The organism is Pseudomonas sp. 3B-A001-10F, assembly GCF_056313565.1.
Genome location: NZ_JBQYFW010000019.1, coordinates 55781 through 113346, shown reverse-complemented (window position 1 = coordinate 113346; position 57566 = coordinate 55781). Strand labels below are relative to the sequence as shown.

51 protein-coding genes (1 of these 51 cut by a window edge) are annotated in these 57566 nt (G+C 59.1%); 31 read left to right on the top strand and 20 right to left on the bottom strand.

Features of this window, described 5'->3' with window-relative positions; genetic code table 11:
• Window positions 1-209 precede the first annotated feature (209 nt).
• Window positions 210-578, bottom strand: a complete 369-nt coding sequence (locus AC0ZWN_RS18340; RefSeq protein WP_186623974.1) for a PilZ domain-containing protein — start codon at window positions 576-578, stop codon at window positions 210-212.
• Between the two features lie 159 nt (window positions 579-737).
• Here AC0ZWN_RS18340 and AC0ZWN_RS18335 point away from each other — a divergent pair, with 159 nt between their 5' ends.
• The 3 genes from AC0ZWN_RS18335 (at window position 738) to yjiA (ending at window position 4148) form a co-directional block, all read left to right on the top strand.
• Window positions 738-2804, top strand: a complete 2067-nt coding sequence (locus AC0ZWN_RS18335) for a carbon starvation CstA family protein (RefSeq protein WP_095121699.1) — start codon at window positions 738-740, stop codon at window positions 2802-2804.
• Window positions 2805-2819: 15 nt separating this feature from the next.
• Window positions 2820-3017: a YbdD/YjiX family protein gene (locus tag AC0ZWN_RS18330; RefSeq protein WP_003228401.1), complete on the top strand. Its 198-nt coding sequence runs from the start codon at window positions 2820-2822 to the stop codon at window positions 3015-3017.
• Between the two features lie 159 nt (window positions 3018-3176).
• On the top strand, window positions 3177-4148 hold the full coding sequence (gene yjiA, locus AC0ZWN_RS18325; protein WP_476335996.1) for a GTPase: 972 nt from the start codon (window positions 3177-3179) through the stop codon (window positions 4146-4148).
• A gap of 116 nt (window positions 4149-4264) precedes the next feature.
• Here yjiA and AC0ZWN_RS18320 read toward each other — a convergent pair whose 3' ends face one another.
• From AC0ZWN_RS18320 to morA, 5 genes are all read right to left on the bottom strand, one after another.
• Window positions 4265-4975 carry a GntR family transcriptional regulator gene (locus tag AC0ZWN_RS18320; protein ID WP_476335995.1) on the bottom strand — a complete coding sequence of 237 codons (711 nt, stop codon included), beginning with the start codon at window positions 4973-4975 and terminating at the stop codon, window positions 4265-4267.
• A 19-nt stretch (window positions 4976-4994) separates the two neighbouring features.
• A complete protein-coding gene (locus tag AC0ZWN_RS18315) occupies window positions 4995-5699 on the bottom strand; it encodes a FadR/GntR family transcriptional regulator (protein ID WP_034153832.1) in 705 nt (234 codons plus the stop codon).
• Window positions 5700-5785: 86 nt separating this feature from the next.
• On the bottom strand, window positions 5786-7099 hold the full coding sequence (locus AC0ZWN_RS18310; RefSeq protein ID WP_007909782.1) for a C4-dicarboxylate transporter DctA: 1314 nt from the start codon (window positions 7097-7099) through the stop codon (window positions 5786-5788).
• Between the two features lie 334 nt (window positions 7100-7433).
• A complete protein-coding gene (gene glyA / locus AC0ZWN_RS18305; RefSeq protein ID WP_095125462.1) occupies window positions 7434-8687 on the bottom strand; it encodes a serine hydroxymethyltransferase in 1254 nt (417 codons plus the stop codon).
• A gap of 240 nt (window positions 8688-8927) precedes the next feature.
• On the bottom strand, window positions 8928-12776 hold the full coding sequence (gene morA, locus AC0ZWN_RS18300; protein ID WP_093434777.1) for a cyclic di-GMP receptor MorA: 3849 nt from the start codon (window positions 12774-12776) through the stop codon (window positions 8928-8930).
• A 425-nt stretch (window positions 12777-13201) separates the two neighbouring features.
• Here morA and ettA point away from each other — a divergent pair, with 425 nt between their 5' ends.
• Both ettA and gdhA read left to right on the top strand, forming a co-directional pair.
• Entirely contained in the window at window positions 13202-14866 is a 1665-nt protein-coding gene (gene ettA / locus AC0ZWN_RS18295) for an energy-dependent translational throttle protein EttA (protein ID WP_099757230.1), read from the top strand.
• Between the two features lie 349 nt (window positions 14867-15215).
• On the top strand, window positions 15216-16553 hold the full coding sequence (gdhA, locus tag AC0ZWN_RS18290; RefSeq protein ID WP_476335993.1) for an NADP-specific glutamate dehydrogenase: 1338 nt from the start codon (window positions 15216-15218) through the stop codon (window positions 16551-16553).
• On the opposite strand, the gene AC0ZWN_RS18285 is transcribed toward gdhA, so the two are convergent.
• The 4 genes from AC0ZWN_RS18285 to AC0ZWN_RS18270 form a co-directional block, all read right to left on the bottom strand.
• Entirely contained in the window at window positions 16550-17044 is a 495-nt protein-coding gene (locus AC0ZWN_RS18285) for a GreA/GreB family elongation factor (protein WP_476335992.1), read from the bottom strand. The genes gdhA and AC0ZWN_RS18285 overlap by 4 nt on opposite strands.
• A gap of 70 nt (window positions 17045-17114) precedes the next feature.
• Complete coding sequence (locus tag AC0ZWN_RS18280) at window positions 17115-17471, bottom strand: hypothetical protein (RefSeq protein WP_476335991.1); 357 nt, start codon at window positions 17469-17471, stop codon at window positions 17115-17117.
• A 219-nt stretch (window positions 17472-17690) separates the two neighbouring features.
• The gene (locus AC0ZWN_RS18275) at window positions 17691-19544 is read right to left on the bottom strand and encodes an Lnb N-terminal periplasmic domain-containing protein (protein WP_476335989.1); all 1854 of its coding nucleotides are present in this window, start codon (window positions 19542-19544) and stop codon (window positions 17691-17693) included.
• Window positions 19545-19638: 94 nt separating this feature from the next.
• Window positions 19639-20127, bottom strand: coding sequence for a DUF3015 domain-containing protein (locus AC0ZWN_RS18270; RefSeq protein WP_007909797.1), 489 nt, complete (start codon window positions 20125-20127; stop codon window positions 19639-19641).
• A 277-nt stretch (window positions 20128-20404) separates the two neighbouring features.
• Between AC0ZWN_RS18270 and AC0ZWN_RS18265 the strand changes: the two genes are divergently transcribed.
• Both AC0ZWN_RS18265 and AC0ZWN_RS18260 read left to right on the top strand, forming a co-directional pair.
• Complete coding sequence (locus AC0ZWN_RS18265; RefSeq protein WP_016986197.1) at window positions 20405-22843, top strand: Lon protease family protein; 2439 nt, start codon at window positions 20405-20407, stop codon at window positions 22841-22843.
• A 310-nt stretch (window positions 22844-23153) separates the two neighbouring features.
• The gene (locus AC0ZWN_RS18260) at window positions 23154-23468 is read left to right on the top strand and encodes a PA4575 family protein (RefSeq protein ID WP_007909799.1); all 315 of its coding nucleotides are present in this window, start codon (window positions 23154-23156) and stop codon (window positions 23466-23468) included.
• A 36-nt stretch (window positions 23469-23504) separates the two neighbouring features.
• Here the strand turns inward: AC0ZWN_RS18260 and AC0ZWN_RS18255 are convergent, their stop codons facing one another.
• Window positions 23505-25334, bottom strand: coding sequence for a hypothetical protein (locus AC0ZWN_RS18255; RefSeq protein ID WP_476335987.1), 1830 nt, complete (start codon window positions 25332-25334; stop codon window positions 23505-23507).
• Window positions 25335-25493: 159 nt separating this feature from the next.
• Between AC0ZWN_RS18255 and AC0ZWN_RS18250 the strand changes: the two genes are divergently transcribed.
• The 3 genes from AC0ZWN_RS18250 (at window position 25494) to AC0ZWN_RS18240 (ending at window position 27164) form a co-directional block, all read left to right on the top strand.
• A complete protein-coding gene (locus AC0ZWN_RS18250; protein WP_007909801.1) occupies window positions 25494-25982 on the top strand; it encodes a TIGR00645 family protein in 489 nt (162 codons plus the stop codon).
• Between the two features lie 137 nt (window positions 25983-26119).
• Window positions 26120-26425: a DUF6482 family protein gene (locus AC0ZWN_RS18245; protein WP_093434795.1), complete on the top strand. Its 306-nt coding sequence runs from the start codon at window positions 26120-26122 to the stop codon at window positions 26423-26425.
• 121 nt (window positions 26426-26546) lie between these two features.
• Window positions 26547-27164: an FKBP-type peptidyl-prolyl cis-trans isomerase gene (locus AC0ZWN_RS18240; protein ID WP_008078561.1), complete on the top strand. Its 618-nt coding sequence runs from the start codon at window positions 26547-26549 to the stop codon at window positions 27162-27164.
• Window positions 27165-27273: 109 nt separating this feature from the next.
• Here the strand turns inward: AC0ZWN_RS18240 and AC0ZWN_RS18235 are convergent, their stop codons facing one another.
• The 3 genes from AC0ZWN_RS18235 to AC0ZWN_RS18225 all read right to left on the bottom strand — a co-directional run bounded on the left by AC0ZWN_RS18235 (window position 27274) and on the right by AC0ZWN_RS18225 (window position 29243).
• On the bottom strand, window positions 27274-27531 hold the full coding sequence (locus tag AC0ZWN_RS18235) for a PA4570 family protein (RefSeq protein ID WP_007909813.1): 258 nt from the start codon (window positions 27529-27531) through the stop codon (window positions 27274-27276).
• Between the two features lie 205 nt (window positions 27532-27736).
• Window positions 27737-28078: a zinc ribbon domain-containing protein YjdM gene (locus AC0ZWN_RS18230; protein ID WP_016986200.1), complete on the bottom strand. Its 342-nt coding sequence runs from the start codon at window positions 28076-28078 to the stop codon at window positions 27737-27739.
• A gap of 196 nt (window positions 28079-28274) precedes the next feature.
• Window positions 28275-29243: a polyprenyl synthetase family protein gene (locus AC0ZWN_RS18225; protein WP_093434797.1), complete on the bottom strand. Its 969-nt coding sequence runs from the start codon at window positions 29241-29243 to the stop codon at window positions 28275-28277.
• Window positions 29244-29482: 239 nt separating this feature from the next.
• Between AC0ZWN_RS18225 and rplU the strand changes: the two genes are divergently transcribed.
• The 5 genes from rplU to AC0ZWN_RS18200 all read left to right on the top strand — a co-directional run bounded on the left by rplU (window position 29483) and on the right by AC0ZWN_RS18200 (window position 33226).
• Window positions 29483-29797 (top strand): 50S ribosomal protein L21, encoded by a 315-nt coding sequence (rplU, locus tag AC0ZWN_RS18220; RefSeq protein ID WP_003176051.1) that lies wholly within the window; start codon window positions 29483-29485, stop codon window positions 29795-29797.
• Between the two features lie 34 nt (window positions 29798-29831).
• On the top strand, window positions 29832-30089 hold the full coding sequence (gene rpmA, locus AC0ZWN_RS18215) for a 50S ribosomal protein L27 (protein ID WP_003176049.1): 258 nt from the start codon (window positions 29832-29834) through the stop codon (window positions 30087-30089).
• 193 nt (window positions 30090-30282) lie between these two features.
• A complete protein-coding gene (gene cgtA / locus AC0ZWN_RS18210; RefSeq protein ID WP_016986202.1) occupies window positions 30283-31506 on the top strand; it encodes an Obg family GTPase CgtA in 1224 nt (407 codons plus the stop codon).
• 123 nt (window positions 31507-31629) lie between these two features.
• Window positions 31630-32748 carry a glutamate 5-kinase gene (gene proB / locus AC0ZWN_RS18205; protein WP_042561149.1) on the top strand — a complete coding sequence of 373 codons (1119 nt, stop codon included), beginning with the start codon at window positions 31630-31632 and terminating at the stop codon, window positions 32746-32748.
• 10 nt (window positions 32749-32758) lie between these two features.
• On the top strand, window positions 32759-33226 hold the full coding sequence (locus tag AC0ZWN_RS18200; RefSeq protein WP_007909822.1) for a CreA family protein: 468 nt from the start codon (window positions 32759-32761) through the stop codon (window positions 33224-33226).
• Between the two features lie 210 nt (window positions 33227-33436).
• On the opposite strand, the gene rpsT is transcribed toward AC0ZWN_RS18200, so the two are convergent.
• The gene (gene rpsT / locus AC0ZWN_RS18195; protein ID WP_003228351.1) at window positions 33437-33709 is read right to left on the bottom strand and encodes a 30S ribosomal protein S20; all 273 of its coding nucleotides are present in this window, start codon (window positions 33707-33709) and stop codon (window positions 33437-33439) included.
• 252 nt (window positions 33710-33961) lie between these two features.
• Between rpsT and murJ the strand changes: the two genes are divergently transcribed.
• From murJ to ispH, 6 genes are all read left to right on the top strand, one after another.
• Complete coding sequence (gene murJ / locus AC0ZWN_RS18190) at window positions 33962-35500, top strand: murein biosynthesis integral membrane protein MurJ (RefSeq protein ID WP_476335982.1); 1539 nt, start codon at window positions 33962-33964, stop codon at window positions 35498-35500.
• A gap of 129 nt (window positions 35501-35629) precedes the next feature.
• Window positions 35630-36568: a bifunctional riboflavin kinase/FAD synthetase gene (gene ribF / locus AC0ZWN_RS18185; RefSeq protein ID WP_174244482.1), complete on the top strand. Its 939-nt coding sequence runs from the start codon at window positions 35630-35632 to the stop codon at window positions 36566-36568.
• A gap of 13 nt (window positions 36569-36581) precedes the next feature.
• Entirely contained in the window at window positions 36582-39413 is a 2832-nt protein-coding gene (gene ileS / locus AC0ZWN_RS18180) for an isoleucine--tRNA ligase (protein ID WP_476335981.1), read from the top strand.
• Window positions 39406-39918 carry a signal peptidase II gene (lspA, locus tag AC0ZWN_RS18175; protein ID WP_095048703.1) on the top strand — a complete coding sequence of 171 codons (513 nt, stop codon included), beginning with the start codon at window positions 39406-39408 and terminating at the stop codon, window positions 39916-39918. The genes ileS and lspA overlap by 8 nt, the downstream gene beginning before the upstream one ends.
• Window positions 39919-39925: 7 nt before the next feature.
• A complete protein-coding gene (gene fkpB, locus AC0ZWN_RS18170) occupies window positions 39926-40363 on the top strand; it encodes an FKBP-type peptidyl-prolyl cis-trans isomerase (RefSeq protein ID WP_476336000.1) in 438 nt (145 codons plus the stop codon).
• 151 nt (window positions 40364-40514) lie between these two features.
• The gene (gene ispH, locus AC0ZWN_RS18165; protein WP_476335980.1) at window positions 40515-41459 is read left to right on the top strand and encodes a 4-hydroxy-3-methylbut-2-enyl diphosphate reductase; all 945 of its coding nucleotides are present in this window, start codon (window positions 40515-40517) and stop codon (window positions 41457-41459) included.
• Here ispH and AC0ZWN_RS18160 read toward each other — a convergent pair.
• Window positions 41431-41985: a GspH/FimT family pseudopilin gene (locus tag AC0ZWN_RS18160; protein ID WP_476335979.1), complete on the bottom strand. Its 555-nt coding sequence runs from the start codon at window positions 41983-41985 to the stop codon at window positions 41431-41433. The genes ispH and AC0ZWN_RS18160 overlap by 29 nt on opposite strands.
• Before the next feature lie 130 nt (window positions 41986-42115).
• On the opposite strand from AC0ZWN_RS18160, the gene AC0ZWN_RS18155 reads away from it, so the two are divergent.
• Genes AC0ZWN_RS18155 through thiO form a run of 7 tightly spaced genes read left to right on the top strand, consistent with a single transcriptional unit; the run spans window position 42116 to window position 48886 of the window.
• Window positions 42116-42589: a GspH/FimT family pseudopilin gene (locus AC0ZWN_RS18155; protein ID WP_093434819.1), complete on the top strand. Its 474-nt coding sequence runs from the start codon at window positions 42116-42118 to the stop codon at window positions 42587-42589.
• On the top strand, window positions 42586-43035 hold the full coding sequence (gene pilV / locus AC0ZWN_RS18150; RefSeq protein WP_093434821.1) for a type IV pilus modification protein PilV: 450 nt from the start codon (window positions 42586-42588) through the stop codon (window positions 43033-43035). The genes AC0ZWN_RS18155 and pilV overlap by 4 nt, the downstream gene beginning before the upstream one ends.
• A complete protein-coding gene (locus AC0ZWN_RS18145) occupies window positions 43032-43745 on the top strand; it encodes a PilW family protein (protein ID WP_476335978.1) in 714 nt (237 codons plus the stop codon). Before pilV ends, AC0ZWN_RS18145 begins: the two co-directional genes overlap by 4 nt.
• A 10-nt stretch (window positions 43746-43755) precedes the next feature.
• Entirely contained in the window at window positions 43756-44235 is a 480-nt protein-coding gene (locus tag AC0ZWN_RS18140; protein WP_095048697.1) for a pilus assembly PilX family protein, read from the top strand.
• Window positions 44222-47311: a pilus assembly protein gene (locus AC0ZWN_RS18135; RefSeq protein WP_476335977.1), complete on the top strand. Its 3090-nt coding sequence runs from the start codon at window positions 44222-44224 to the stop codon at window positions 47309-47311. The genes AC0ZWN_RS18140 and AC0ZWN_RS18135 overlap by 14 nt, the downstream gene beginning before the upstream one ends.
• Before the next feature lie 15 nt (window positions 47312-47326).
• Complete coding sequence (locus AC0ZWN_RS18130) at window positions 47327-47728, top strand: type IV pilin protein (protein WP_449123516.1); 402 nt, start codon at window positions 47327-47329, stop codon at window positions 47726-47728.
• A 57-nt stretch (window positions 47729-47785) separates the two neighbouring features.
• Complete coding sequence (gene thiO / locus AC0ZWN_RS18125) at window positions 47786-48886, top strand: glycine oxidase ThiO (RefSeq protein WP_476335975.1); 1101 nt, start codon at window positions 47786-47788, stop codon at window positions 48884-48886.
• A gap of 115 nt (window positions 48887-49001) precedes the next feature.
• Here the strand turns inward: thiO and AC0ZWN_RS18120 are convergent, their stop codons facing one another.
• From AC0ZWN_RS18120 to AC0ZWN_RS18105, 4 genes are all read right to left on the bottom strand, one after another.
• Window positions 49002-50348, bottom strand: coding sequence for a sigma-54-dependent transcriptional regulator (locus AC0ZWN_RS18120; protein WP_220557010.1), 1347 nt, complete (start codon window positions 50346-50348; stop codon window positions 49002-49004).
• Complete coding sequence (locus AC0ZWN_RS18115; RefSeq protein WP_476335974.1) at window positions 50345-51934, bottom strand: sensor histidine kinase; 1590 nt, start codon at window positions 51932-51934, stop codon at window positions 50345-50347. The genes AC0ZWN_RS18120 and AC0ZWN_RS18115 overlap by 4 nt, the downstream gene beginning before the upstream one ends.
• Complete coding sequence (locus tag AC0ZWN_RS18110) at window positions 51924-52166, bottom strand: PP0621 family protein (RefSeq protein ID WP_093434843.1); 243 nt, start codon at window positions 52164-52166, stop codon at window positions 51924-51926. Before AC0ZWN_RS18110 ends, AC0ZWN_RS18115 begins: the two co-directional genes overlap by 11 nt.
• Window positions 52167-52292: 126 nt before the next feature.
• The gene (locus AC0ZWN_RS18105; protein WP_093434846.1) at window positions 52293-53309 is read right to left on the bottom strand and encodes an outer membrane protein assembly factor BamD; all 1017 of its coding nucleotides are present in this window, start codon (window positions 53307-53309) and stop codon (window positions 52293-52295) included.
• Between the two features lie 151 nt (window positions 53310-53460).
• On the opposite strand from AC0ZWN_RS18105, the gene rluD reads away from it, so the two are divergent.
• The 3 genes from rluD to clpB all read left to right on the top strand — a co-directional run.
• Window positions 53461-54423 (top strand): 23S rRNA pseudouridine(1911/1915/1917) synthase RluD, encoded by a 963-nt coding sequence (gene rluD, locus AC0ZWN_RS18100; RefSeq protein WP_016986220.1) that lies wholly within the window; start codon window positions 53461-53463, stop codon window positions 54421-54423.
• Window positions 54420-55142, top strand: a complete 723-nt coding sequence (gene pgeF, locus AC0ZWN_RS18095) for a peptidoglycan editing factor PgeF (RefSeq protein ID WP_476335973.1) — start codon at window positions 54420-54422, stop codon at window positions 55140-55142. Before rluD ends, pgeF begins: the two co-directional genes overlap by 4 nt.
• A gap of 130 nt (window positions 55143-55272) precedes the next feature.
• Window positions 55273-57566, top strand: partial view of an ATP-dependent chaperone ClpB gene (gene clpB / locus AC0ZWN_RS18090; protein ID WP_095048690.1) — the 5' portion only. 271 nt of this gene lie beyond the right edge of the window; 2294 of the gene's 2565 nt are visible here — the first part of the coding sequence; it begins with the start codon at window positions 55273-55275; its stop codon lies beyond the right edge, outside the window.

The following is a 57566-nucleotide window of genomic DNA, read 5'->3' as shown; positions in this document are numbered from 1 at the left end:
GGCGCTTTGGGTAGAAGGGGCGGGACGAGAAGTCTCCCACGGTCTGTACTGGTCAGAGTCAGAATCGAGTCTGTAGTCCCGCCCACCCCTTCAAGTCTAAACATACAAGCGAGCCTGCTCGCGAAGGGGCCGTGTCAGTCGGCATCATTGCTCAATGACACACCGTCTTCGCGAGCAGGCTCGCTCCCACAGGGGATTTGTAGTGATGGCTAGATTTCGATCAAGGCACCCAGTTCGCGTTCCAGCTCCTGCGGGTCACCCAGGTTGAACTCAATCAAGCGCCGCAGGCGTTCGATGGACTCCAGGCTGATGTGCTTGCAGACGAAGCCGAGCTGGCCATGGTCGTCGTGGGTCAGTTGCACCTCCATCTTGATGCCGACCTCATCGTTGAGATGAATATCGACCAGAAAATGCCGCTCCCGATCACCTAGCCACGGCTCGGGTTTATCGATCAACAGACCCTTGAGCGACAGATCAATCAATTTGACCGGCCAGATGTACTCGCCCTGACTCAATTCAGTCTTGGCATCGAACGCGATACGTTTGAAGCGGCGACGCTCAGCTGGGTGCTGGCTCATGGCGCAATCCTCACGAAGGTTTGCTGACTATAGACCCGACCAGTCGGTCGCAGCCAATCGTTAAGGCGTCTAGACCAACGTCGGGGTATGGCCTTTGGCGCCGTAAGCGCTAAACTCGGGGTGGCTGTCTTTCTTGTCCACCCTGGCTGGAATAATAAAATGAAAAATAATAATAGCCTGCTACGCCACTTACCCTGGCTAGTGCTGGCAATCGTAGGAGCGTGCGCCCTTGGCGTAGTGGCATTGCGCCGCGGCGAGGCAATCAACGCCTTGTGGATTGTGGTCGCCGCTGTGGCCATTTATCTGGTTGCGTACCGTTACTACAGTCTGTTCATCGCCAACAATGTGATGCAACTGGACCCGCGTCGGGCCACCCCCGCCGTGCTCAACAATGATGGTCTGGACTATGTGCCGACCAACAAACACATTCTTTTCGGTCACCACTTCGCCGCGATCGCGGGCGCCGGACCTTTGGTCGGCCCGGTGCTGGCCGCGCAGATGGGCTACTTGCCCGGCACGCTTTGGCTGATTGCCGGCGTGGTGCTGGCGGGCGCGGTGCAGGACTTCATGGTGTTGTTCATGTCGACCCGGCGCAACGGCCGTTCTCTGGGCGACATGGTGCGTGAAGAAATGGGCCGCGTGCCCGGCACCATCGCCCTGTTCGGCTGCTTCCTGATCATGATCATCATCCTCGCGGTGCTGGCGCTGATCGTGGTTAAAGCATTGGCCGAGAGCCCGTGGGGCATCTTCACCGTAATGGCGACCATCCCGATCGCGATGTTCATGGGCATTTACATGCGCTACATCCGCCCGGGCCGCATCGGCGAAATCTCCGTGGTCGGCGTGTTGCTGTTGCTCGGGTCGATCTGGCTCGGTGGTCAGATCGCCGCTGATCCGGTGTGGGCCAAGGCCTTCACCTTCACCGGCGTGCAGATTACCTGGATGCTGGTCGGTTACGGTTTCGTCGCTGCATCGCTGCCGGTTTGGCTGATTCTGGCACCGCGCGACTACCTGTCGACGTTCCTGAAAATCGGCACCATCGTCGCCCTGGCGATCGGTATTCTGATCACCATGCCCGAGCTGAAAATGCCGGCGCTGACCCAGTTCGTCGACGGCACTGGCCCGGTGTGGAAGGGCGGTCTGTTCCCGTTCCTGTTCATCACCATCGCCTGCGGCGCGGTATCGGGTTTCCACGCACTGATTTCTTCGGGCACCACGCCGAAGCTGCTGGATAACGAAACCAACGCTCGCTACATCGGCTACGGCGGCATGTTGATGGAATCGTTCGTGGCAATCATGGCCATGGTTGCCGCGTCGGTGATCGAGCCTGGCGTGTACTTCGCCATGAACAGCCCTGCTGCTGTAGTCGGCAGTGATGTCGCATCGGTTGCGCAAGTGGTTTCCAGCTGGGGCTTCGCGATCACGCCGGAAGCGCTGCAAGCCGTGGCGCATGACATTGGTGAAACCACCATCCTGGCCCGTGCCGGTGGTGCGCCGACCCTGGCGGTCGGTATCGCGCAGATCCTGCACAGTGTCCTGCCGGGTGAAAACACCATGGCGTTCTGGTACCACTTCGCGATCCTGTTTGAAGCGCTGTTCATCCTGACGGCTGTGGACGCCGGCACCCGTGCCGGGCGTTTCATGCTGCAGGATCTACTCGGTTCCTTCGTTCCGGCGCTGAAGCGCACCGAATCGTGGACCGCCAACCTGATCGCCACCGCCGGTTGTGTGGCGATGTGGGGCTGGTTGCTCTACCAAGGCGTGATCGATCCACTGGGCGGCATCAATACCTTGTGGCCATTGTTCGGTATCTCCAACCAGATGCTGGCCGGTATCGCGCTGATGCTCGGCACCGTGGTGCTGATCAAGATGAAGCGCCAGCGCTACATCTGGGTCACTCTGCTGCCGGCTACCTGGCTGCTGATCTGCACCACGACCGCCGGTTTCATCAAGCTGTTCGACGCCAACCCGGCGATCGGCTTCCTGTCGCTGGCCAAGAAATACAGCGATGCGCTGGCCAACGGTCAGGTGCTGGCACCGGCAAAAAGCGTCGAGCAGATGCAGCACGTGATCTTCAACGCTTACACCAACGCAACGCTCACCGCGCTGTTCCTGTTCGTGGTCTTCAGCATCCTGTTCTATGCGCTCAAGGTCGGCATCGCCGCCTGGGGCAAGAAAGAGCGTACGGATAAAGAATCGCCATTCCAGGCCCTGCCGGATGCGTAACCAGAGGATTGCACCATGTTCAATGACCTGAGTCGCCTCGGTAAATACCTCGGTCAGGCCGCGCGCCTGATGGTCGGCATGCCCGACTACGACACCTACGTCGAGCATATGCAAACCAAGCACCCGGACAAGCCGGTGATGAGCTACGAGATGTTCTTTCGCGAACGTCAGGAGGCGCGTTACGGTGGCAAGGGTGGGCCGAAGTGCTGTTGAGCTGACAGCGCAAAGTTGAGGTAATCCCTGTGGGAGCGAGCCTGCTCGCGAATACGGATTGTCAGTTGATGAATGATTTGACTGACACACCGCTTTCGCGAGCAGGCTCGCTCCCACATTTGTTTTTGTGTTGTTCATTCATTTGAAGGAGATCGAGTTTTGTCCTCTCCCATCCCGGTCACGGTACTCAGCGGTTTCCTCGGCGCTGGCAAGACCACTTTGCTGCGCCATATCCTCAAAGCCGAGCACGGCCTGAAAATCGCCGTGATCGAAAACGAATTCAGCGACGCTGGCATCGACACTCAGTTGCTCGGTGATGAGCCGGTGCAAGTCATGACCCTGGCCAACGGCTGCGTGTGCTGCACCATTCACACAGACCTGACCAAAGCGCTGTACCTGCTGCTTGAACGGCTGGACAGCGGTGAGATCGCGTTCGATCGTCTGGTCATCGAGTGCACCGGCCTGGCCGATCCGGCACCCGTGGCGCAGACCTTTTTCATCGATGAGGAATTGCGCGAGCGCTACCTGCTCGACGGCATCATCACCCTGGTCGATGCCGCCCACTCCGACGTACACCTGAGCCAGACCATCGCCCAGGCGCAGATCGGCTTTGCCGACCGCTTGCTGGTGAGCAAAACCGATCTGGTCGATGAGGCTACGTTCAACGCACTGAGCGAGCGCCTGACACGGATCAACCGCCGGGCGCCGATTCGTGTGGTCGAGCACGGCACCATTGATCTGGCAGAACTTCTTGATGTGCGCGGCTTCAACCTCAACGCCGATCTCGGCGGCGGATTGAGCCTGCGCCCGGTGAGCAAGGCGCCGTCGATTGATCGCATTTCCAGTCTGGTATTGCGCACCGATCAGCCGCTGGATATCGATCAGCTCAGCGAGTTCATGAATGAATTGCTCGAAGAACACGGCAAGCAATTGCTGCGTTACAAAGGTGTGCTGAACATCGCGGGTGAGGATCGGCGCCTGGTGTTTCAGGGGGTGTTGAAGCTTTATGGTTTTGACTGGGATACCGAATGGGCCGAGGGTGAGGCGCGGGAAAGTGTGATTGTGTTTATTGCCGATGATTTGCCGGAAGAGAAGATTCGGGCGGGGTTTGCCAGAGTGGCTTCTGCCTGATGGATCTTGGTTGTCAGTGATGGCCTCTTCGCGAGCAAGCTCGCTCCCACAGGAGACCGTATTCTGTCCAAAGAAATGCGGTCAACTGTGGGAGCGAGCCTGCTCGCGAAGGCGATCTAACCGACAGCACAATGCTCAAGGTCTGAACCGAGCAGTGCCTGTTCAAGAAGATCCAAATGCCGATTCATCAGCATCCCGGCCTTGGAAGCATCGCCTCGCTCCACTGCTTCCACCAACGCCAAATGCTCCTTCCAAGCGCAACAGCTATGCGTCTGCTCCTCACTTCGCGCAATCGCCAGTGACGTCAGCGGCACCAGACTGCCAAGAAAATGCGCCAGTGGTGCATTCCCCGCCATTTGCGCCAATTGCAGATGAAACTCCCCGGACAAGCGAATCGCCGCACCCCGCCGATCCTGCTCGACCGCTTGACGTTCGCGCTCGATCAGCGTGCGAAGGTGCTTCAAATCGTCTGCCTGCGGACGCTGACAGGCCAGACGCACCAGCGTGCTCTCGGTCAGCCGCCGCGCATGCAGGGCCTGCCGCGTTTGTTCCCGATCAGGTGCCGCCACCCGCGGCCGGTGATTGGCGCGCAAGACTATGACGTGCTCATGGGACAGTTGGGTCAGCACCCGGCGCACGTCGGCGCGACTGGCGCCGAACATCTCTTTCAAACTGTCCTCGGTAAAACGGCTGGCCGAATCGATGCGCTGTTCCAGAATCGCATCGAACAGTCGCGGATACAGATCCTCCGCCGGTGTGCGCAGGCACGAGAAGGGCAGGGGCGACGTGGTCTGGCGAGTGTGCGACGCTGCAGCGAAACTGTTCATGGCCTGTCTCCAGTTGGGGTCAGCGACTCAAGTTGTCTTCGGGAATATTCAGCTCAATCCCCATCCGCTGGCCTTCGCGCAAAATGTGCCGACGCATTTCGGCGCTGGCCTGGGCGCTATTCTTGCTGCGGATCGCGCGGACCACCGCTTCGTTTTCTTCCAGTCGCTCGGCCAGATGTTCCGGAGAATTACGCAGCACCTCGGCGCTTTGCTTGAGGGCGTTGCTGGTTTGCTGCACCACACTCTGGAAGATCGGATTCGAGGTCAGGGTGAACAGCTCTTCGTGAAAGGCGATGTAGGCGCTGACCCCGGCCTCGCTGTCGCCGGCCTCGAGGGCTTCGCGCATGTCCATCAGGGTCAGGCGCAACTGGCCGACTTCCTTGCTGCTGATCGATTGTGCGACCAGACCGACAATGAACGGCTCAAGGGTGTAGCGCAGTTGCAGCACGTCTTCGAGGCTGGCACCGGCGACTGCACTGTCATGGCTTTGGCTGTCGCTGAGTTGCGCGTCGAGTACGACTACGCCTTTGCCTGGCATCGAGCGTACGAGGCCAAGGGTTTCCAGAACGATCACCGCTTCGCGCAGGCTCGGGCGGCTGATGCCCAGTTGTTCGGCCAGTTCGCGCTGACCCGGCAGCATGTCGCCGGAGCGCCACTGGCCACGGGCCAATGCGGCGCGGAGTTTTTCTACGACTGAGTTGACGACGGTTGATGTGGTTATCAAGGGTCTTGCTCCATTTGCCTGGGGGAGATAGCCGCAAACTCAAGATCAAAAGATCGCAGCCTGCGGCAGCTCCTACAGGGGTTAAATCAGAACTCCTGCTGGTGCGCCGGAGTCGCTGTTTTACGCGGCTGAAAGGTGTAGCCCTGCTGGCCGCTCAGTACTTTGTTGGCTCGCTGTACATCAATGTCTTTTTCCCAACGGGCGATCGCCACCGTGGCGACACAATTGCCGATCAGGTTGGTCAACGCGCGGCCGATGCCCATGAACCAGTCCACCGCCAACACCAACACCAGACCGACCACCGGAATAGCCGGGATCGCGGTCAGCGTCGCTGCGAGAATCACCAGTGCCGAACCGGGAATCCCGTGGGCTCCTTTCGAGGTGATCAGCGACACCAGTAGAATCGTCAGCAAGTCAGTCATCGCCAATGGTGTGCCGGTGGCGTTGGCAATGAATACGATGGCCAAAGTCAGGTAGATCGAGAAACCATCGAGGTTGAACGAGTAGCCGGTCGGAATCACCAGACCCACGGTCGAGCTGCCAATGCCGAGGTGTTCGAGTTTGCGCATGATCTGTGGCAGCACGGCGTCGGACGATGCCGTGCCCATGACGATCAGCAGTTCTTCACGCAGATACTTCAGCAGCGGCCACATGCGCAGGCCGGAAGCACGCATCACCAGACCGAGAATCACGCTGACGAATGCGATGCAGGTCAGGTAGAACAAACCGACCAGACTGCCCAGGTGTTGCAGGGAATCAAGGCCATATTTGCTGGTAGTAAAGGCGATGGCGCCGAACACGCCGATCGGTGCCAGACGCACGATCATGCCCATGATCCGGAAGATCACATGGCTGAGTTCGTTGATCAGTCGGGAAATCCCGGAGGCCGCTTCACCGACCAGATTCAACGCGCTGCCGAACAGCACCGAAAACAGCAGAACTTGCAGGATGTTGTTGTCGGCGAAGGCGCCGATCACCGAGGTTGGGATCAGGTCCATCAGGAACTGCGTGGTGGTGTGCATGTGCTGGCTGCGTTCGGCGAGATCGCCCATGTCGGCCGCAGACAGTTGCTCAAGATGGATATTCGCGCCGCTGCCGATGCCGGTGCTGAAGGCGAAGACCAGGCCGATCACCAAAGCGATGGTGGTCAGCACTTCAAAGTAGATCACTGACTTGAGGCCGATGCGCCCGACCTTCTTCAGATCGCCGGCACCGCTGATGCCGCTGACTACCACGCAGAACACGATCAGGCCGATGAGCATCTTGATCAGTTTGATGAAGCCGTCGCCGAGCGGTTTGAGCTGGGCCGAGTATTCAGGAAGGGTCAGCCCGCAGACGATGCCGAGCATCAGTCCGAGAACCACTTGGAGGAAGATTGAGCGCGAGCACCATCTGAGCATGGGAGGAATCCTGGTCGGTGTCCTGGCTGCCGTGCGCGTGGCGCATCAGATTCAGGACTTAATTATTGTGGTCTTACCGGTATGTCCAGTGCGGGTGCAGTCTACGCTCGGTTTTTTCGCGATGACAAGTGAAAATATCAAAATTGGCATGACCGGTCTGACCAGTGGCCATAGCCGCGTAGGAGCTGCCGAAGGCTGCGATCTTTTAATCTTGTTTTTAAGATCCAGATCAAAGGATCGCAGCCTTCGGCAGCTCCTGCACGGGAAATCAGGGGCGAAAAAAAACCGGCCAATCGCTTGGCCGGTTTTTCATGTTGCGGGTTTAACGTCGCAATTAAGCGCCGTATACCGGCAGTTTCTTGCAGATGGCTTTGACTTTCTCACGAACGGCGTCGATCACCGCTTCGTTGTTCAGGTCAGCCAGGATGTCGCAGATCCAGCCGGCCAGCTCTTTGCACTCGGTTTGCTTGAAACCGCGAGTGGTCACAGCCGGAGTACCGAAGCGCAGGCCGGAAGTAACGAACGGCGATCGTGGATCGTTTGGCACGGAGTTCTTGTTCACGGTGATGAACGCTTTGCCCAGAGCGGCGTCGGCGTCTTTACCGGAGATGTCCTGCTTGATCAGCGACAGCAGGAACAGGTGGTTCTTGGTACCGCCCGAAACTACGTCGAAACCGCGCTCGATGAACACTTCGGCCATGGCCTGGGCGTTCAGCACCACTTGTTCCTGGTAGGCCTTGAACTCAGGCTGCAGCGCTTCCTTGAAGCAGATCGCTTTAGCGGCGATCACGTGCTCCAGCGGGCCACCCTGGGCGCCCGGGAATACCGCGGAGTTCAGCTTCTTCTCGATCTCGGCGTTGGCGCGAGCCAGGATCAGGCCGCCACGTGGACCGCGCAGGGTCTTGTGCGTGGTGGTGGTCACGACGTCAGCGAAAGGCACCGGGTTCGGGTAGACGCCAGCGGCAACCAGACCGGCTACGTGAGCCATGTCGACGAACAGGTAAGCACCGACTTTGTCCGCGATGGCGCGGAAGCGTGGGAAGTCGAGAATCTGCGAGTAGGCAGAGAAACCGGCCACGATCATTTTCGGCTTGTGCTCAACCGCCAGACGCTCGACTTCGTCGTAGTCGATCAGGCCGTTGGCGTCGATGCCGTACTGTACGGCGTTGTACAGCTTGCCGGAGGAGGAAACGCTGGCGCCGTGGGTCAGGTGACCACCGTGGGCCAGGCTCATGCCCAGAATGGTGTCGCCACCTTGCAGCAGGGCCAGGTAAACAGCGGCGTTGGCTTGCGAACCGGCGTGCGGCTGAACGTTGGCGTAATCGGCGCCGAACAGTTCCTTGGCGCGGTCGATGGCCAGTTGCTCAACAACGTCAACGTACTCGCAACCACCGTAGTAACGCTTGCCTGGGTAGCCTTCAGCGTACTTGTTGGTCAGGACCGAGCCTTGAGCTTCCATCACCGCTGGGCTGGTGTAGTTTTCCGAAGCGATCAGCTCAATGTGTTCTTCCTGGCGCTGAGCTTCTTGCTCCATGGCGGCAAAAAGGTCGGCGTCGTACTTGGCAATAGTCAAATCACGGCTGAACATGGCGGTCCTCAAGGATCGGGGGCAGAAAAGGGGGGCATTCTAACCCAATGGGTTTTGGATGGCATATGAAACGACATCATGTCGCAGACAAGTGGCGTTCATGACAGATGTGCGGTGCTTTTGAAGGCCTCTTCGCGAGCAGGCTCGCTCCCAAAGTAACCGGGGTGCTCTTGCGATTTCCTGACCGACATCAATCCCTTGTGGGAGCGAGCCTGCTCGCGAATGCCGCGCCGCAGGACTTCAGTCGAACATGAACAGTGCATCATTACTGAACTGCGCCTCAAACCGCCCCGCCGGCATCGGCCGCCCGAACAGATAGCCCTGAACCTCATCGCAGCCATGCTCACGCAAGAAGTCCAGCTGTTCATGGGTTTCCACGCCCTCGGCGATCACCGCCAGATTCAGGCTATGCGCCATGGCGATGATCGCCCGGGCGATCTGCGCGTCCTGCTCACCGGACGGCAAACCATCGACAAAGGTGCGGTCAATCTTCAACACGTCGATCGGGAATTGCTTGAGGTAGTTCAGCGATGAGTAACCGGTGCCGAAGTCGTCGACCGCAATGCTCAGGCCAAGGTTTTTCAGCCCGGCGAGAATCTGCATCGCTTCGCTGACTTCGCGCATCAGGATACTTTCGGTCAGCTCCAGCTCCAGACACGCCGGTGGCAGGCCGGTTTCACGCAGGATTGTGGCGATCCGCGTGCCGAGTTGGCCATCGGAAAATTGCCGCGCCGAGATGTTCACCGACACCTTCGGCACACGCACACGATTCTGGTGCCAGGTCTTCAGCTGACGGCACGCCTCGCTGATCACCCAGTCGCCGACGTCAACCACCAGACCCAGCTCTTCCAGCACCGGAATGAAATCCCCCGGCGGCACCAGGCCACGGCGCGGATGGCGCCAGCGCAACAGCGCTTCGGCGCCGGTCAGGCGTTTGCCGTCACCGCTGAATTGCGGTTGGTAATACAGGACGAATTCGTTCTGCTCCAGCGCGTGGCGCAAGTCGCTTTCCAGCTCCAGACGCTCCAGCGCACTGGCGTTCATGTCGGCCTGATAGAACTGGAAGTTGTTCTTGCCGCGCTCCTTGGCGTGGTACATCGCGGTGTCGGCGTTCTTCATCAACTGGCTGAGTTCGTTGCCGTCCTGCGGACTCAGGGCAATGCCGATACTGGCCGTGACAAAGAACTCGCGACCTTCGAGCACGAATGGCCGCACCAGGCTGCCAAGGATCTGCTCGGCCACATGAATCGCCCGGTTCAGCGCCAGTTCGCGGCTGGAGCGATGTTGCAGCAGCAAAGTAAATTCGTCGCCGCCCATGCGCGCCACGGTGTCGTCATCGTCGACGCAGGCCAGCAGGCGCGTGGCCATGTCTTTCAACATGCGGTCGCCAGCGGCGTGACCGAGGGAGTCGTTGATCGGTTTGAAACGGTCGAGGTCGAGGAACATCAGCACCACCCACGATTTCTGCCGTTCGGCCGATTGCAGCGCGGTGTGCAGACGATCCTGGAACAGCGTGCGGTTCGGCAAGTGGGTCAGGGCGTCGTAGTAGGCGAGGCGGTGAATCCGCTGCTCGCTGGCCTTGCGTTCGCTGATATCGCTGAAGAAGCACACGTAACTGGCCAGATCGCCTTCGTCGTCGAGCACCGCGGTGATGCCGACCCACGCCGGGTAATGCTCGCCATTACGGCGCTTGAGCCAGACTTCACCTTCCCATGTGCTGTGTTGATGCAATTGTTTGAGCACGTAGCGCAGGTGCGCGTCCTGTTGCTCATCAACGGTGAGCATGTTCGGCAATTGGTCGAGCACTTCGCTCACCGCGTAACCGCTGACGCGACTAAAGGCTTCGTTGGCTTGCACGATGTAACCGGCCGGGTCGGTGATCAGGATCGCCGAGGTCGAGTGTTCGAAAACCGTGGCGGCCATGCGCAGGTCTTTCTCGGCGCGGCGCTGCTGACTGATGTCGCGACCGACACCGAGCACGCCTTCAAACGCACCATGTTCATCCCACACCAGCACCAGACGCAGCTCGATCGGGATCTTGCGGCCATCGGCGCGCAGGCAGTCGAACAGGAACAATTGCGTCTGTACCTGGTTGCGCAACACCGCCAGTTGCTCGGGTTTGTCCAGCGCCTTGCTGACGCGATCCATCAGCGTGTAGATGCCGCTCAGTTGTTGCGGGTTGGCGATGGTCGATTGCCAGCCGTTCTGGAAAATCCACTCGGCGTCATAACCCAGCACCGCCTGCACCGACGGGCTGACGTAGTTCAGCGAGAGCTTGCTGTCGGTGGAGAAAATCACGTCGCTGATGCTTTCGGCAAGCATGCGGTAGCGCTGCTCGCTGTCGCGCAGGGATTCGCTGGCTTCGATCTGTTCGGTGATGTCCTTGGCCACGCCGATGATCCGCGTGACCTGATCGTGTTTGTCCCGTGCCAGTGCCTGTTCGCGAATATCGAAACGCCGCCATTTGCCGTCGCGATGGCGGAAACGCAACTGGCACTGGAGCAACTGACTGTAACCGGCGTGGCGCTGCATCTGCCGCGAGCGATGGTAGTAGTCGGCATCTTCCGGGTGCAGGAGGATCTCCCAGAAATACTCACCCATCTGGTGCAATTCAGTGCGGTTGTAGCCGAGGGTCTGACCGAGGTGGTGGTTGCTGAAAATCATCCGCTGGCTGATCACGTCCTGCACATACAGATGATCCGGCACGGTGCGCACCACGTCTGACCAGAAGCCTTCACGTTCGAGCAGCGACAGTTCGATCAGCTTGCGGCTGGTGATGTCGTTGATGCTGAGGATCACCGCTTTGTAGTCGTGCTGCTCGGTCGGCAGACGCAACACCATCCACAGGTGCTGGTCGCGGCCGTTGATGTCCGGCAGTTTGATTTCCAGTTCCAGCTGCTTTTGTTGCTGCAACACGGCGTCGAGCACTTGATTGCCGATGGCGCACTGGCGGTGCGGATGGCCGTCGATCAACAGTTGCCAGGCGTGCTCGCAGGAATTGACGTTGAGCAATTGCAGCGCAACCTGATTGACCTCGGTGACGCGCAATTCCTGCAACAGTTGCTGGCGTTGCGCCGGTTGGTCGAGCCAGGCCTTGAGCTGGTCGCTGGTCTGGATCTGCGCCTTGTCGAAGACCTGCTTCAGGCCGGACAGGTCCAGCACACAGAGGGCCACGCCAGTGCCTTCGAAGATGTCCTGATAACGCCGGCGACCCTCATGCAACTGGCGCTGGCGCCGGCGCATGTTGAGCAGGGCAATCACCGGCAACATCGAGAACGCCAGGCCCAGCAGGCATTTGCCGATGAACGCCGGCAGCAGTTCTTCGAGCACGCGCTGGCGGTCAAACAGACCACGCAACTGCCAGTCGCTGCTGCTCAGCGGCACGGTCAACACCGTGTTGGCCATGTCGTCCGGACTCAAGACGCCGGCCTTGGCCGAGGGCTGCGCTTCGTCACGGCTGATGATCTGATGATTGAGGCGGTTTTCCACCAGCCACAACGGGCGGATGCCGGTTTCGCCCTGTTTGGTCAGCGAGTCGAAGAACGTCGGCGTCAGGCGCAATGCCCAATAACCGCGCGTGCTGCCGCTGGCCTGATGCAATAACAGATGCACCACAGAACCGTCGTCGGCGTTGCTGAAGTAATGCGCCTGTGCACGGCTGCGGCGTACCAGCTCGGTGAGGTAGCTGGCGTCGTGGCTGTTGTCGTCACTGTCGCTGATGATTTTGCCGGAAGGGGTGAGCAGGGCCAGGCTGCGCAGGTCAGGCAAGGATTGCTGGAGCTTGCGCAATAGCACCTGCTGTTCGTCGGCTGATTGCGGTTGTTCGACGATCGGTAGCAGATTGAGAGCGATTTGCGCGTTCAGCGCCATGTTCAGGCTGACCTGCGCGGCGAGGTCGGCGGTGTAATCGATGGTGTACTGACGCTGGTTTTTCTGGGTTTCGCGCAGTTGATCGAGCAGTTGCCAGAACAGCAACGCCAGCAATAAAAGCACGAGCGTCGCCAGCGCACCCTTTAATGTACCGCGCAGGGACGAGCCGGGCGCCGGTGGGGTGCTGCTCACAGAAGCTGGCGGAGTGACGTTGGACAAGCTGTGATCCTGCGATTTGGCTGGACTGGCGCGACGTGCACTATAAGCCGGACGCCCAAAGGGCGGCTAGCATGCCTTGAGTCGTGGCGAAGTGCCAGCCCTGCGCGGCTGGACTGCCTTTCATCATTCAGGTAGCTTTGCCGGTTACGCGGGAGCCCAGACACTGTTAAAACTACTGCGCTCGGAAATACTGCGTTGAAAACAGGCTCGGACTGCTCATTTACAACCCGTAAACTCCGCGTCCTCGCCTGTTTTCGCCTTGTCTTTCCTTCGCTCGTTACGTTTTAACAGCGTCTGGTCCAGCTCCTAGACTCAGACTTTTTCAGCGCGCACGCATTGATAACCATCAAGTGAACGACGCGCATGGTCTGGCCGGGCTTCGCCTGCGCTGCAATCATTCATCTGTCACTGACCCAAGGTTCTCCATGGCTCAATACGTCTTCACCATGCATCGGCTGGGCAAAGTTGTTCCGCCGAAGCGGGAAATTCTCAAAAACATTTCGCTGTCGTTCTTCCCCGGCGCCAAGATCGGTGTACTCGGCCTTAACGGTTCGGGTAAGTCCACGCTGCTGAAAATCATGGCTGGCGTCGACACCGAGTTCGAGGGCGAAGCCCGTCCGATGCCGGACCTGAACATCGGTTATCTGCCGCAAGAGCCACAACTTGATCCGACCAAGACCGTGCGTGAAGTGGTCGAGGAAGCGGTCAGCGTGATCAAGGATGCGCAAGCGCGTCTGGACGAGGTCTACGCCGCTTACGCCGATCCGGATGCCGACTTCGACAAGCTGGCCGCCGAGCAAGCCAAACTCGAAGCGATCCTGCAGGCCAGCGATGGTCACAACCTTGAGCGTCAACTGGAAGTCGCCGCCGATGCGCTGCGTCTGCCGGCCTGGGACGCCAAAGTAGAACACCTGTCCGGCGGTGAAAAGCGTCGTGTGGCCCTGTGCCGTCTGCTGCTGTCCGCGCCGGACATGCTGCTGCTCGACGAACCGACCAACCACTTGGACGCCGACTCGGTGGCGTGGCTGGAGCACTTCCTCCACGACTTCCCGGGCACTGTGGTAGCGATCACGCACGACCGTTACTTCCTCGATAACGTCGCTGGCTGGATTCTCGAACTCGACCGCGGCGCGGGCATTCCATACGAAGGCAACTACTCCGGTTGGCTTGAAGCCAAGTCCGATCGTCTGGCCGCTGAATCCAAGCAGCAGTCGGCGCACGAAAAAGCCATGAAAGAAGAACTGGAGTGGGTGCGCAAAGGCGCGAAAGCCCGCCAGTCGAAATCCAAGGCGCGTCTGCAACGCTTCGAAGAAATGCAATCGCAGGAATTCCAGAAACGCAGCGAAACCAACGAGATCTACATCCCGGCCGGTCCGCGCCTGGGCGACAAGGTCATCGAATTCAAGAACGTCACCAAGGGCTACGGCGATCGCGTGCTGATCGACAACCTGTCATTCTCGATGCCGAAAGGCGCCATTGTCGGCGTAATCGGCGGTAACGGTGCCGGTAAGTCGACCCTGTTCCGCATGCTGATGGGCAAGGAACAACCGGATTCGGGCAGCATCGAAGTCGGTGAAACCGTGCAACTGGCCTGCGTTGACCAGAGCCGTGATGACCTGGATGGCAGCAAGACTGTATTCCAGCAAATCTCCGACGGTTCCGACCAGATCCGCATCGGCAACTACGAGATCCCGTCGCGTACCTACGTCGGTCGTTTCAACTTCAAGGGCGGCGATCAGCAGAAGTTCGTCAAGGACCTGTCCGGTGGTGAGCGCGGTCGTCTGCACCTGGCGCTGACTCTGAAGGAGGGCGGCAACGTCCTGCTGCTCGACGAACCGTCCAACGACCTCGACGTGGAAACCCTGCGTTCGCTGGAAGAAGCCCTGCTGGACTTCCCGGGCGCTGCCATTGTGATCTCTCACGATCGCTGGTTCCTGGACCGTGTGGCGACGCACATCCTGGCGTACGAAGATGACTCGCAAGCGGTGTTCTTCGAAGGCAACTACACCGAGTACGAAGCGGATCGTAAAAAGCGTCTCGGCGAAGCGGCTGCTCAGCCACACCGGGTACGTCACAAGAAACTGGCCTGATATCGGGTTGGTTGCATAAAAGAACGGAGCCTTCGGGCTCCGTTTTTTTTGCCTGGTTTTTTTCAGCGGGATCGAGGTGTGGCCATCGCGAGCAGGCTCACTCCTACATTTGAAATGCGTTCCCCTGTAGGAGTGAGCCTGCTCGCGATAGCTGTATAACTGGTGGTGCATTTCTTGAACCCAGACTCCCCATTCAGGTGCAAAACTGGGCAAAAAACAGCCTGATTTATATCCTGTGCACCATTTAATTTCATAACTGCGACATTTTGCTCTGTTCCTGTGCGCAATTCGTTTGTTACAGTCCGGCCCAATCTCCTCCAACGACAATAAATTTGCCGAGACTTTTCCCATGATCGAATCCGTCGAATCCTTCCTCGCTCGCCTGAAAAAACGCGACCCGGATCAACCCGAATTCCACCAGGCCGTCGAAGAAGTCCTGCGCAGTTTGTGGCCGTTTCTCGAAGCCAATCCGCATTACCTGACCTCGGGGATTCTGGAGCGCATCTGCGAGCCGGAGCGCGCGGTGATGTTTCGCGTGTCGTGGGTCGACGATCAGGGCAAAGTCCAGGTCAATCGCGGGTTCCGCATCCAGATGAACAGCGCCATCGGCCCGTACAAGGGTGGCCTGCGTTTCCATCCGTCGGTGAACATGGGCGTGCTGAAATTCCTCGCCTTCGAACAGACCTTCAAAAACTCCCTGACCTCGCTGCCAATGGGCGGCGGCAAGGGCGGCTCCGACTTCGATCCGAAGGGCAAGAGCGACGCTGAAGTCATGCGTTTCTGCCAAGCGTTCATGAGCGAGTTGTACCGCCACATCGGCGCCGACGTTGACGTGCCGGCCGGTGACATCGGTGTCGGTGCGCGCGAGATCGGTTTCCTGTTTGGCCAGTACAAGCGCCTGAGCAACCAGTTCACCAGTGTGCTGACCGGCAAAGGCATGACCTACGGCGGCAGCCTGATTCGTCCGGAAGCCACCGGTTTCGGCTGCGTATATTTCGCTGAAGAAATGCTCAAGCTTCGCGGGCAGACCGTCGAAGGCAAGCGTGTGGCGATCTCCGGTTCCGGCAACGTCGCGCAATACGCGGCGCGCAAGGTGATGGACCTGGGCGGCAAGGTGATTTCCCTGTCCGACTCCGAAGGCACGTTGTATTGCGAAGCCGGGTTGAGTGAAGAGCAGTGGCTGGCGCTGCTGGAGCTGAAAAATGTTAAGCGCGGACGCATCAGCGAGCTGGCGGCAGCGTTCGGTCTGGAATTCCGCGCGGGTCAGCTGCCGTGGTCGTTGCCGTGCGACATCGCGCTGCCGTGCGCTACGCAGAACGAACTCGACGCCGAAGCCTCGCGCACACTGCTGCGCAATGGCTGCGTCTGCGTAGCTGAGGGCGCGAACATGCCAACCACGCTCGAGGCTGTGGATATCTTCATCGAGGCCGGGATTCTGTTCGCGCCGGGCAAAGCGTCCAACGCTGGCGGCGTGGCAGTGAGCGGTCTGGAGATGTCGCAGAACGCCATGCGCTTGCTGTGGACGGCAGGTGAGGTGGACAGCAAGCTGCACGCGATCATGCAGTCGATCCACCACGCTTGTGTGCACTACGGCGAAGAGAACGGGCGGATCAACTACGTCAAAGGCGCGAACATCGCCGGCTTCGTCAAAGTCGCCGACGCAATGCTCGCGCAGGGCGTGGTTTAAGCCGGTTCGATACGGATCACTTCAATCACTTGATCGCCGGCGGGGCGCTGCCACAGCACCTCGTCATTGAGCTGCGCACCGAGCAGCGCCCGGCCCAAGGGTGAGCCCCAATTGATCAGGCCTTTGCTGGCATCGGCCTGATCTTCGCCGACCAGTTGCACCCGCCGTTCGGTGTCGTGTTCGTCGGCGTAGGTCACCCAACTGCCGATCTGCACTTTGTCGGTGGAGGTCGCGGCAACCGCGACTTGTGCGCTGCTCAGGCGTTGATTGAAATACCGCAAATCCCTTTCGAGATCCGCCAGACGCTGCGTGTCAGCCTGCTCCCCTTTGGCCGATTGTTCGGCATGCAAGGTTTGCAGTTCGGCGACCTTCTCCTGCAGCTGCGCGAGCCCTTGAGCAGTGACGTAGTTGGGCTGCGTGCTGACCTGCCGTTCTACCGGCTGATCGGCTTGCGCGGCGGCGTTGTCTTCGTTGACGAATGCGCGACTCATGGTGTCCTCCTCGTATGAGGTTTGGGCCATGTTCGCAGGCATTTGGTTTCACTGGATGTCTGGAAACGACCTATTGCGAGCGATAGGCCCGCCCGGCGTCCTGATCTTTCTGTTGCTGCCAGGCGCGCTCGCGTTCGTCCCAATGTTGATTGCGATACTGTTCGCGGTCCTTGTTTTCCAACATTGCCTGACACTGGCGGAAGCCGTCGGTCCAGCCTTCGGCGTATTGCTTGTCCTTCAGATAGCGGGGAACGTTCTTGCGAAACTCGCCGCTGATCGAACCCGCCGCCTGACGACCGCTGACACAACCGTCATCGAAGCCGTCGGCGAAGGCCGGTGGATAACCCTTGGCGATCAGATCTTCATGGGTGGTCTGGCAACCGCCCAGTAACAGCACAACACCCAGCAAACCCGCACACCGCCACATCGCACTCTCCCGCGCCGGTTCTCCGGCCTATGGGGAAAGTCTAGAAGCTGATTCATGAGGCGGCTGTCGAAGCCCCGTGAAAAATCCATTAACACCACAAATCACCTGTGGGAGCGAGCGTGCTCGCGAAGGCTTCGTGTCAGGCAACTCTGATATCGACTGACCCACCGCTTTCGCGAGCAAGCTCGCTCCCACATTGGTTTTGTGCTGTGTTCGGGATCAGTAGTGATACCACTTCACTTCAAGCATGACTTCCGTTTCCGGGGTGGCGAGATGGCTGAACTCACGCTGCGCACTCAGACGTAAACCGAGGTTGCGCGACAACTCCCACTGCTGATTCAGGCTCAGGCTACGGCGCACTTCGCCATTGAAGAAGTAATCGCCTTTAGCCTCCAGACTGAGATTGCCCAACGGGTTTTTCCACAACACGCCGGTATTGAAACCGCCGGCTGGCGAGACGAACTCGGCGAAATCATTGTTGTGTTCAACGCGCACGGTGCCGAGGGCAAAACCCAGCACATCATCCCCCAGCGCCCACGTCCCGCCGCCGCCACCATTGACGTGGCTGACCAGCGTCTCGTCATCGTGCTTGCCCGGTACGCGCTCAAGACCGCCAGTGACTTGCCACGACAGCGGCTGCAGCAGCTCATTGCGCGGTGTCAGCGAACGAATGGTCGCCAGATCCAGTTGCTGAAACTGCCAGTGATTGCCTTCGTACTGGCGCAACTTCATCTGCAGGATCTCGATCTGCGCGCCGAGCGGGAAACTCTCGGCGTTGTCGTTGAGATCGTGATAGGCCATGCGCAAGCCGTACTCACCGAACGCACGGTCGCCACGGGTGCCGAGACCGGCCTGCCAGGTGCGCGATTCGTGGCCGTCTTCGGGCAAGCCCGGTTGCGGGATGTCCAGTTCGGGGGCGGGGTTCTTGTTGATCGCCCGCAGCAATTCAAAACTGCGCTGCGCTCGTTGTGGATCGCGTTCCTGGCCGTTGGCGCGGTAGCGCTCCAGACGATATGCCGCGTCGATGATCAACGCTTGACGGTCGCGGGGCAGGGCTTTGAACGCCGGATCCTGCAACTGCTGTTGATCGGCGCTGACGTTCAGCACCCATTGCTGTTCGTCACTGTTCAAAGGCTCGGCACGGCTGAGCAATTCGCGCTCGCGGGACGGGCGGTATTCGATACTTTCCACCAGCCCGGCTTCCTTCACCGCTTTGACGGTGTCGGTGGGAATCGCGGTCAATGGGAATTGTTCGGTCAGACGCAGGCTCGGGCGTGCCACCTGCAGCAACTCAAGCAGACGATACGAGCAGTTTTCGTCGAAGAAGAAATAGTCGAACTGGATCTGCTTCAACTCCCACACATGCTCGACCATGCGCGCGGTTTCTTCCTGGGTCAGGTTCAGTCGGTATTCCCACAGATCGCGGTTTTCCAGGCTGCGGTATTCCGAGAGTTTTTCCTGATAGGGCACCAACGCGAACAACCCGGGATAGCCGCCCATCAAACCTTTCCAGGCGTACAGAATGCTGTTGTCCGAACCTTCGATGTAGGCGCCGAAGTTGATCGCGTAACTGAGCAGCGAGGTCTTGTCGGCCTGCACATCGGCTTGATCGATGCGCAGCAGGGTGTGGCCGAACATCGATGACGGACTGTTCAAATAAGCCGCCGGGAAGATCATCACCGCGCTGTGCGGCGACACGTCCTTGAACCACTTTTTGTATTCGGCGCATGCCGGCGCTGGCAGATCGCTGAGATTGAGCTGCGCTTTCAGCCAGCGGGTGCGCGCCGGATAAACACATTGCGCGTGTTGCTCGCCGAGGCTGGCCGGGGCGTACAGCGCTTGCACGGTGGCCGCCAGTTCGTGGTCGGGATGCTCATTGCCATCGGGCGCGAGAAAGAATTTCTTGTCGCTGACATAGCTGCGCCAGCCGCCAAGCTTGGCGGTTTCGTAGTGACCGAGGGAAATCCAGAAGCGGTCGTTGGCCAGTTGCTGCAAACGTTGAGGGTCGATGGTTGGCGCGGCGGACAGCGGGGCGCAGACACAGAGCGCCAGCCAGGCAAGGCGTTTGAGCATAGTCGGCAACTTGAACAGGAAAGAAATAAAGACCCAATGAGGGCGGGCCGAAAAAACAAAACCCGCTTCCCGAAGGAAGCGGGTGGGGTCGAGCTTAAGCTTGAGTCGCGTACTTGGCCAGACGAGGATCCGATTTCAGTACGGCCAGGGTGTTGGTATGCACGTCTTCAGCGGTCACGTCAGCCTTGCTGAAGATCTGCTGGAAGTGCTCGTGAGTCACAGCAGCGAAGTGCGCACGGTCTTCCGGCGCCACGCCCAGTACCACGGCATAAGTCGTCAGCGCTTCGCCGTTGCCTTTGGCCATGTCTTCGGACAGCTCGTTCATCATGCCATTCATGGCAAACCAGGATTTGCCGCCGTAGGTCAGCGATGCGTTGGTCGAGCAGCCGTTGGTGCCGGACGTCATCCCGAAGGTGGCGTTACCGGACGTGCCGTTGGTGGTGGAAGCGAGGAAGTGTGCCGGGGTGCCACGCTGACCTTCGAACAGCATGTTGCCCCAACCGCAATCCGGGCCGCCTGGAGCTTGCGCCATTGCGTTGATGGATACAGCGGTGAAGAGAGTACCGAGAAGAATCCGTTTCATAGCTTTTTTCTCTTTGTGTGCATACCAATGGACAGGGTTCTGACACCTGACGGTGCCAGTGGGCCAGTATTAGTTCCAGCCGCGCAGTTTGGAGTTTAGGCACGTTCCTGGGGTTCCGTGAGTTTTTACAAAAGATTTGGCGATAACCCCGATTTCACGGGTGCCGGGGCAGGAGCGGGCGGTTGTCTATGCTTTGTCACATGGCGCGCCTTGCCAGTGGGGCACAGGCAGCGCCAGAATGCCGCTATCTGCCCCGCCTGATTGTTAAGGAAGCCCGATGCCTGATCCTGTTGCTGCCAGCTTGCGTCTCGCGCCCGAAGCGCTGACCCGTCCGTTTTCCGCTGAACAGTTCAGCTTCACTACCACCAATGATCTGGAGCCCTTTCGCGGTGTGCTCGGCCAGGAACGCGCGGTCGAAGCCTTGCAGTTCGGTGTGGCCATGCCACGCCCCGGTTACAACGTATTCGTCATGGGCGAGCCCGGCACTGGCCGTTTCTCGTTCGTCAAACGCTACCTGAAGGCCGAAGGCAAGCGCCTGCAGACCCCGGCGGACTGGGTCTACGTCAATAACTTCGATGAGCCGCGCGAGCCGCGTGCGCTGGAACTGCCTTCGGGCACTGCCGGCGCGTTTATCGGTGACATCAACGGTTTGATCGACAACTTGCTGGCGACGTTTCCAGCGGTGTTCGAGCACCCGTCCTATCAGCAAAAGAAAAGCGCCATCGACCGCGCGTTCAACCAGCGCTACGACAAGGCCCTCGACATCATCGAGCGCCTGGCCTTGGAAAAAGACGTTGCCCTGTATCGCGACAGCAGCAACATCGCCTTCACGCCGATGCTCGACGGCAAGGCACTGGACGAAGCGGAATTTGCCCAGTTGCCGGAAGCTGATCGTGAGCGTTTTCACGATGACATTTCCGGCCTCGAAGAGCGCCTGAACGAAGAACTCGCCAGCCTGCCGCAATGGAAACGTGAGTCGAACAATCAACTGCGTTCGCTCAACGAAGAAACCATTACCTTGGCGCTGCAGCCGTTGCTGTCGCCGTTGTCGGAGAAGTACGCCGAGAACGCTGCGGTCTGCGGTTACCTGCAAGCCATGCAGGTCTATCTGCTGAAAACCGTGGTCGAGCAACTGGTCGACGACAGCAAGACCGACGCCGTCGCACGCAAACTGCTGGAAGAGCAATACGCACCGAGCCTGGTGGTCGGTCATCCGCTCAGCGGCGGTGCGCCAGTCGTTTTCGAGCCGCACCCGACGTACGAAAACCTCTTCGGTCGCATCGAATACACCACTGATCAGGGGGCGCTTTACACCACTTATCGCCAGTTGCGTCCGGGTGCCTTGCACCGCGCCAACGGCGGCTTCCTGATCCTTGAAGCGGAAAAAATGCTCAGCGAGCCGTTTGTGTGGGATGCGCTGAAACGCGCACTGCAATCGCGCAAGCTGAAAATGGAATCGCCGCTGGGCGAGATGGGCCGTTTCGCTACCGTGACGCTCAACCCGCAGCACATTCCGTTGCAGGTCAAAGTCATCATCATCGGTGCGCGGTCGCTGTACTACACGTTGCAAGACCTTGATCCGGACTTCCAGGAGATGTTCCGCGTCCTCGTGGATTTCGACGAAGACATCCCGATGGTCGACGAGAGCCTGGAGCAATTCGCCCAGTTGTTGAAAACCCGTACTTCGGAAGAAGGCATGGCGCCGCTGACCGCTGATGCGGTAGCGCGTCTGGCGACCTACAGCGCACGTTTGGCCGAGCACCAAGGGCGTTTGTCGGCGCGCATTGGTGATCTGTTCCAACTGGTCAGCGAAGCGGATTTCATCCGTCACCTGGCCGGCGATGAAATGACCGATGCCGGGCATATCGAACGTGCCTTGAAAGCCAAGGCCACGCGCACCGGTCGTGTGTCGGCGCGGATTCTCGACGACATGCTCGCCGGGATCATCCTGATCGACACCGATGGCGCGGCGGTCGGCAAGTGCAACGGTCTGACCGTGCTCGAGGTCGGCGACTCGGCGTTCGGTGTACCGGCGCGGATTTCCGCCACGGTTTACCCGGGTGGCAGCGGCATCGTCGACATCGAGCGTGAGGTCAACCTCGGCCAGCCGATTCACTCCAAAGGTGTGATGATCCTCACCGGGTATCTGGGCAGCCGTTATGCCCAGGAATTCCCGCTGGCGATTTCCGCGAGCATCGCGCTGGAGCAGTCGTACGGTTACGTCGATGGCGACAGTGCGTCGCTGGGCGAGGCGTGCACGCTGATTTCGGCGTTGTCGAAAACCCCGCTCAAGCAGTGCTTTGCGATCACTGGTTCGATCAACCAGTTCGGCGAAGTGCAGGCGGTGGGCGGGGTCAACGAGAAGATCGAAGGCTTCTTCCGACTCTGCGAAGCGCGCGGGCTGACTGGCGAGCAGGGCGCAATCATTCCACAGGCCAACGTGGCCACGCTGATGCTTGATGAGAAAGTGTTGGCGGCGGTGCGTGCCGGGCAGTTCCACGTGTACGCGGTGCGCCAGGCCGACGAGGCGTTGAGCTTGCTGGTGGGTGAACCGGCCGGTGAACCGAATGCCGACGGCGAATTCCCGGAAGGCAGCATCAACGCACGGGTGGTCGAGCGCTTGCGCGACATCGCCGAGATGATCAGCGAAGAAGACCTCAAGGAAGCCGAGAAGGAGTTGGCCCAAGAAGCGCTGGCCGAAGCCAAACCGGCTTAACAGTCTTAAAGCGAACCCTGTGGGAGCGAGCTTGCTCGCGAAAACGGCGTATCAGTCGACGAATCAGTTGCCTGACACTCCGTATTCGCGAGCAAGCTCGCTCCCACATTTGTTTGGTGTGAATCCAGCGAAAATTCGCCACAACTCTGACGCCAATATTCACACAATGACCATTCGGCGCCTTCTGGTCTCATTCGGCTTGCGCAGCGGACTTTTCTTCTATTCTCAGCTCAAGGATATCGACAGTATCACTGGATCGAGCCAGTCCTCCCGTGAGGGCTGAATACCGGCTTCACCGAGGGTCGCCGCCATGTCGCGCAACCTCTGTCTCACCCGTCAATGCCTGGGTCTGGTGACCCGTATCGAATGCGCCATCAAGCCGTTGGCCGGCGATAACGGCATGTGGACGCTGCTCTTCGCCGCCGGCATGGCCGGCGAACAACCTTCCGCCATCAAAGCTCAGGGCCCGTTTCATGGGCCGGTCGCCGCCGAATCGATACTCGACACCATCGTTGAAAGCCTGACCTTGCACGGCTATGAACTGGCCGATGATCCGCAGATATGGAGCCTGCACCTGCAAGCCCAGTTGCGGCAGATCAACGGTGGCCGTGGCCGCGCCCTGTAGGCGCTGCCGCAGGCTGCGATCTTTTGATCTGGCTCTTCAATGGGCAGCCTCAGGCACCTGCGCCCGGTCGAGTTTGACCTCAAAGCCGTATTGCACAGTGGCGAGGTCGGTGCGCTGATAGGTTTCTACGTGCGTCGGGCGGCCATAAAAATAGTGCACGCCGAACAGCGCCGGGCCTTCTGCGCTCGCATCGTGGCTGACAGAAAGAATCTGCTTGAGATAGTTGCCGCTGTCGTCTTTGACGAAGAAACGCCATTCGTTGGGCGGAAACAATTTCAGGTCCACCACCAGCAGGTTGTTCTTGATCTCCAGACCTTTGGGCAAGGACTTGGCGTCGTATGCCTGCTTGGCCACAGTCGCGAGAAACAGCGGCATTGAACCGACGGCGATCGCCGGGGTTTCCGGGAACAGGTTCAGGTCGTAAGTGATCGTTGCGCGCAGCGGATCGACCTGGTACGCCTCGGGCGGCAGTTCGATCGGTTCATCGAGTTTGCCGCTGCGTTTTTCGGTAAAGAACGTGACAGGGCTGACCCCCGGGCTGAAGTCATCGCCCAGCAGTTCATCGTTGAACGTACGGCGATGGGAAAACTCGATGCGCGCAGCGCTCGGTTCTTCCACGGATTGATGGACGCGGATGCCAGCCTTCAATTGGTCCTCGGTCAGGCTCGCGCCTTTGAGCCAGTTGGCTGCCAGATCGTCGTAGACCGTCACTGGCAGATCCAGCGGTTGAATGGCCTTCTGCGTCGTGTGTTGATTGAACGTGCGAATCGGCAGATCCAGCGATTTGCGCGTCACCGTCGCCGAGGAGAAGTCGAGCACGCTGACTTCCAGAGTGTCGATCGGGCCATTGAAATAGACCTTGTTATAGCGACGCGGGTGCTTGTCCTCGAATGCCTGCTGCTCTTCGGTGAGTTGCTTTTCCAGCGCATCGCTCCAGCCCTTCTGCTGTTGCAGGTAGGCCAGTTGTTTTTCATAGAAGGCCACTTGCTCCGGACTCTCGTTGATCGAGCCGGCGCGTATCAGGTATTGCCCGGTCTTGTCGCGGGCCTGGACGATCAGCGGATTGAGCTGCGTCTCTGCGACTTCCGCCGCCAGTGGCAAATTGTTGCTGAATTCCACTTCGGCGTAGTTGTTCTCGAGCTTCAGCAGCTTGACGCTGAGGTTGTCATTGCTGCGGGTCTGGCCGACGTCTTTTTGCGTCAGGTCGAAGCTGTACAAGCGGCGCGGTGCGATGACTTCGATCTGGCCTTGCAGGCTGACCGGTTGCGGCAGGGACTTCTTGTCCACGTCCAGTCCGTCAATGAACGGGTAGGTCACGGTCAGGTCATCGGGGTTGGTGACGTTGGAGCTGGAGGGGCTGAGCTGAATGCCCGGATCGGTTTCCGACCATTCCGGCTGATAGGCGATCACGCGTTTGTTGCTCAACGTTACCGACTGCCATTCCACGCCGTGTGGAAACAAGAAGCCGCCGGGAATGTTCAGGTTGAACGGGAACACCGGTTGCAGATCGGTGAGGTAATCGGAGCTGGCATCCTTGTGCAGCACGAACAGGCCGTTGATAAACGTATCGACCAGCGCCTGCGGGGCAGGGTAGTGCTTGAGCACGGCGAGTGAGTCTTCACCGTATTCGGTGCGCGGCGGATTGTCGTTGAGCTTGAGTTGCGCACGTTCGAGCAGTAGCAGTGAGCCGCCGAGTTCGGTGATGGCGTCCTTGAGCTTGGTGTCGGTGATGGCGTCCAGTGACTGTTCGAACTTTGCGGTTTTTTCTTCAAGGCTGGTGGCGTCTTTTTCGTCGCCGGGCGAGCAACCGCTGATCAACAGAGCAAGGCAAATTCCGGCCGTCGTTATCGGTAATCGCACATCCATTTCCACACGTCCTGTCTGCAGTCACTGGGCTGTCAATGGTTTCGACACTAGCAGAAAAAAATCATCCACACGCGCAGGTGGCGGATTTTCGGGCAGTTTCTGGCTGTCACAGGGGGCTGGTATACTCGCCGCCATTTCCACCCCCTTGTGTGAGATTCAATGGAACGCTTTATCGAAAATGCAATGTACGCCTCGCGCTGGCTGCTGGCGCCAATCTATATCGGGCTCTCGCTCGGGTTGCTGGCGCTGGCACTGAAGTTTTTCCAGGAAGTGTTCCACATCCTGCCCAACGTTTTTTCGATGGCCGAGTCGGAACTGATTCTGGTGCTGCTGTCGCTGATCGACATGGCACTGGTCGGCGGCCTGCTGGTGATGGTGATGATTTCCGGCTACGAGAACTTCGTCTCTGAACTGAACATCGACGAAGGCAAGGAAAAGCTCAGCTGGCTCGGCACCATGGACTCTTCGTCGTTGAAGATGAAAGTGGCGGCTTCGATCGTGGCGATTTCATCGATCCACTTGCTGCGCATCTTCATGGACGCCAAGAACGTCGATCCCGAGCATTTGATGTGGTACGTGATCATCCACATGACCTTCGTCGTTTCGGCGTTCGCCATGGGTTACCTGGACAAAGTCACCAAGCACTGATCAACCGTTGATCGCTGCAAAAAAACACCGCCCGTCTGTTGCGAAACAGACGGGCGGTGTCGTTTGTGGCTTGTGCTTTGGTGCGCGCAAGCATATCCCTGTAGAGGTCCTGACTCGCCACTTTGTGAGGTGCGTTCATGAACCTGCAAGAGCTGAATGCGTTTGCCATCGCCAGGAAGGTCGATGAGTTGAACCTGATCTCCATGGAGGGCGGGATTTATCTGCTCGAAGCGCGGATGCACGGGGCGGCATATCCGTTGAGTGATCCCAAAGGCAAGATGCTGACCCTGCGATCAGTGGAGCATGCGCGGGATCTGCTGCATGCGTTTCCGGTGCTGCCCTTCAATCTTGTACACACCTCGGTGCATGACGAAATGTGCGGCCTGGGCGGCAGTATCGATGAATGCCTGAAGGTGCCGCTCGCCTGGCGTTCAGCCCTGTAGGCCTTGCGCCCCATCGCCGGGCATCTGTGCTAGTCTGCTCGCCCTTTTGGTTCCGGGCGCGCCGGGACGCGCTGTGCTCGCACGGCAAGTCTTGTGGCCGTCCGCACAGCGGAGCAGTGTCATGTCCGAAGTAAATCTGTCCACCGACGAAACCCGCGTCAGCTACGGCATCGGCCGTCAACTGGGCGACCAGCTGCGCGACAACCCGCCACCGGGCGTTAGCCTGGACGCGATCCTGGCCGGTCTGACCGACGCTTTCGCCGGTAAGGAAAGCCGTGTGGGTCAGGAAGAAATGTCTGCCAGCTTCAAGGTTATCCGCGAAATCATGCAAGCCGAAGCCGCTGCCAAAGCTGAAGCCGCTGCTGGCGAAGGCCTGGCCTTCCTGGCTGAAAACGCCAAGCGTGACGGCATCACCACCCTGGCTTCCGGCCTGCAATTCGAAGTGCTGACTCAGGGCGAAGGCGCCAAGCCTACCCGTGAAGACCAGGTCCGTACTCACTACCACGGCACCCTGATCGACGGCACTGTGTTCGACAGCTCCTACGAGCGTGGCCAGCCTGCAGAATTCCCGGTTGGCGGCGTGATCGCTGGCTGGACCGAAGCCCTGCAACTGATGAATGCCGGCAGCAAATGGCGTCTGTACGTGCCGAGCGAACTGGCTTACGGCGCTCAAGGCGTTGGCAGCATCCCGCCGCACAGCGTTCTGGTATTCGACGTCGAGCTGCTGGACGTTCTGTAAGACCTTTATGGGAGCGAGCCTGCTCGCGAATGCAGGCGACTGGATCTAACTTGAGATTCGAGTTGAAGCCTTCGCGAGCAAGCTCGCTCCCACAGGTTTGTATTGCTGCTCATAGTTCTATCTTGTGCTGCAGTTCACTAGTCGGGCGCAACGCCCGGGCATAGCAGAACAGAAACAGATTGCGCACCAGCTCCTTGAGCACCAATGGTTCGCTGGAATTGAGACTGCTGACGTCCAGATCCCCTTGGTCTTGCAACTCATGCAGGGCTTCTTCCTCAAGCACCGCACAGACTTCACCGGTCTCCCGATGGAGGATTCTGAGGTAAGGGTGTGGGCGATCCAGCCACGCGTCGATCAAATAAGTCATGGTTCTCATCTCCTTGAAGGGTTTCAATGAGAATAATTCTTATTCGTCAAATAGCAAGCGTCTATTGGCGGATTCTGAAATTTTCCGGGTAAAGATTGCGTAAGGTCAAAACGGCTGGCGTTTGGCTATTGCGCGGTTTTGCTGGGGTAGAGCGGGGAGGGCGAAGCTCCATCCCACGCCTGGCGCGGGATGGATGACAACGGAATCAGACCTTTCTGACGAACTCGGATTTGAGTTTCATCGGGCCGATACCGTCGATCTTGCAGTCGATGTCGTGGTCGCCATCGCACAGACGGATGTTCTTGACCTTGGTGCCGACCTTGACCACCAGCGAAGTGCCCTTGACCTTCAGATCCTTGATCACGGTGATGGTGTCGCCGTCCTGCAGGACGTTGCCGACCGAGTCTTTCTTCACGGCATCATCAGACGCCACTTCGGCTTCGCCGCTGGCGGACCACTCGTGGGCGCACTCCGGGCACACCAGCTGGGTACCGTCTTCGTAGGTGTATTCGGAATTGCATTTCGGGCAGGGTGGCAACGTGCTCACTAAGGCTCCTTGGGTATGGATCGCTAAAAGTCGCACATTGTATAGGGTTTTACGCGAGGGAGGGCATAGCGCAGAAACAACTGTGGGAGCGACGGTGCGACGATTCGACCTGCTCGCGAAAGCGGTGTGTCAGTCAACATTGATGTCGATTGGCAGATTGCTTTCGCGAGCAGGCTCGCTCCCACAGTGGGCTGTATCAGTGCGTACGAGCGACCGCAAACTCGCTCAGTTCAACCAGCGCATCGCGGTATTCGCTGGCCGGCAGGGCATCGAGGCACTTGATCGCACGGGCCACGTAATCGCGGGCCAGTTGCGCGGTGTACTCAAGCGAACCGGAGGCTTCCACGGCAATGCGGATGCTTTCCAGGTCTTCGATCCCGCCTTTCTGGATCGCCTGACGCACCAGTGCAGCCTGTTCAGCCGTACCTTCACGCATGGTGTAGATCAGCGGCAGGGTCGGCTTGCCTTCGGCCAGATCGTCACCGACGTTCTTGCCCAGGGTTTCCGCGTCGCCCTTGTAGTCGAGCAGGTCGTCGACCAGTTGGAACGCCACACCGAGGTGATCACCGAAGGTGCGCAGGGCTTCGCTCTGCTCAGCGGTAGCACCGGCCAATGCAGCGGCGCTGTGAGTCGAAGCTTCGAAGAGCATCGCGGTCTTGCCGCGGATGACTTCCATATAGGTTTCTTCAGTGGTGCTGGCGTCGCGCACCTTGGACAGTTGCAACACTTCGCCTTCAGCGATGATGCGCGTGGCCTGGGACAGGATCTTCATCACCGGCATCGAGCCCAGTTCGACCATCATTTCGAACGAGCGCGAGTACAGGAAATCGCCGACCAGCACGCTCGGGGCGTTGCCCCACATGGCGTTGGCGGTCGAACGGCCACGGCGCATGCCGGACATGTCGACCACGTCGTCATGCAGCAGGGTGGCGGTGTGCAGGAATTCGATGGTGGCGGCCAAAAGGCGCATGTCGTCGCCTTCGCGACCCAAGGCCTTGCCACACAGCAACACTAATAAAGGACGCAGACGTTTGCCGCCGGCCGAGGTAATGTAATCGCCGATTTTCGATACCAGCGGTACTCGGGAAGTCAGCTGCTTCTTGATGATGCCGTCGACGGCGCTAAAATCGTCCGCCACCGCGCGGTAGAAAGCTTGGGGTTGCATCAGCGAGAGTCGCTCCAGAAGGGTTGCGCGGCATGCTAGGACCCCCATCCAGACCTGTCAAGGCGCGATAGACGGCTACTTGCAAGCCTGCGGCACCTTGCGTACAATCGCGCACCCTGAACTTCCTGGGCAGCACCTGCCTTACGCAATTGCAACGGGCCTTCCAGCCTTATGCAGCCATGCCAGCCAATACCTCTTCTTATAAAGAGCTGGGTGAGCAGGATTATCGGAGAAATACCATGTCTTATGCAGTAATCGTTACTGGCGGCAAGCAGTACAAAGTCGCCCCGGGTGAATACCTGAAGATCGAAAAACTGGAAATCGCTACCGGCGAATCCGTTACCTTTGATCGCGTTCTGTTGGTTGCCAATGGCGACGACGTGAATATCGGCGCTCCAGTTGTTGCTGGCGCTACCGTTGTGGCTGAAGTGATCTCCCAAGGTCGTCACGATAAAGTCCGCATCATCAAGTTCCGTCGCCGTAAGCACCACATGAAGCGTATGGGCCACCGCCAGTGGTACACCGAGATCAAAATCACCGGTATTCAGGCTTAATTTCAGCCTAATTCCTCACTAGGAGAATTGACTCATGGCACACAAAAAAGCTGGTGGTAGTACCCGTAACGGTCGCGACTCAGAAGCCAAACGCCTTGGCGTTAAGATGTATGGCGGCCAGAAAATCATTCCGGGCAACATCATCGTGCGTCAGCGCGGCACCCAATTCCACGCTGGCTACGGCGTTGGCATGGGTAAGGATCACACCCTCTTCGCGAAAATCGAAGGCGTGATCAAGTTTGAAGTAAAAGGCGCGTTCAACCGCCGTTACGTGAGCGTTGTCGCAGCTTAATTGCGCGATCGCTGGAAAAGCCCTGTCTCGCGACGGGGCTTTTTCGTTTGTGGGGTGAGTCTCTTGCAAAACTGTTTGTATGGGCTGTCGGCGTGCGATGCAGGTCGTGTTTTGGGGTCGCTGCGCTCATTTTTGCAAGAGTCTTATGTCTTGATTGTTTTTCGGCTCGTCCGTACGGCGAGAGGCGTTGGTTATGAAGTTTGTTGATGAAGTATCGATTCGCGTAAAGGCTGGTGACGGCGGCAATGGCGCCATGAGTTTCCGTCGGGAAAAATTCATCGAAAACGGTGGCCCGAACGGCGGTGATGGCGGTGACGGCGGTTCCATCTACATGATGGCTGACGAAAACCTCAACACCCTGGTCGACTACCGTTACACCCGGCACTTCGATGCCGAGCGTGGCTCTAACGGCGGCAGCACCGACTGCACCGGTAAAAAAGGTGAAGACCTGATCCTGCGCGTGCCGGTCGGTACTACGGTGATCGACTCTGCTACTCAGGAAGTGATTGGTGACCTGACCAAGGCTGGCCAGAAACTGATGGTAGTGCAGGGTGGTTGGCACGGTCTGGGTAACACCCGTTTCAAATCCAGTACCAACCGTGCGCCGCGTCAGACCACGCCGGGTAAGCCGGGTGAGCAGCGCGACCTGAAACTGGAAATGAAAGTACTGGCTGACGTCGGTCTGCTGGGCTTGCCGAACGCCGGTAAAAGTACCTTTATCCGTTCCGTTTCTGCGGCCAAGCCGAAAGTCGCCGACTACCCGTTCACCACGCTGGTGCCGAACCTCGGTGTGGTCAGCGTCGATCGCTGGAAGAGCTTCGTCATTGCCGATATTCCGGGTCTGATCGAAGGCGCTTCCGACGGTGCTGGCCTGGGCATTCGCTTCCTCAAGCACTTGGCGCGTACGCGTCTGTTGCTGCACCTCGTCGATATGGCGCCGCTGGATGATTCCAGCGCACCGGATGCCGCTGAAGTGATCGTCAACGAACTGATCAAGTTCAGTCCGTCCCTGGCCGAGCGTGATCGCTGGCTGGTGCTGAACAAGTGCGACCAGATCCTTGAAGAAGAGCACGATGAGCGCGTCAAGGAAATCGTTGATCGCCTGGAGTGGACTGGCCCGGTCTACGTGATCTCGGCGATCGCCAAGATCGGTACCGAGCGTCTGTGCCACGACATCATGCGTTACATGGAAGACCGCGCCGATCGCCTGGCCAATGACCCTGCTTACAAGGAAGAGCTGGCCGATCTCGATCAGCGCATCGAAGATGAGGCGCGTGCGCAACTGCAGGCGCTGGATGACAAGCGTGCCCTGCGTCGCAGCGGCGTGAAGTCGGTCCATGACATCGGCGACGATGATTGGGACGAAGAAGATGTGGATGACGAAGACGGTCCGGAAATCATTTACGTGCGTGACTGATTCATTGCAGTAAACTTAAGCGCCGCTCAATCGAGCGGCGTTTTAGTATCTGGAAATCGCAAGTCACAAATAACGTCATGGGCGGCGCTGGGTCGCGCTGCCCTCAAGCTAAGGTTGAAGATGATGCGGAGCAAGGTGACAGGTGCGCAGCGTTGGGTCGTGAAGATCGGCAGCGCTTTGCTGACAGCTGATGGCAAAGGGCTGGATCGCGCGGCAATGAGTGTCTGGGTGGAGCAGATGGTGGCCTTGCATGAGGCTGGCGTCGAGTTGGTGCTGGTGTCCTCCGGGGCGGTAGCGGCCGGCATGAGCCGTTTGGGCTGGACCGCACGACCCAGTGCGATGCATGAGCTCCAGGCGGCTGCGGCAATTGGTCAGATGGGCTTGGTGCAGGCGTGGGAATCGAGCTTCGCCGAGCATGGCCGGCACACTGCGCAGATTCTCCTGACTCACGACGATTTGTCCGACCGCAAGCGCTACCTCAACGCCCGCAGCACTTTGCGCGCATTGGTCGAGCTGAAAGTCATCCCGGTGATCAACGAAAACGACACCGTGGTCACCGACGAAATCCGTTTCGGCGACAACGACACGCTCGCGGCGCTGGTGGCCAACCTCGTCGAGGCGGATCTGCTGGTGATCCTGACCGACCGCGATGGCATGTTTGACGCCGATCCGCGCAACAATCCCGAGGCACAGCTGATTTACGAAGCGCGCGCTGATGATCCGAGTCTCGATGCGGTAGCGGGCGGCACGGGTGGTGCGCTGGGGCGTGGCGGTATGCAGACCAAGTTGCGAGCGGCGCGACTGGCTGCGCGTTCCGGTGCGCACACCATCATTGTTGGTGGGCGTCTTGAGCGTGTGCTTGATCGCCTGAAGGCGGGTGAGCGTATCGGTACGTTGCTGTCGCCTGAGCGCGGCATGCTCGCGGCACGCAAGCAATGGCTGGCCGGGCATCTGCAGACTCGCGGCACGTTGGTGCTGGATGATGGTGCGGTGTCGGCGCTGTCACAGGGCAATAAAAGTTTGCTGCCGGTAGGTGTGAAGTTGGTGCAGGGCAGTTTCCGTCGCGGTGAAATGGTCGTCTGCGTGGCGCCCGATGGTCGTGAGATTGCCCGAGGCCTGGCTAACTACAGCGCGCTTGAAGCACAAAAAATCATCGGTCAGTCGTCGGATGCGATTGTCGGTTTGCTCGGTTACATGGCGGAGCCTGAACTGGTTCACCGTGACAACCTGATTCTGGTCTAAGGAAAATTCGATGCGTTTAGCGAAAGGATTGTTGGGCTTGCTGATGGCGATGCCATTGCTGGCCTCGGCCGAGGAGATCGGTCAGGTGTCGACGGTGTTCAAGTTTGTCGGTCCGAACGACCGCATTGTGGTCGAGGCTTTCGATGATCCGAAAGTTGAGGGGGTGACCTGCTACCTGTCGCGCGCCAAGACGGGCGGTGTGAAGGGTGGTCTGGGTCTGGCTGAAGATCGCGCAGAAGCGTCGATCGCTTGCCGTCAGGTCGGCCCGATCAAGTTCAAGGGTGATCTGAAGGATGGCGATGAGGTGTTCAAGGAGCGCACTTCGCTGGTATTCAAGACCATGCAGGTGGTGCGATTCCTGGACAAGAAGCGCAATACGCTGGTGTATCTGGTCTACAGCGATCGCTTGATCGAAGGCAGTCCGCAGAATGCCGTGACCGCGATCCCGATCCTGCCGTGGGTACCCGTCCAGCAATAACACCGCAAATCCAACTGTAGGAGTGAACCTGCTCCGGGCGGCGTTCCGACGATAGCGGTTAGTCAGATATGTATTTGCTGACTGACACGCCGCCATCGTCGGAACGCCGCCCGGAGCAGGCTCACTCCTACATTTTTTTGCGCTGGATTTGCTAAATTACAGGCAATAAAAAACCGACCCTAAGGTCGGTTTTTTAATGACTACGTCGGATTAAGCAGCTTCTTTCAGCGCTTTGACGTGGCCATTCAGGCGGCTCTTATGGCGAGCAGCCTTGTTCTTGTGGATGATGCCTTTATCGGCCATACGGTCGATAACTGGCACGGCCAGAACGTATGCAGCTTGAGCTTTTTCAGCGTCTTTTGCGTCGATGGCTTTAACTACATTCTTGATGTAGGTGCGAACCATGGAACGCAGGCTGGCGTTGTGGCTGCGACGCTTCTCAGCCTGTTTTGCACGTTTTTTGGCGGAAGGTGAGTTGGCCACCGTCGAGCTCCTCGAAAGACTTTTTAGGAAATAGCAAACAAAATAGGCCGCGAATCATGCCGATGAGTTGAAGTCTTGTCAAGGGCACTTGAAACGTTCCGCTAAGTGGTAGGTATAAAGAGGCGGGATATTTATTTCCGGCGCTTGACCTGTAAACTCGCGAGCTTTGGCTCTGTGCTGCTGCGGCGCGGAGTATCGCACAAGTAGGCGCTTTGTTCGCCTGCTGTTTATCGACAGGCACAAATTCCCTCAATGAATCTGCTCAAATCGTTGGCCGCCGTCAGCTCTATCACGATGCTTTCCCGGATTCTGGGCTTTGTTCGTGACACGCTGATTGCCCGTACATTCGGCGCCGGGATGGCGACGGATGCCTTCTTTATTGCCTTCAAACTGCCCAATCTGCTGCGGCGGATCTTCGCCGAGGGCGCTTTCTCGCAGGCATTCGTGCCGATTCTGGCCGAATACAAAAGCCAGCAGGGCGAAGAGGCGACGCGCACGTTCATTGCCTACGTATCGGGCTTGCTGACGTTGGTGCTGGCGGTTGTCACTGCGCTGGGCATGATCGCCGCGCCTTGGGTGATCTGGGCCACCGCGCCCGGTTTTACCGATACGCCGGAAAAATTCCAGCTCACCTCCGATCTGTTGCGGGTGACCTTTCCGTATATATTGCTGATATCCCTGTCATCGCTGGCCGGGGCGATCCTCAATACCTGGAACCGTTTCTCGGTGCCGGCCTTTGTGCCAACGTTGCTCAACGTCAGCATGATTGTGTTTTCGCTGTTCCTCACGCCGTACTTCGATCCGCCGGTCATGGCATTGGGTTGGGCGGTCTTGGTCGGCGGTCTGGCGCAGCTGCTCTATCAACTGCCGCACCTGAAAAAGATCGGCATGCTGGTGCTGCCGCGTCTGAATCTGCGTGATACCGGTGTCTGGCGCGTGATGAAGCAGATGCTGCCGGCGATTCTCGGTGTCTCGGTCAGCCAGATTTCGCTGATCATCAACACGATTTTCGCCTCATTTCTGGTCGCGGGTTCGGTGTCGTGGATGTATTACGCCGACCGCTTGATGGAGTTGCCATCCGGCGTACTGGGTGTGGCGCTGGGGACGATTCTGCTGCCGACATTGGCGAAAACCTATGCCAGTAAAGACCGTCACGAATACTCGCGAATTCTCGATTGGGGCCTGCGTCTGTGCTTTGTGCTGGTGCTGCCCTGTGCGCTGGCGCTGGGAATTCTCGCTGAGCCGCTGACTGTTTCGCTGTTCCAGTACGGTCAATTCAGTGGTTTCGACGCGGAAATGACTCAGCGCGCACTGATTGCCTATTCTGTCGGTCTGCTCGGGATTATCGTGATCAAGGTGCTGGCGCCGGGCTTCTATGCGCAGCAGAACATCCGTACCCCGGTGAAAATCGCAATATTCACTCTGGTGTGCACGCAGTTGTTCAACTTGATGTTGATCGGCCCGCTGGCTCATGCCGGTCTGGCCTTGGCGATCAGCGCCGGTGCCTGCCTGAATGCCGGGCTGCTGTTCTATCAACTGCGCAAGCAGCAGATGTATCAGCCGCAACCGGGTTGGGCCAAGTTCGCCTTCAAGCTTGTGGTTGCGGTGGCGGTAATGTCGGCAGTGTTGCTGCTTGGCATGCATTTCATGCCGGCGTGGGATCAGGGGCACATGCTTGAGCGCTTCCTGCGTCTGGGCGCATTGGTCGCGGCGGGCGTGGTCGCCTATTTCGGTATGTTGCTGCTGCTTGGTTTCCGTTTGCGCGACTTCAATCGCAAGGCCTTGAGCTAAGGTTTTACCCTTTATAAACAGGCGCGGGCCGGCAGTTTTGTCGGCTCGTTCACTTTGCGTTACGGTGTTGCCTGTCGTCGACCGTCGGGTGTGGTTATAATCGACCACTTTATGAGCAAGAAGCGCGTTATGCAGCTGGTTCGAGGCCTCCACAACTTGCGCCCCCAGCATCGGGGCTGCGTCGCCACTATTGGCAACTTTGACGGTGTTCACCGTGGTCACCAGGCTATCCTGGCCCGACTGCGTGAGCGTGCGCTCGAGTTGGGCGTACCCAGCTGCGTGGTGATTTTCGAGCCGCAGCCACGGGAATTCTTTGCCCCCGAGACCGCGCCGGCGCGTCTGGCCCGCTTGCGCGACAAGCTGCAATTGCTGGCTGCCGAAGGCGTCGACCGGGTGTTGTGCCTGGCGTTCAACCAGCGCTTGAGCAAGCTCAGCGCCAGCGAGTTCGTCGACACCATCCTCGTTGATGGTCTCGGCGTGCAGCATCTGGAAGTCGGTGACGACTTCCGCTTCGGTTGCGACCGCCTCGGCGATTTCGACTTCCTGCTGCAGGCCGGGCAGATGCACGGTTTTACCGTCGAAGCCGCGCAAACCGTCGAGCTGGACGGCATTCGCGTCAGCAGTACGCAGGTGCGTAATGCATTGGCCGCCGCCGATTTTGCCCTGGCCGAACGTTTGCTCGGTCGCCCGTATCGCATTGCCGGTCGCGTGCTGCACGGCCAGAAACTGGCCCGGCAACTGGGTACGCCCACTGCCAACATTCAACTCAAACGTCGTCGCGTGCCGTTCACAGGTGTGTATCTGGTGAATGTCGATATCGACGGTAAGACCTGGCCCGGTGTCGCCAATATCGGCGTACGGCCCACGGTACAAGGTGATGGCAAGGCCCACCTTGAAGTCCATCTTCTAGATTTTGCCGGCGATCTGTATGACCGGCGTTTGACGGTGGTTTTCCACCAAAAGCTGCGTGAAGAGCAGCGCTTCGCCTCCCTGGAGGCATTGAAAACGGCGATCAATGCGGATGTCGCCACCGCCCGTGCACTAGCCGCACCTAGCGCCCATCGCTAATGAAGAGCCTTAAATGACCGACTATAAAGCCACGCTTAACCTTCCGGACACCGCCTTCCCAATGAAGGCCGGCCTGCCACAGCGCGAACCGCAGATCCTGCAGCGCTGGGACAGTATTGGCCTGTACGGAAAGTTGCGCGAGATTGGCAAGGATCGTCCGAAGTTCGTTCTGCACGACGGTCCTCCGTATGCCAACGGCACGATCCACATCGGTCACGCACTGAACAAGATTCTCAAGGACATGATCATCCGCTCGAAGACCCTGTCGGGCTTCGACGCGCCGTACGTTCCGGGTTGGGATTGCCACGGCCTGCCGATCGAGCACAAGGTTGAAGTGACCCACGGCAAAAATCTGGGCGCGGACAAGACCCGCGAGCTGTGCCGTGCCTACGCCACCGAGCAGATCGAAGGGCAGAAGTCCGAATTCATCCGTCTCGGCGTGCTGGGCGATTGGGCCAACCCGTACAAGACCATGGATTTCAAGAACGAGGCCGGTGAAATCCGCGCCCTCGCTGAAATCGTCAAGGGCGGTTTCGTGTTCAAGGGCCTCAAGCCTGTGAACTGGTGCTTCGACTGCGGCTCGGCCCTGGCTGAAGCGGAAGTCGAGTACGAGACCAAAAAGTCCTCGACCATCGACGTTGCTTTCCCGATCGCTGACGAAGCCCAACTGGCTGCCGCATTCGGCCTGCCGTCGCTGGGCAAACCTGCCTCGATCGTGATCTGGACCACCACCCCGTGGACCATCCCGGCCAACCAGGCGCTGAACGTTCACCCGGAATTCAACTACGCGTTGGTCGACATCGGCGACAAGCTGCTGGTACTGGCTGAAGAGCTGGTCGAAGCCTGCCTGACGCGCTATGGCGTCGAAGGCTCGGTCATCGCGACCACCACCGGTAAACAGCTGGAACTGATCAACTTCCGTCATCCGTTCTATGACCGTCTGTCGCCGGTGTATCTGGCTGACTACGTCGAACTGGGTGCTGGCACCGGCGTGGTTCACTCCGCTCCGGCCTACGGCGTGGATGACTTCGTGACCTGCAAGAAGTACGGCATGGTTAACGACGACATCCTTAATCCAGTGCAGAGCAACGGCGTGTACTTGCCGTCGCTGGAATTCTTCGGCGGCCAGTTCATCTGGAAGGCCAACCCGGCGATCGTCGACAAACTGACCGAAGTCGGTGCGCTGCTGCACACCACCGTCATCGAACACAGCTACATGCACTGCTGGCGCCACAAGACCCCGCTGATCTACCGCGCCACCGCGCAGTGGTTCATCGGCATGGACAAAGAGCCAACCAGCGGTGACACCCTGCGTGTGCGCTCGCTCAAAGCCATCGAAGACACCAAATTCGTTCCGGCCTGGGGCCAGGCGCGTCTGCACTCGATGATCGCCAACCGTCCGGACTGGTGCATCTCGCGTCAGCGCAACTGGGGCGTGCCGATCCCGTTCTTCCTCAACAAGGAAAGCGGCGAACTGCACCCACGCACCGTCGAGCTGATGGAAGAAGTGGCCAAGCGCGTTGAAGTCGAAGGTATCGAAGCCTGGTTCAAGATGGACGCTGCCGAGTTGCTCGGCGACGAAGCGCCGCTGTACGACAAGATCAGCGACACCCTCGACGTCTGGTTCGACTCGGGCACCACGCACTGGCACGTCCTGCGCGGTTCGCACCCGATGGGTCATGAGAGCGGCCCGCGCGCCGATCTGTACCTGGAAGGTTCCGACCAACACCGTGGCTGGTTCCACTCGTCGCTGCTGACCGGCTGCGCCATCGACAATCACGCGCCGTACCGCGAACTGCTGACCCACGGTTTCACCGTCGACGAAGCCGGTCGCAAGATGTCCAAGTCGCTGGGCAACGTGATCGCGCCGCAGAAAGTCAACGACACTCTGGGCGCCGACATCATGCGTCTGTGGGTTGCTTCGACTGACTACTCCGGTGAAATGGCGGTTTCCGATCAGATCCTGCAACGCAGTGCGGACGCTTATCGTCGTATCCGAAACACCGCGCGCTTCCTGCTTTCGAACCTGAGCGGTTTCAACCCGGCTACCGACATCCTGCCGGCCGAAGAAATGCTCGCGCTGGATCGTTGGGCGGTCGACCGCACCTTGCTGCTGCAACGCGAGCTGCAAGAGCACTACGGCGAATACCGTTTCTGGAACGTTTACTCGAAGATCCACAACTTCTGCGTGCAGGAGCTGGGCGGTTTCTACCTCGACATCATCAAGGACCGTCAGTACACCACTGGCGCCAACAGCAAGGCCCGCCGCTCGGCGCAAACCGCGCTGTTCCACATCTCCGAAGCGTTGGTGCGCTGGATCGCGCCGATCCTCGCCTTCACCGCCGACGAACTGTGGGAATACCTGCCGGGCGAGCGTAACGAATCGGTCATGCTCAACACCTGGTACGAAGGTCTGACCGAATTGCCGGCCGACGTTGAACTGGGCCGCGACTACTGGGAGCGCGTAATGGCGGTCAAAGTAGCGGTCAACAAAGAAATGGAAATCCAGCGCGCAGCGAAAGCTGTCGGTGGCAACCTGCAAGCCGAAGTGACGCTGTACGCCGAAGACGCCCTGAGCGCCGATCTGGCCAAGCTGAGCAACGAACTGCGCTTTGTGTTGATCACCTCGACGGCCAGCGTTGCACCGTTTGTACAGGCTCCGGCCGACGCGGTAGTGACTGAAGTCAGCGGCCTGAAGCTGAAGATCGTCAAATCGGCCTTCCCGAAATGCGCCCGTTGCTGGCACTGCCGTGAAGACGTCGGTGTGAACCCGGAGCATCCGGAAATCTGCGGTCGTTGCGTCGACAACATCAGCGGCGCTGGCGAGGTTCGTCACTATGCCTAATGCCGTTGGCCGTTTTGGACGGTTGAGCTGGCTGTGGTTGAGTTTGCTGGTTCTGGTCATCGACCAGGCCAGCAAGTTCTACTTCGAAGGCAGGCTCGAAATGTTCCAGCAGATCGTGATCATTCCTGATTACTTCAGCTGGACCCTGGCTTACAACACCGGCGCGGCGTTCAGCTTCCTGGCGGACAGCTCCGGCTGGCAGCGCTGGTTGTTCGCCCTGATCGCGATTGTGGTCAGTGCGGTGCTGGTGGTCTGGCTCAAGCGCCTGGGCCGCAACGAAACCTGGCTGGCCGTCGCTTTGGCGCTGGTGCTGGGCGGCGCGCTGGGCAATCTGTATGACCGCATTGCCTTGGGCCATGTGATCGATTTCATTCTGGTGCACTGGCAGAACCGCTGGTACTTCCCGGCGTTCAACTTCGCTGACAGCGCCATTACCGTTGGCGCGGTGATGTTGGCACTGGATATGTTCAAAAGTAAAAAGACCGGAGAAGCCGTTCATGACTGAACAGGTATTGGCTGAGCAACGCATCGGCCAGAACACGGAAGTCACTTTGCACTTTGCATTGCTCCTGGAGAACGGCGACACCGTCGACAGTACGTTCGACAAAGCCCCGGCGACCTTCAAGGTCGGCGACGGCAACCTGCTGCCGGGTTTCGAAGCGGCGCTGTTCGGCTTCAAGGCTGGCGACAAGCGTACGCTGACCGTCGAGCCGGAAAACGCCTTCGGCCAGCCGAACCCGCAGAACGTACAGATCATTCCGCGTTCGCAGTTCGTCGATATGGAGTTGTCACCGGGTTTGCTGGTGATCTTCAATGACGCGGCCAATACTGAGCTGCCGGGTGTGGTGAAAGAGTTCGATGACGCGCAAGTGACCATCGACTTCAACCATCCGCTGGCGGGCAAGACGCTGACCTTTGACGTGGAAATCATCAACGTTAAAGCGCTGTAACTGACTGTATAAGGTCAAATGTGGGAGCGAGCTTGCTCGCGAAACCGGTGTGTCAGCTAACAGAGATGTTGAAGGTGACGCCCCCTTCGCGAGTAAGCTCGCTCCTACAGTGGTTTTTCATTGTTTTCGCGCGCAAGACACGAGGCACAGCATGCAAATCAAACTCGCCAACCCCCGTGGCTTCTGCGCTGGCGTGGACCGGGCGATCGAAATCGTCAACCGCGCCCTGGAAGTCTTCGGGCCGCCGATCTACGTGCGTCACGAGGTGGTGCACAACAAGTTCGTCGTTGAAGACCTGCGCAGCCGCGGGGCGATCTTCGTCGAAGAGCTGGATCAGGTACCGGACGACGTTATCGTGATCTTCAGTGCTCACGGCGTATCCCAGGCCGTACGCACCGAAGCCGCCGGCCGTGGCCTGAAAGTGTTCGACGCCACCTGCCCGCTGGTGACCAAGGTGCACATTGAGGTGGCTAAATACAGCCGCGATGGCCGTGAGTGCATTCTGATCGGCCACGCCGGACACCCGGAAGTCGAAGGCACCATGGGCCAGTACGACGGCAGCAATGGCGGCGCGATTTACCTCGTCGAAGACGAGAAAGACGTCGCCGAGCTGCAGGTGCAGAACCCGGATAAACTGGCTTTCGTGACCCAGACCACGCTGTCGATGGACGACACCAGTCGCGTCATCGATGCGCTGCGCTCGCGCTTCCCGGCCATCGGCGGTCCGCGCAAGGACGACATCTGCTACGCCACGCAAAACCGTCAGGACGCGGTCAAGCAACTGGCCGACGAGTGCGATGTGGTGCTGGTAGTTGGCAGCCCGAACAGCTCCAACTCCAACCGTCTGCGTGAGCTTGCCGAGCGCATGGCCACACCGGCCTACCTGATTGACGGCGCGGAAGACCTGCAAAAGAGCTGGTTCGATGGCGTTGAGCGTATCGGCATCACCGCCGGTGCCTCCGCGCCGGAGGTACTGGTGCGTGGCGTGATTCAGCAACTGCAGGCTTGGGGTGCCACCGGTGCCGATGAGCTGGCTGGTCGCGAAGAGAACATCACGTTCTCGATGCCTAAAGAGCTGCGCGTGCGTTCGATCTGACGTTTTCGGTTTTTTGACACAGCGCCTGCTCAGTCTCTTGGCTGTTCAGGCGCACGCGTCCGGTCGCCGCCAGCACTATCTGGCGCTGGCTGACCGGCTCGCGAGCCGAACAGACATGTAATGTCCCTGCCTGAAATGCCCGTCCGGGCATCAGCGGTTGCCCCAGACTGCTGAAGCGTACATAACGACTCACCGACCAATTGCCGACGATCGGCACCTGCTTGTCGCTCGCACGCTCTTGCAGCAGCGGATTGCTGCTGTCCTTCGGCCCTTTGCCGCTGATATCCAGAATGATCCGCCAGCCCTGACTCCAGTCGCCGTTGATGCCATGAATCACCACGCTCTGATTGCGCGTGATGGCCAGTGTGCGGGCGTTGCGAAGGCCATCGAGCAGCGATTGCGCCGCTTGATCCCGATGGTTCGATTCTTTGAGCGTGGCAAACGCCGGACTGACCAGCAGCAGAACAATTGCGCCAATCGCCAGTCCCATAAGCAGTTCTATCAGGCTGAAACCCTGTTGCGGCATGAAAAATCCCTCCGTGGAGTGTGATGAACGGCGCGCTCCGTGCGCCGGGCATGGCAAATCAACCGACGCGGGCCGGTTGAATGTTCTAGCGTGTAGAAGCAGGTATAGCCGACGGCAACGGAGGGCATCGATGGATCTTCGTACAAAAGGTTTCACGCTGATCGAGTTGTTGGTTGCGATCGCGATCTTCGTGATTCTGATCACCCTGGCGGTGCCGGCATTCACCCGTTCGGTTCAGGGCAGCAAGGCCGACACCGAAATGGGCGACCTGCAGCGGGCGATCAATTTCGCCAGGCTCGAAGCCATCGACCGAGGCACTACCCTGCGTCTGCGCCCGACCGCCGGTGGCAGCGTCTGGACCAGTGAGTTGTCGGTTTACGACAGTACTGGCACTTCGGCCAATGTGTTGCGGGTTGTTCCCGCGATGAGCAGTGGCGCAACTCTGACGCTACCCTCAGGAGTGACCGCACTGGATTTCAATAACCTCGGTGGTCTGGCAGCGCCGTCGACGGCGGTGACCATCAGTTACACGTTGGGAACGCAAAGCAGGACGCTGAACGTGTGTTTGAACGGACGAATTCAATTGGGTGGAACTTGCGGATGAGGGTAGGGAGTCAACACGCACAGCAGGGCATGACGCTGATCGAGGTGCTGGTCGCGTTGCTGATACTGACGGTCGGGTTGCTGGGCGCGGCGGCCGTGCAACTGAATGCGCTGAAGTACACCGACAGCTCACGGATGACCAGTCAGGCCAGTTTCATCGCCTACGACATGATGGACCGCATCCGCGCCAACTCCGGCGCTGACTACACTGTCACACCGCCGACCTCGGGCAATCTGAGCGTTGCCCGCGATCAAGACCTCTACGACTTCTCCACCAATATCAGCAATTTCGGCGGGCCGACGGCCACCGGTAGCATCAGCCTCAATCAGCGCGTTTACACCATCACCATCAACTGGAGCGATGCGCGGGCAGCCAACACCGCCAGCGCTCAACGCAGTTTTGTCCTGAGCAGTCGCGCCGCAGTCGATCCGGTGGCCACACCATGAGGCGCCATCAACGTGGTTTCGGCCTGATCGAATTGCTCATCGCCCTGGCACTGGGCCTCATCGTGGTGCTGGGTGTGGTGCAGATTTTCATTGCAGCAAAAAATACCTATGTCAGCCAGAACAGTGCCGCAGCGATGCAGGAAGACGCGCGTTTTGTGTTGAGCAAAATGATTCAGGAAATTCGTATGGTGGGGATGTTCGGTTGTCTCGGCACCATCACGGATTCCAGTTCGGCGGGGGATTTCAACGCCGCACAGGTCATCCCGATCAGTTGGGATAATGCGAACCTTAAACTGACGCTGGTCACCGCCGATATCGGCAGCGGCGGGGGCACGCCAACCTGGACGGTGCTCTCCGACTGCCGCAATAGCGCAACGGCCTATACCGGCTTGCGCTCCCCGGCGAGCGGGCAAATCGCGTTCCCGATCCGGCGTCTGATCTACAGCTTCAGCAACAATCAGATTCTCATGGGCACCGGCAGCGGCACACCGACCCAGCAGGTGTTGGTGAACAATGTCAGTGCATTCAACGTGACGTTTGGTCTGGCCAGTTCGGCGACGGATGTGGCGGCCTCGACCTACAGCGCCAACCCCGCCGATCCGGCGCGCATTCGCAGTGTGCGGCTGAGCCTGACCCTCAACGATCCGAACAATCGGGTGCGCAATCAAACCTTCAACGTGGTTGCCGCTTTGCGCAACCGCTTGCAGTGAGGGCGCGCTGATGAGGATTTCTCTTCACTCCCGTCAGACTCAGCAAGGCATGGTGTTGCTGGTCAGTCTGGTATTCCTGCTGTTGTTGACCCTGATTGGTTTGTCGTCGATGCAAAGCGCCAACCTGCAGGAAAAAATGGCCGGCAGTGTGAGCCTGCGCAATCAGTCGTTCCAGACGGCCGAGGCGGCTCTGCGTGTTGGGGAGAGCGCTGTGCAACTGGACAGTTATTCGCTCGCCGTGTGCAGCGGCACCACCCAATGCGCACCGCCGGCGGAGTCGTCGGTGGTCAGTGCGGCGGGGTTCAACTCGACGTCCGGGGTGACCTGGATCGCCGCCGGCAATGGTTTCTATGGTGTGCAGAACATCGGCACCACACTGACTGCCGTCAACGTGCCGAGCAACACCTCTGCGACGTTGTATCGCGTCACCGCTGTCGGCATTGCCGGCAGCTCGCGCAGTGTGGTGGAGAGTGTCTATGCGAAGTATTGAACGCTGCACATCGCTGCTGCTCGGCCTGCTGCTGAGCTTGTATCTGGCGACGCCCGTCTATGCATTCACGCCCTCTGATTCGCCGCTGTTGAGTGCTGCAGCGGTGCCACCGAATGTGATGCTGCTGATCGATGATTCGGGGAGTATGAACAGCATCATTTACGCCGCCGGATTTGATCCGAACATCAACCGTGCACCCGCCCGGCAGTGCAATGCCTTCCTGGGATTGTGCTCTGCGCTCAATGCTCCGCAGATCACCGGCGACACGGTGTTTCTATCGAGCCTGCCGACCTCCGGGTGCTCGGGCGGCGCCTATGCGTTCTACAACAACAGCGTGGCGCCGTTATGCCTGAAGCTGCCCGACCCCGTAGGCAATGAGAACACCCGATATTCCGCCGATTACATTTCCTATATCGTCGGCCTGGCTACGAGCAACGGCACCCGTGACTTCACCACAGGGGCGATTCCCAACGATTACCGAATGAACGTTGCGCGTAACGTGTCGACGGCGCTGGTCACCAGCAATCGCACTTTGCGTATTGGTCTGTCGACTTTCAACCCGGTCACCAACAACGACTCTGGTAATGGCGGTTATATCGCCCGCTCGATCAGCGACTTGGCGCCGGTGTCCGGGAGCGTCACGCAGGCGCAGGCAGACACCAACTACAACGCGCTGATCTCATCGATCAATGGTTTGAGTGCCGTGGCCAACACGCCGTTGGCAGAAACCTACTATGAAATCACCCGCTACATGCGCGGTATGGCGCCTTACTACAACAGCACGCCCGCGACCTACACCAGTCCGATCCAGTACCGCTGCCAGAAAAATTATGGCGTGGTGATAACCGATGGCTTGCCGACCTTCGACCGTACCTTTTCGAGCAACGACCCATTGGGCGGCAGCCGGTTACCGAACTGGGACGGTGTCAGCAATGACGGCAACAACCTCTATGGCGACAAAGAAGGGGATACGCTGTATCTGGATGACATCGCCAAGTTCGCCTTCGATATCGACATGCGCTCGACCGGTACCGACGCGGCGGGCAAGAGTTGGAACGCGGTGGATTTTCCCAAGCAGAACATGAACACCTATACCGTGGGCTTCACCGCCGACAACGACATGCTCTCTGACGCGGCAAGTTACGGGCAAGGCCGGTACTATCAGGCCACCGACAGCACGGGTCTCAACAACGCGCTGTCCTCGGCATTGAGCGATATCACTTCCAAGGCCGGTTCCGGCGGGGCGGGCACCGTCAGTGGGACAACGATCAGCAGTGGCAGCAGCTTTTATCAGACCACTTACGATCCCAAGGACTGGCGCGGCACGATCAAGTCATTCGGCTTTACCTCGACCGGAACCGTTAATACATCGACAGCACTCTGGAACACTGACACGACAATCGTGCCAGGTGCGACCGCACCGACCTATCAGTCCTGGAACACCGCAAGCAACGCCGCTGTGACGCTGACCTACGGAAATTTTTCCGCCGCACAGCAGGCCACGCTGAATCAGGGCCTGCCCACCGGCATTACCGGGATTGACCTGGTGGAGTGGAGCAAGGGCATCAACAAAACCGGGCTCAAGTCACGCAGCGTGTTATTGGGCGACATCATCAATTCGCCATTGGTGCTGGCTTCACCTACCGATAAAACCGCCTCAGACCTGTCGGGCGATACCTCTTACACCTCCTACCTGACCACTAAAGCGGCGAACATGAATGCAAGCCTGGTGGTAAATGCCAACGACGGTTTCGTCAACGTGATCAACTCGGCCAACGGCACCCGGCGTTACGGTTATATGCCGTCGAGTGTATTGCCGTCGCTGCGGCTGATTGCCGATCCGAGCTACATCAACGGTGTCAGCCACAAGTTTCTGGTCGATGGCCCGGTCGGGGTTTATGACGCGCAATTCAACAGCGCTTGGAAAACCTTGGCCATCGGCGGCACCGGCGCCGGCGGTAAGACGTTCTATGCGCTGCAACTGTTCGACGCTTCGGCTGGCAACGTAATGCGTGCGCTGTGGGAAGTGAGTGGGCCAACGACTGCGAACACCGCCAATGTTTTCAATGATCTGGGTTATGCCTACGCCCGGCCGGAAGTGGCACGCTTGGCCGATGGTCGCTGGGCGGCGTTCATTTCCAACGGTTACGGCAGCAACTCCGGCGTGGCGGCGTTGTATGTGCTGGACGTACGCGATGGTTCGCTGATCAAGAAAATCGTAATCGACAGTTCGGAAACCACTAACGGTCTGTCGTCGGTGAAGCTCAAGGTCAATTCGCAAAATGTGGTGCAGGCTGCCTATGGCGGTGACTTGCGAGGGCGCTTGTGGAAGTTCGACCTCAGTGCTACTGCGCCTGAAAGCTGGGGCGTGGCGTTTTCCGGCAAGCCGCTGTTCACCACGGCAGGCGGCGCGAGTCAGCCGATCACCGCGCAACCATTGCTGGCGGACAATTCATTGGGTGGCAAACAGATTTTCGTCGGTACCGGTAAATTCAACGAAACTGCAGACAAGGCCAACAAGGATTTGCAGGCGTTTTACTCGGTGTGGGATGCCGATGGGGGCTCGGGACAGCTCACGGTCAGCAGTTTGCAGGCGCAGGCGATAACCGGTTCATTCTCCGGCAGCTCCGGGCAATTCCTGACCACAACTCAAAATGAGACGACTTATCCGGGGGAGAAGGGCTGGTATCTTCCGCTGGTGTACAACAACGTGCTGACTGGCGAGCGGGTGATCAATCAGGCGAGTATCGTGCTGGGCCGTATTGTCTTTACCACGGCGAGTGTTGATACCACTGATCCCTGTGCGAGTTTTGGTACCGGCAAACTGGTCGAACTGGATGCGTTCAGCGGTAAGATGCTCAATTACGCCGTGCTGGACACCAGCTCTGACGGTTTGGTCGACAGCAATGACTCGATCTCCAGCGGAGTGATATTCACCGGTGGCATTCCGACCCTGAACTTCGTCTCCAGCGATGGCAAGCGCAAGGGGACGACCGACACCAGTGGCACCATCACGATCATTGTGGAGAAGGGCGGCGGCGGCAGTCGTCGTATCATGTGGCGGCAAATACAGTAAGTGAGAGTTTGAGGCATGCGCAGATTCAACCGAGGTTTCACCCTGATCGAAATCATGATCGTGATTGCGATCATCGGTATCGTCATCACCATCGCCGCACCGAGCTATACCGAATACGTAAAAAAAGGCCGCCGCGCTGAAGTGGTGGGATTGCTCTCGGAGCAGGCGCAAACCCTCGAGCGTTTCTACACCAAGAACAATGTCTATACCGGCATCACCGGACTCAGCACGGGCAATGATTTCTACACCATCACCCCGACCATCGCTGACCAGACCTTCCTGCTGACCGCTACCCGTAAAACGGGCACCTCCATGGCCACCGACAAGTGCGGGGATTTCACCCTGACCAACACCGGTGTCCGCAGCATGAACAACGCGACCACCGGGCTGACCACCAAGGATTGCTGGGGCCGCTGAGGCGCTTTCTTTCGGGTGCCATTTGCGCCCACTGTCTTATTTACGGTTGGATCAAACATGACCAGGCAACAGCAAGTGGTGATTGTCGGTGGCGGAGTGATTGGCCTGCTGACCGCCTACAATCTCGCCTCCGAAGTGCGCAGTGTGGTGCTGCTCGATCGTTCGAACCTCGGCCAGGAATCGTCTTGGGCCGGCGGCGGTATCGTTTCGCCGTTGTATCCGTGGCGTTATAGCCCGGCGGTCACGGCGCTAGCGCACTGGTCGCAGGACTTTTATCCACAGCTCGGCGAGCGATTGTTCGCTGACACTGGAGTGGATCCTGAAGTGCACACCACCGGCCTGTACTGGCTGGATCTGGACGATGAAGCCGAAGCACTGGCCTGGGCCGAGCGGGAGAACCGTCCGCTGAGGGCTGTGGATATCTCGGCTGCACATGATGCGGTGCCGGTGCTTGGTGGCGGTTTCTCGCGGGCGATCTACATGGCCGATGTCGCCAACGTGCGCAATCCGCGCCTGGTGAAATCGTTGAAAGCGGCGCTGCAAGCGATGCCGAACGTGACGATTCACGAACAGTGCGAAGTCAGCGGGTTTGTCCGCGAGGGTGAGCAGGTTGTTGGCGTCGAGACGTCGAAGGGCGTGATCAAGGGTGATCAGGTCGTGCTGACTGCTGGGGCGTGGAGCGGTGATCTGCTCAAGACGCTGAATCTGACGCTGCGTGTTGAACCGGTCAAAGGGCAGATGATTCTCTACAAGTGCGCAGCGGACTTTTTGCCGAGCATGGTATTGGCCAAGGGCCGTTATGCGATTCCGCGTCGCGACGGCCATATCCTGATCGGCAGCACGCTGGAGCACGAGGGCTACGACAAGACGCCGACCGAGGTGGCGCTGGAAAGCCTCAAGGCTTCGGCAGTGGAGTTGCTGCCGGCGCTGGCGGATGCCGAAGTGGTCGGGCACTGGGCGGGGTTGCGTCCGGGTTCGCCGGAGGGGATTCCCTACATTGGCCGGGTGCCGGGGTTTGACGGGTTGTGGTTGAACTGCGGGCATTACCGCAATGGACTGGTGCTGGCGCCGGCGTCGTGTCAGTTGTTTGCCGATGTGATGCTGGGAAGGACGCCGATTATTGATCCGGCGCCGTATGCGCCCGAGGGCCGGATCTAGTCAGATATATCTGTTGAGCCTGGCAGATCGCTTTCGCGAGCAGGCTCGCTCCCACACTGGATTTTGTGACCGACAAAGATCAACTGTGGGAGTGAGCCTGCTCGCGAAGGGGCCCTCAATCCAGGCCCAGTTTCTTCAGCCGATAGCGCATCGAACGAAACGAAAGACTCAACCGCTGCGCCGCCGCCGTGCGATTCCAGCGCGTTTCTTCCAGCGCCTGCAAGATCAGCTTCCGCTCGACGTTCTCCAGATAATCTTCCAGATTGTCGATCTGGGTCAGATCGGCAATACCGCCATCTGCCGCGCAGTTGCCTTCGCTCAGACGTAAGTCTTCAGCCTCGATCGTGCGGTTTTCACACAAGGTGTGCGCCCGTTCGAGAACGTTCTCCAACTCCCGCACATTCCCCGGAAACCGGTAATTCTTCAGCGCTTCCAACGCCTGCGGATGCAAGCGTGCTGCCGGCTGGCCGGTGTCCTTGGCCAAACGCTTGAGCATACTGGCCGCCAGCACTTCAATATCATCACGCCTTTCGCGCAGGGACGGCACGCGCAGTTCGATCACGTTCAAGCGATAATACAGATCCTGACGGAAGCGTTCGGCCGCCACCTCCGCGTCGAGATCCTTGTGCGTGGCGCAGAGAATCCGCACATCGACCACGCTTTCCTGCTGGCCGCCGACACTGCGCACGGCTTTTTCCTGAATCGCCCGCAGCAGTTTGACTTGCATCGACAACGGCAAGTCCGCCACTTCATCGAGAAACAACGTACCGCCATGGGCTGCCTGAAACAACCCGGGCTTGTCCTCGACCGCGCCGGTGAAACTGCCTTTGCGATGTCCGAAGAATTCGCTTTCCATCAGCTCGGAAGGAATTGCCCCACAGTTCACCGGCACGAACGGCTGGCCGGCGCGCGGCCCTTGTTCATGGATCAGCCGCGCGACCAGTTCCTTGCCGCTGCCCGACTCGCCACTGATGTACACCGGCGCCTGACTGCGAGCGAGTTTGTCGATTTGCTTGCGCAGAATGCGCATCGGTGGCGAATCGCCGAGCAAGCGCCGATCAATGGAGGTAAAGCTGCCTCCCGCCGCCGGCATACGCAGGGCTGTGCCGACCAGTTCGCGCAGGCGCGTAAGGTCGACCGGTTTGGTCAGGAAGTCGAAAGCACCTGCTTTCAAAGCGTTGATGGCCGTTTCCAGGCTGCCATAAGCGGTGATCATCGCCACCGGCAGTTGTGGATAACGTTGCTGAATGTGCTGCACCAGCTCCAGCCCCGTACCGTCGGGCAGGCGCATGTCGGTCAGGCACAGATCGAAACTCTCGCGGTTCAGCAGCGCCTGGGCTTCAGCCAGATTGCGTGCGCTGTAGGTGTCGAGCTTCATCCGTCCCAGGGTGATTTCCAGGAGTTCGCGGATATCCGGTTCGTCGTCGACGATGAGGATTTTTTGCCGTGGGCTCGTATTCAACTTTGTTTCCGTCCGTGAGCAAAGGTGATGCGAAAGCAACCGCCGCCTTGGCGTGACTGAAAGTCTAGGCGCGCTTGGTTGCTTTCGCACAGCTCACGGGACAGATAAAGCCCAAGGCCGGTGCCCTGGCTGCTGGTGGTGAAGAAGGGTTCGAACAGATGTGTCTGTTCATCGGCAGGCACGCCGGGGCCGTTGTCCTGCACTTCGAGGACCGCCAACTGGCTGTCGGGATCACTGAACAACGAGAGCCAGACTTCGGCCTGATCATGCAGCAGGGCGCTGTGGCGCCAGCCATTGCGTAACAGATTGTCGAGAATTTGCGTGAGCTGGTTCGGGTCCATCAGCGTGGTGAAATCTCCCGAATTGATCCGCAGGTGAATCTGCTGGCGTTCGCTGGCCTGTTCACGACTTTCGACAACGAAGTTTTCCAGCCATGGCTTGAGATCCAGGCGTTGCGGCGCGCTTTGCTGGCGGCGAGACAGTTGCAGGACGTTTTCGATGACTCGGTTCATGCGCTGGGAGTGGTCTTGAATGATCTGCGTCAGACGCCGATCCGCGCTATCGAGTTCCTCGGACTCAGCCAATAGCTGTGCGGCGTGACTGATGGCGCCCAACGGATTGCGGATCTCGTGGGCGATGCCGGCGGTCAAGCGTCCGAGTGCGGCGAGCTTAAGTTGCTGGGCTTGCTGGGCAATTTGCGCGAGGTCTTCGAGAAATACCAGGGTTTGCTGGTGGGGGCTTTGTTCGAGGGCAATGAAGCTCGGTTGCAGTTCCAGGCCGTTGCCGGGGATTTTCAGGCTCTGCGGGCGCAAGGTCGGGTTGTTCAGCCACAGTTGCAGGCGATCGACCAGCGCCTTGGAATAGTCATCGATCAAATGCCCCTGAAGGTGCGACTGCGCAAGCAGGGTTTGCGCGCTGTGATTGGCCAGTTGCACTCGCCGCGCCTCGTCGAGCACCAGAATGCCGGTGCGCATGCGTTGCAGGATCAGCGCGTTGAGGGCTTCGAGGCTGACCACTTCACTGGCACGTTGCTCGGCAAGGGTTTCGCTGACTTCGAGGCGGCGGATCAGTCCCTGCACCAGCAACGACGCGGCAAAGCACAGCGCACCGAGGGTGCCGGCCTGCAAGTATTCATTGGCGCTAAGGGGATGGTTGAAGCCGAGCAGGAAGCTCGAGCCGACGATGCCCAGCGCACCGATGGCGGCGATCAATAGCCCGATGCGCCGCCGTAGCAGGGTGTTGCTGATCGCCACCGAGACAATCAGCAAATTGCCCAGCGCACTACCGACGCCGCCCGCAGCAAAGAACAAACCGCATAAAAGCAGGACATCGACGAGGGCCAGACTGAACAGCTGCGCTGGCCGTCGGGTGTTCTCAAGGAACACCACCAACAGAATGTTGAGGATCAGATACAGCCAACTGCCAGCGCGCAGCAATTCGTCGTTGGCCGACGTCAGCAGGCGGTTGTCCATGTTGCTGGAGATCAGCAGCACCAGCGTGATGCCGATACTCAAGCGGTAGAGATGATAAAGGCGCAGCAGGCGCTGCGCCTGTTTGCTGTCGGCGTGGGTGGCCTCAGCGATCACGGGTACCCGGGCCTTGCTCAAGGTGAGCCTGGCTGCAATACCACTGTTGTTGCACGCTCAGCGCGCGGTCGCGCGGCAGATGCACGCCGCAATGGGCGCAACGCACCATCGGTGGGGCGTCCTGTTCGCGAGGGGCACGGTTGGATTGGTTGGACGCGGCAGGCGCCTTGAATTTACGCCACAACCATATCGCGGCAAAAATCACGACGATCCAGAACAATAAACGAAGCATGATGAGCGGCTTTCCGACTGATGATCCGGCAGTTTAGCCAAGCTCCCGACAAGCGCACAGCCTATTAACGCGCGGCAATAAAAAAGGGAGATCCGCAGATCTCCCTTTTCGGTGCAAACGGTGTGATCAGTCGAACACGCCGAAAGTCATGTAGCTGAACCACGAGCGGTCGGTGTTGCTCGACTCAGGCTCTGGCTCTTCGATCACGTCGCCGTTTTCGTCTTTAGGCTTGAGCTCGTTCGGAATCGCGTCTTTCGCGTCCTGGAACTGCTTCTGCACGTCCTGGTTGGCGCGGGTTTCTCCCGGCGGCAGCGGTGGACGCGACTCGATCAGACCCAAAGTCGCCTTGCTCAGGAACGAACGGTTGTCGGCTTCGGCAACCCGTGGCACGAACTGGCCGTCTTGCAGGCTCGGGTGGTTCGGGTAGTTGAGCTTCAGGGTTTCCAGACTGGTGGCTGCCAGGTCGTCCAGGTGCAGACGCTGGTAAGCTTCAGTCATCACCGCCAGGCCGTCGCCGACCGATGGGGTTTCCTGGAAGTTTTCCACTACATAGCGACCACGGTTGGCAGCGGCTACGTAAGCCTGACGGGTCAGGTAGTAGTCGGCCACGTGGATTTCGTAGGCGGCCAGCAGGTTGCGCAGATAAATCATGCGCTGCTTGGCGTCCGGCGCGTAGCGGCTGTTCGGGTAGCGGCTGGTCAGCTGGGCGAACTCGTTGTACGAGTCGCGCGCGGCGCCCGGGTCACGCTTGGTCATGTCCAGCGGCAGGAAGCGCGCCAGCAGGCCGACGTCCTGGTCGAACGAGGTCAGACCTTTCAAGTAGTACGCGTAATCCACGTTCGGATGCTGCGGGTGCAAACGAATGAAACGCTCGGCAGCGGATTTTGCTGCTTCCGGCTCGGCGTTCTTATAGTTGGCGTAGATGAGCTCCAGCTGTGCCTGATCGGCGTAGCGACCGAACGGATAACGCGACTCCAGAGCCTTCAGCTTGGCTGTGGCGCTGGTGTAGCTGTTGTTGTCCAGGTCAGTCTGAGCCTGCTGATACAGCTCGGCTTCGCTGAGGTTTTCGTCTACGACTTCCTTCGATGAGCAAGCAGCGGTCAATGCGAGGATGGCGATCAGCAGCAGGTGTTTCACTTGCATGGCGGCTTGCGTCCCTATGACGGCCGCTGTCTTGGGCGGGGCCGTCCTGTTATGATGAGCGCCCCGTTGAAAAGCCTCGGGGCAAAAGACGCCGTATTTAACCACAAGCGCGCAGCCGAAACCAAAAGCTGTGCCGACGCACAGTCAGAGCATGTCCGATAAAATTGAACTTCGCGCAGAGGTGCCGTCCGAATTGGGCGGCCAACGCCTCGATCAAGTCGCTGCCCAACTCTTCGCTGAGCACTCTCGCTCGCGCCTTTCCGCCTGGATCAAAGAAGGTCGCCTGACTGTGGACGGGGCGGTCATCCGCCCTCGCGACATCGTGCACGGCGGTGCCATCCTTGAACTGACTGCCGAGCAGGAAGCCCAGGGCGAATGGATCGCCCAGGACATCGAACTCGACATCGTCTATGAAGACGACGACATTCTGGTGATCAACAAGCCTGCGGGCCTGGTGGTGCACCCGGCTGCCGGTCACGCCGATGGCACCTTGCTCAACGCCTTGCTGCACCACGTGCCGGACATCATCAATGTCCCGCGCGCCGGTATCGTGCATCGTCTGGACAAGGACACCACCGGTCTGATGGTGGTGGCCAAGACCATTCAGGCGCAGACCAAGCTGGTGACGCAACTGCAGAGTCGCAGCGTCAGCCGCATCTATGAGTGCATCGTGATCGGTGTAGTCACCGCTGGGGGCAAGATCAACGCCCCGATCGGTCGCCACGGCCAGCAGCGCCAGCGCATGGCGGTGATGGAGGGCGGCAAGCCTGCCGTCAGTCACTACCGTGTGCTGGAGCGCTTCCGCTCGCACACCCACGTACGGGTGAAGCTGGAAACCGGTCGTACTCACCAGATTCGCGTACACATGTCGCACATCAACTTTCCGTTGGTCGGCGATCCGGCGTATGGCGGCCGTTTCCGCATTCCGCCAGCGGCTAACCCGACGATGGTTGAATCCCTCAAGCATTTCCCGCGTCAGGCCCTGCACGCGCGCTTCCTTGAGCTGGATCATCCGACGACCGGTGAGCGCATGAGCTGGGAGTCACCGCTGCCGGAAGATTTCGTCTGGCTGCTGACCCTGCTCAAACAGGATCGCGAGGCCTTCGTCGGATGAACTGGCTGACGCCGGACTGGCCTGCGCCGGCCAGCGTCAAAGCCTGCGTCAGCACCCGCGAGGGTGGCGTCAGCGAGGCGCCGTTCGACAGCCTCAATCTAGGCGATCATGTCGATGATCGTCCTGAGGCTGTGGCCGAGAACCGTCGGCGCCTCACCGATCACTTCTCTATACAGCCTGCCTGGTTGCAGCAAGTGCACGGAATTGCCGTGGCGCATGCGGATCCGGGCATTGTTGCGACCGCAGACGCCAGCTGGACAGCAACGCCGGGTATCGCCTGCGCGGCGATGACGGCGGATTGTCTGCCGGCATTGTTCTGCGATCGTGCCGGCACTCGTGTAGCGGCGGCTCATGCCGGTTGGCGGGGTCTGGCGGCGGGTGTGCTGGAAGCTACCCTCGACAGTCTCGATGTTCCGGCCGCAGAAGTGCTGGTCTGGCTCGGCCCTGCTATTGGCCCCAAAGCCTTTGAAGTTGGCCCGGAAGTGCGGGAAGTCTTCATCAATCAATTGCCGGAAGCGGCACAAGCCTTCGTGCCGAGCGACAATGCCGGCAAGTTCATGGCTGACATCTATCTGCTCGCGCGTCTGCGTCTGGCTGAGCGGGGTGTCACAGCTGTTTATGGTGGCGGTTTCTGCACCGTGACCGATCCACGCTTCTTCTCCTATCGCCGTGCGTCGCGCACTGGCCGCTTTGCCTCCCTCGTTTGGCTCACCCGCTAGACTTGCCTGACCTGAATCAACCCTCTGACGCTTGAATCTTGCAGAATCGACCGCATCTACAGTGGTATCTGGCAGGTTTCTTTATTCAGGATGGTTTTTAGGTCCGGCCTGCTCAAAAGGAAGGTGACTTATGCGAATAGACCGTTTAACCAGCAAGTTACAGTTGGCCTTGTCCGACGCTCAGTCGTTGGCAGTCGGCCACGATCATCCGGCGATTGAGCCGGCGCACTTGATGCAAGCCATGCTTGAGCAGCAGGGTGGTTCGATCAAGCCTCTGCTGATGCAGGTGGGCTTCGACGTCAACAGCTTGCGTAAAGAGCTGACCAAAGAGCTCGACCAATTACCGAAAATCCAGAACCCGACCGGCGACGTCAACATGTCGCAGGATCTGGCGCGCCTGCTCAATCAGGCTGACCGTCTGGCCCAGCAGAAGGGCGACCAGTTCATCTCCAGCGAACTGGTGCTGCTCGCCGCAATGGACGAGAACAGCAAGCTCGGCAAGTTGCTGCTCGGCCAAGGCGTGAGCAAGAAGGCCCTGGAAAACGCGATCAACAACCTGCGTGGCGGCGAAGCGGTAAACGACGCCAACCACGAAGAGTCGCGGCAGGCGCTGGATAAATACACCGTCGACCTGACCAAGCGCGCCGAAGACGGCAAGCTTGACCCGGTGATTGGCCGTGACGACGAAATTCGTCGCACCATTCAGGTTCTGCAACGCCGCACCAAGAACAACCCGGTGCTGATCGGTGAGCCTGGTGTGGGTAAAACCGCGATTGCCGAAGGTCTGGCCCAGCGCATCATCAACGGCGAAGTCCCGGACGGCCTTAAAGGCAAGCGTCTGCTCTCGCTGGACATGGGCGCGCTGATTGCCGGTGCCAAGTATCGCGGTGAGTTCGAAGAGCGCCTGAAATCGTTGCTCAACGAACTGTCGAAGCAGGAAGGGCAGATCATTCTGTTCATCGACGAACTGCATACCATGGTCGGCGCCGGTAAAGGCGAAGGCTCGATGGATGCCGGCAACATGCTCAAGCCTGCGCTGGCTCGCGGTGAGTTGCACTGCGTTGGCGCGACCACGCTCAACGAGTACCGCCAATATATAGAGAAGGATGCGGCCCTCGAGCGACGCTTCCAGAAAGTTCTGGTGGATGAGCCGAGCGAAGAAGACACCATTGCCATCCTGCGTGGCCTTAAAGAGCGTTACGAGGTTCACCACAAGGTGGCAATCACCGACGGTGCGATCATTGCTGCTGCCAAGCTCAGCCATCGCTACATCACTGACCGGCAGTTACCGGACAAGGCCATCGATCTGATCGACGAGGCCGCCAGCCGCATCCGCATGGAAATCGACTCCAAGCCGGAAGTGCTCGATCGTCTGGAACGTCGCCTGATTCAGTTGAAGGTGGAATCCCAGGCGCTGAAGAAAGAAAGCGACGAAGCGGCGATGAAACGTCTGGAGAAACTCCAGGAAGAAATCGTCCGCCTCGAACGCGAGTATTCCGATCTGGAAGAAATCTGGAACTCGGAAAAAGCCGAGGTGCAGGGTTCTGCGCAGATTCAGCAGAAGATCGAGCAGTCGCGGCAGGAACTGGAAGCCGCGCGCCGTAAAGGTGACCTCAACCGTATGGCTGAATTGCAGTACGGGGTGATCCCGGATCTGGAACGCAGCCTGCAAATGGTCGACCAGCACGGCAAGAGCGAGAACCAGTTGCTGCGCAGCAAGGTGACTGAAGAAGAAATCGCTGAAGTTGTGTCGAAGTGGACCGGCATCCCGGTGTCGAAAATGCTCGAAGGCGAGCGCGACAAGCTGATGAAGATGGAAAGCCTGTTGCACAAACGGGTGATCGGTCAGGAAGAGGCCGTGGTCGCTGTGGCCAACGCGGTACGACGTTCACGTGCCGGGTTGTCCGACCCGAATCGTCCAAGCGGCTCGTTCATGTTCCTCGGCCCGACCGGTGTCGGTAAAACCGAGCTGTGCAAGGCGCTGGCCGAATTCCTCTTTGATACGGAAGAGGCGATGGTGCGGATCGACATGTCCGAGTTCATGGAGAAACATTCCGTGGCTCGCCTGATCGGTGCACCACCGGGATACGTCGGCTACGAAGAGGGTGGTTACCTGACTGAGGCGGTGCGTCGCAAGCCTTATTCGGTGATCCTGCTGGACGAAGTCGAGAAGGCGCACCCGGATGTGTTCAACATCTTGCTGCAAGTGCTCGAGGATGGTCGCCTGACCGACAGCCATGGCCGTACGGTGGATTTCCGCAACACCGTGATCGTCATGACTTCGAACCTGGGGTCGGTACAGATCCAGGAACTGGTCGGTGATCGTGAGGCTCAACGTGCTGCAGTCATGGATGCGCTGACGTCGCACTTCCGTCCGGAGTTCATCAACCGGGTCGACGAAGTGGTGATCTTCGAGCCTTTGGC

Coding starts and splice junctions, on each gene's coding strand:
- AC0ZWN_RS18340 (WP_186623974.1), bottom strand. CDS start 578: ATGAGCCAGCACCCAGCTGAGCGTCGCCGCTTCAAACGTATCGCGTTC.
- AC0ZWN_RS18335 (WP_095121699.1), top strand. CDS start 738: ATGAAAAATAATAATAGCCTGCTACGCCACTTACCCTGGCTAGTGCTG.
- AC0ZWN_RS18330 (WP_003228401.1), top strand. CDS start 2,820: ATGTTCAATGACCTGAGTCGCCTCGGTAAATACCTCGGTCAGGCCGCG.
- AC0ZWN_RS18320 (WP_476335995.1), bottom strand. CDS start 4,975: ATGAACAGTTTCGCTGCAGCGTCGCACACTCGCCAGACCACGTCGCCC.
- AC0ZWN_RS18310 (WP_007909782.1), bottom strand. CDS start 7,099: ATGCTCAGATGGTGCTCGCGCTCAATCTTCCTCCAAGTGGTTCTCGGA.
- glyA (WP_095125462.1), bottom strand. CDS start 8,687: ATGTTCAGCCGTGATTTGACTATTGCCAAGTACGACGCCGACCTTTTT.
- ettA (WP_099757230.1), top strand. CDS start 13,202: ATGGCTCAATACGTCTTCACCATGCATCGGCTGGGCAAAGTTGTTCCG.
- gdhA (WP_476335993.1), top strand. CDS start 15,216: ATGATCGAATCCGTCGAATCCTTCCTCGCTCGCCTGAAAAAACGCGAC.
- AC0ZWN_RS18285 (WP_476335992.1), bottom strand. CDS start 17,044: ATGAGTCGCGCATTCGTCAACGAAGACAACGCCGCCGCGCAAGCCGAT.
- AC0ZWN_RS18280 (WP_476335991.1), bottom strand. CDS start 17,471: ATGTGGCGGTGTGCGGGTTTGCTGGGTGTTGTGCTGTTACTGGGCGGT.
- AC0ZWN_RS18275 (WP_476335989.1), bottom strand. CDS start 19,544: ATGCTCAAACGCCTTGCCTGGCTGGCGCTCTGTGTCTGCGCCCCGCTG.
- AC0ZWN_RS18270 (WP_007909797.1), bottom strand. CDS start 20,127: ATGAAACGGATTCTTCTCGGTACTCTCTTCACCGCTGTATCCATCAAC.
- AC0ZWN_RS18265 (WP_016986197.1), top strand. CDS start 20,405: ATGCCTGATCCTGTTGCTGCCAGCTTGCGTCTCGCGCCCGAAGCGCTG.
- AC0ZWN_RS18260 (WP_007909799.1), top strand. CDS start 23,154: ATGTCGCGCAACCTCTGTCTCACCCGTCAATGCCTGGGTCTGGTGACC.
- AC0ZWN_RS18255 (WP_476335987.1), bottom strand. CDS start 25,334: ATGGATGTGCGATTACCGATAACGACGGCCGGAATTTGCCTTGCTCTG.
- AC0ZWN_RS18250 (WP_007909801.1), top strand. CDS start 25,494: ATGGAACGCTTTATCGAAAATGCAATGTACGCCTCGCGCTGGCTGCTG.
- AC0ZWN_RS18245 (WP_093434795.1), top strand. CDS start 26,120: ATGAACCTGCAAGAGCTGAATGCGTTTGCCATCGCCAGGAAGGTCGAT.
- AC0ZWN_RS18240 (WP_008078561.1), top strand. CDS start 26,547: ATGTCCGAAGTAAATCTGTCCACCGACGAAACCCGCGTCAGCTACGGC.
- AC0ZWN_RS18235 (WP_007909813.1), bottom strand. CDS start 27,531: ATGACTTATTTGATCGACGCGTGGCTGGATCGCCCACACCCTTACCTC.
- AC0ZWN_RS18225 (WP_093434797.1), bottom strand. CDS start 29,243: ATGCAACCCCAAGCTTTCTACCGCGCGGTGGCGGACGATTTTAGCGCC.
- rplU (WP_003176051.1), top strand. CDS start 29,483: ATGTCTTATGCAGTAATCGTTACTGGCGGCAAGCAGTACAAAGTCGCC.
- rpmA (WP_003176049.1), top strand. CDS start 29,832: ATGGCACACAAAAAAGCTGGTGGTAGTACCCGTAACGGTCGCGACTCA.
- cgtA (WP_016986202.1), top strand. CDS start 30,283: ATGAAGTTTGTTGATGAAGTATCGATTCGCGTAAAGGCTGGTGACGGC.
- proB (WP_042561149.1), top strand. CDS start 31,630: ATGCGGAGCAAGGTGACAGGTGCGCAGCGTTGGGTCGTGAAGATCGGC.
- AC0ZWN_RS18200 (WP_007909822.1), top strand. CDS start 32,759: ATGCGTTTAGCGAAAGGATTGTTGGGCTTGCTGATGGCGATGCCATTG.
- murJ (WP_476335982.1), top strand. CDS start 33,962: ATGAATCTGCTCAAATCGTTGGCCGCCGTCAGCTCTATCACGATGCTT.
- ribF (WP_174244482.1), top strand. CDS start 35,630: ATGCAGCTGGTTCGAGGCCTCCACAACTTGCGCCCCCAGCATCGGGGC.
- ileS (WP_476335981.1), top strand. CDS start 36,582: ATGACCGACTATAAAGCCACGCTTAACCTTCCGGACACCGCCTTCCCA.
- lspA (WP_095048703.1), top strand. CDS start 39,406: ATGCCTAATGCCGTTGGCCGTTTTGGACGGTTGAGCTGGCTGTGGTTG.
- ispH (WP_476335980.1), top strand. CDS start 40,515: ATGCAAATCAAACTCGCCAACCCCCGTGGCTTCTGCGCTGGCGTGGAC.
- AC0ZWN_RS18160 (WP_476335979.1), bottom strand. CDS start 41,985: ATGCCGCAACAGGGTTTCAGCCTGATAGAACTGCTTATGGGACTGGCG.
- AC0ZWN_RS18155 (WP_093434819.1), top strand. CDS start 42,116: ATGGATCTTCGTACAAAAGGTTTCACGCTGATCGAGTTGTTGGTTGCG.
- pilV (WP_093434821.1), top strand. CDS start 42,586: ATGAGGGTAGGGAGTCAACACGCACAGCAGGGCATGACGCTGATCGAG.
- AC0ZWN_RS18145 (WP_476335978.1), top strand. CDS start 43,032: ATGAGGCGCCATCAACGTGGTTTCGGCCTGATCGAATTGCTCATCGCC.
- AC0ZWN_RS18140 (WP_095048697.1), top strand. CDS start 43,756: ATGAGGATTTCTCTTCACTCCCGTCAGACTCAGCAAGGCATGGTGTTG.
- AC0ZWN_RS18135 (WP_476335977.1), top strand. CDS start 44,222: ATGCGAAGTATTGAACGCTGCACATCGCTGCTGCTCGGCCTGCTGCTG.
- AC0ZWN_RS18130 (WP_449123516.1), top strand. CDS start 47,327: ATGCGCAGATTCAACCGAGGTTTCACCCTGATCGAAATCATGATCGTG.
- thiO (WP_476335975.1), top strand. CDS start 47,786: ATGACCAGGCAACAGCAAGTGGTGATTGTCGGTGGCGGAGTGATTGGC.
- AC0ZWN_RS18110 (WP_093434843.1), bottom strand. CDS start 52,166: ATGCTTCGTTTATTGTTCTGGATCGTCGTGATTTTTGCCGCGATATGG.
- AC0ZWN_RS18105 (WP_093434846.1), bottom strand. CDS start 53,309: ATGCAAGTGAAACACCTGCTGCTGATCGCCATCCTCGCATTGACCGCT.
- rluD (WP_016986220.1), top strand. CDS start 53,461: ATGTCCGATAAAATTGAACTTCGCGCAGAGGTGCCGTCCGAATTGGGC.
- pgeF (WP_476335973.1), top strand. CDS start 54,420: ATGAACTGGCTGACGCCGGACTGGCCTGCGCCGGCCAGCGTCAAAGCC.